The 57,671-nt window shown below is 41.5% G+C and carries 53 protein-coding genes, 1 tRNA gene and 1 pseudogene (2 of these 55 only partly in view); 13 read left to right on the plus strand and 42 right to left on the minus strand.

The genetic code is table 11. The features are described 5' to 3' along the window. The 8 genes from KGMB01110_RS03325 to KGMB01110_RS03360 form a co-directional block, all read right to left on the minus strand. Positions 1-1,374: the 5' portion of an ABC transporter ATP-binding protein gene (locus tag KGMB01110_RS03325; RefSeq protein WP_119297563.1), read on the minus strand. The gene continues 798 nt to the left of window position 1, outside the view; only the first 1,374 of its 2,172 coding nucleotides appear in the window; it begins with the start codon at positions 1,372-1,374; its stop codon lies beyond the left edge, outside the window. A 27-nt stretch (positions 1,375-1,401) separates the two neighbouring features. Continuing rightward, the gene (locus KGMB01110_RS03330; RefSeq protein ID WP_243112659.1) at positions 1,402-1,878 is read right to left on the minus strand and encodes a MarR family winged helix-turn-helix transcriptional regulator; all 477 of its coding nucleotides are present in this window, start codon (positions 1,876-1,878) and stop codon (positions 1,402-1,404) included. Positions 1,879-2,183: 305 nt separating this feature from the next. Next, the gene (locus KGMB01110_RS03335) at positions 2,184-2,975 is read right to left on the minus strand and encodes a shikimate kinase (protein WP_117604091.1); all 792 of its coding nucleotides are present in this window, start codon (positions 2,973-2,975) and stop codon (positions 2,184-2,186) included. 99 nt (positions 2,976-3,074) lie between these two features. Next, positions 3,075-3,677, minus strand: coding sequence for a bifunctional phosphoserine phosphatase/homoserine phosphotransferase ThrH (gene thrH / locus KGMB01110_RS03340; protein WP_117889115.1), 603 nt, complete (start codon positions 3,675-3,677; stop codon positions 3,075-3,077). 286 nt (positions 3,678-3,963) lie between these two features. Then, positions 3,964-4,557 (minus strand): metallophosphoesterase family protein, encoded by a 594-nt coding sequence (locus KGMB01110_RS03345; RefSeq protein ID WP_117604089.1) that lies wholly within the window; start codon positions 4,555-4,557, stop codon positions 3,964-3,966. Between the two features lie 8 nt (positions 4,558-4,565). Beyond that, a complete protein-coding gene (locus KGMB01110_RS03350; RefSeq protein WP_119297564.1) occupies positions 4,566-6,485 on the minus strand; it encodes a BMP family ABC transporter substrate-binding protein in 1,920 nt (639 codons plus the stop codon). Positions 6,486-6,493: 8 nt separating this feature from the next. Next, positions 6,494-8,746, minus strand: coding sequence for a glycogen/starch/alpha-glucan phosphorylase (locus KGMB01110_RS03355; protein WP_119297565.1), 2,253 nt, complete (start codon positions 8,744-8,746; stop codon positions 6,494-6,496). A gap of 96 nt (positions 8,747-8,842) precedes the next feature. Beyond that, positions 8,843-10,021, minus strand: a complete 1,179-nt coding sequence (locus KGMB01110_RS03360) for an ABC transporter ATP-binding protein (RefSeq protein WP_117604086.1) — start codon at positions 10,019-10,021, stop codon at positions 8,843-8,845. 455 nt (positions 10,022-10,476) lie between these two features. On the opposite strand from KGMB01110_RS03360, the gene KGMB01110_RS03370 reads away from it, so the two are divergent. From KGMB01110_RS03370 to malQ, 5 genes are all read left to right on the plus strand, one after another. Further along, positions 10,477-11,805 (plus strand): ABC transporter substrate-binding protein, encoded by a 1,329-nt coding sequence (locus tag KGMB01110_RS03370; protein ID WP_117604084.1) that lies wholly within the window; start codon positions 10,477-10,479, stop codon positions 11,803-11,805. A gap of 71 nt (positions 11,806-11,876) precedes the next feature. After that, positions 11,877-12,719 (plus strand): carbohydrate ABC transporter permease, encoded by an 843-nt coding sequence (locus KGMB01110_RS03375; protein ID WP_117604083.1) that lies wholly within the window; start codon positions 11,877-11,879, stop codon positions 12,717-12,719. Then, positions 12,719-13,552, plus strand: coding sequence for a carbohydrate ABC transporter permease (locus tag KGMB01110_RS03380; protein WP_117604082.1), 834 nt, complete (start codon positions 12,719-12,721; stop codon positions 13,550-13,552). Before KGMB01110_RS03375 ends, KGMB01110_RS03380 begins: the two co-directional genes overlap by 1 nt. A 50-nt stretch (positions 13,553-13,602) precedes the next feature. Then, positions 13,603-14,616 carry a LacI family DNA-binding transcriptional regulator gene (locus KGMB01110_RS03385; protein WP_117604081.1) on the plus strand — a complete coding sequence of 338 codons (1,014 nt, stop codon included), beginning with the start codon at positions 13,603-13,605 and terminating at the stop codon, positions 14,614-14,616. Between the two features lie 11 nt (positions 14,617-14,627). Further along, complete coding sequence (gene malQ, locus KGMB01110_RS03390) at positions 14,628-16,118, plus strand: 4-alpha-glucanotransferase (protein WP_198411021.1); 1,491 nt, start codon at positions 14,628-14,630, stop codon at positions 16,116-16,118. A gap of 146 nt (positions 16,119-16,264) precedes the next feature. Here the strand turns inward: malQ and KGMB01110_RS03395 are convergent. From KGMB01110_RS03395 to KGMB01110_RS03405, 3 genes are all read right to left on the minus strand, one after another. Further along, positions 16,265-16,335: transfer RNA gene (locus tag KGMB01110_RS03395), tRNA-Trp, on the minus strand. 134 nt (positions 16,336-16,469) lie between these two features. Next, positions 16,470-16,760 carry a hypothetical protein gene (locus tag KGMB01110_RS03400; RefSeq protein WP_117889111.1) on the minus strand — a complete coding sequence of 97 codons (291 nt, stop codon included), beginning with the start codon at positions 16,758-16,760 and terminating at the stop codon, positions 16,470-16,472. Positions 16,761-16,903: 143 nt separating this feature from the next. Next, a complete protein-coding gene (locus tag KGMB01110_RS03405) occupies positions 16,904-17,812 on the minus strand; it encodes a LysR family transcriptional regulator (protein WP_119297567.1) in 909 nt (302 codons plus the stop codon). A gap of 245 nt (positions 17,813-18,057) precedes the next feature. On the opposite strand from KGMB01110_RS03405, the gene KGMB01110_RS03410 reads away from it, so the two are divergent. The 3 genes from KGMB01110_RS03410 to KGMB01110_RS03420 are packed head-to-tail and all read left to right on the plus strand — an operon-like array spanning position 18,058 to position 21,525. Beyond that, positions 18,058-19,377, plus strand: a complete 1,320-nt coding sequence (locus KGMB01110_RS03410; protein WP_119297568.1) for an adenylosuccinate synthase — start codon at positions 18,058-18,060, stop codon at positions 19,375-19,377. Continuing rightward, positions 19,368-20,165 (plus strand): DUF4866 domain-containing protein, encoded by a 798-nt coding sequence (locus KGMB01110_RS03415; protein WP_119297569.1) that lies wholly within the window; start codon positions 19,368-19,370, stop codon positions 20,163-20,165. Before KGMB01110_RS03410 ends, KGMB01110_RS03415 begins: the two co-directional genes overlap by 10 nt. A 19-nt stretch (positions 20,166-20,184) precedes the next feature. Beyond that, positions 20,185-21,525 carry a threonine/serine exporter family protein gene (locus KGMB01110_RS03420; RefSeq protein ID WP_117889107.1) on the plus strand — a complete coding sequence of 447 codons (1,341 nt, stop codon included), beginning with the start codon at positions 20,185-20,187 and terminating at the stop codon, positions 21,523-21,525. 126 nt (positions 21,526-21,651) lie between these two features. Here the strand turns inward: KGMB01110_RS03420 and KGMB01110_RS03425 are convergent. The 3 genes and pseudogenes from KGMB01110_RS03425 to nagB form a co-directional block, all read right to left on the minus strand. Continuing rightward, positions 21,652-21,960, minus strand: a pseudogene (locus KGMB01110_RS03425) (macro domain-containing protein); the annotation flags it as partial. Next, positions 21,918-22,058, minus strand: coding sequence for a hypothetical protein (locus KGMB01110_RS14880; RefSeq protein ID WP_156085432.1), 141 nt, complete (start codon positions 22,056-22,058; stop codon positions 21,918-21,920). The gene KGMB01110_RS14880 and the pseudogene KGMB01110_RS03425, both read right to left, overlap by 43 nt. Before the next feature lie 160 nt (positions 22,059-22,218). Next, positions 22,219-22,941 carry a glucosamine-6-phosphate deaminase gene (nagB, locus tag KGMB01110_RS03430; protein WP_117889104.1) on the minus strand — a complete coding sequence of 241 codons (723 nt, stop codon included), beginning with the start codon at positions 22,939-22,941 and terminating at the stop codon, positions 22,219-22,221. 143 nt (positions 22,942-23,084) lie between these two features. On the opposite strand from nagB, the gene KGMB01110_RS03435 reads away from it, so the two are divergent. Beyond that, positions 23,085-23,960, plus strand: a complete 876-nt coding sequence (locus KGMB01110_RS03435) for a helix-turn-helix domain-containing protein (RefSeq protein WP_119297571.1) — start codon at positions 23,085-23,087, stop codon at positions 23,958-23,960. A gap of 79 nt (positions 23,961-24,039) precedes the next feature. On the opposite strand, the gene deoC is transcribed toward KGMB01110_RS03435, so the two are convergent. The 8 genes from deoC to KGMB01110_RS03475 form a co-directional block, all read right to left on the minus strand. After that, positions 24,040-24,750 carry a deoxyribose-phosphate aldolase gene (gene deoC, locus KGMB01110_RS03440; protein ID WP_117889102.1) on the minus strand — a complete coding sequence of 237 codons (711 nt, stop codon included), beginning with the start codon at positions 24,748-24,750 and terminating at the stop codon, positions 24,040-24,042. Between the two features lie 130 nt (positions 24,751-24,880). Further along, positions 24,881-26,032, minus strand: a complete 1,152-nt coding sequence (locus KGMB01110_RS03445) for a Gfo/Idh/MocA family protein (RefSeq protein WP_117889101.1) — start codon at positions 26,030-26,032, stop codon at positions 24,881-24,883. Between the two features lie 12 nt (positions 26,033-26,044). Then, on the minus strand, positions 26,045-27,169 hold the full coding sequence (locus tag KGMB01110_RS03450) for a PfkB family carbohydrate kinase (RefSeq protein WP_117889100.1): 1,125 nt from the start codon (positions 27,167-27,169) through the stop codon (positions 26,045-26,047). A gap of 11 nt (positions 27,170-27,180) precedes the next feature. Further along, positions 27,181-28,092: a sugar phosphate isomerase/epimerase family protein gene (locus KGMB01110_RS03455; protein ID WP_117889099.1), complete on the minus strand. Its 912-nt coding sequence runs from the start codon at positions 28,090-28,092 to the stop codon at positions 27,181-27,183. A 30-nt stretch (positions 28,093-28,122) separates the two neighbouring features. Further along, positions 28,123-29,070, minus strand: coding sequence for an ABC transporter permease (locus KGMB01110_RS03460; RefSeq protein ID WP_119297572.1), 948 nt, complete (start codon positions 29,068-29,070; stop codon positions 28,123-28,125). A gap of 1 nt (position 29,071) precedes the next feature. Further along, a complete protein-coding gene (locus KGMB01110_RS03465; RefSeq protein ID WP_117889097.1) occupies positions 29,072-30,082 on the minus strand; it encodes an ABC transporter permease in 1,011 nt (336 codons plus the stop codon). Continuing rightward, positions 30,082-31,602 carry a sugar ABC transporter ATP-binding protein gene (locus KGMB01110_RS03470; protein WP_119297573.1) on the minus strand — a complete coding sequence of 507 codons (1,521 nt, stop codon included), beginning with the start codon at positions 31,600-31,602 and terminating at the stop codon, positions 30,082-30,084. Before KGMB01110_RS03470 ends, KGMB01110_RS03465 begins: the two co-directional genes overlap by 1 nt. A gap of 72 nt (positions 31,603-31,674) precedes the next feature. Then, the gene (locus KGMB01110_RS03475) at positions 31,675-32,802 is read right to left on the minus strand and encodes a substrate-binding domain-containing protein (RefSeq protein WP_117889095.1); all 1,128 of its coding nucleotides are present in this window, start codon (positions 32,800-32,802) and stop codon (positions 31,675-31,677) included. Positions 32,803-33,018: 216 nt separating this feature from the next. Here KGMB01110_RS03475 and KGMB01110_RS03480 point away from each other — a divergent pair, with 216 nt between their 5' ends. Next, on the plus strand, positions 33,019-33,816 hold the full coding sequence (locus KGMB01110_RS03480; protein ID WP_119297574.1) for a GntR family transcriptional regulator: 798 nt from the start codon (positions 33,019-33,021) through the stop codon (positions 33,814-33,816). A 45-nt stretch (positions 33,817-33,861) separates the two neighbouring features. Here KGMB01110_RS03480 and KGMB01110_RS03485 read toward each other — a convergent pair whose 3' ends face one another. The 20 genes from KGMB01110_RS03485 to KGMB01110_RS03580 all read right to left on the minus strand — a co-directional run bounded on the left by KGMB01110_RS03485 (position 33,862) and on the right by KGMB01110_RS03580 (position 55,117). Beyond that, positions 33,862-34,764, minus strand: coding sequence for a sugar phosphate isomerase/epimerase family protein (locus KGMB01110_RS03485; RefSeq protein ID WP_117889093.1), 903 nt, complete (start codon positions 34,762-34,764; stop codon positions 33,862-33,864). A gap of 18 nt (positions 34,765-34,782) precedes the next feature. After that, positions 34,783-35,874, minus strand: a complete 1,092-nt coding sequence (locus KGMB01110_RS03490; RefSeq protein ID WP_117889092.1) for a Gfo/Idh/MocA family protein — start codon at positions 35,872-35,874, stop codon at positions 34,783-34,785. Positions 35,875-35,925: 51 nt separating this feature from the next. Continuing rightward, complete coding sequence (locus tag KGMB01110_RS03495; protein WP_117889091.1) at positions 35,926-36,672, minus strand: N-acetylmannosamine-6-phosphate 2-epimerase; 747 nt, start codon at positions 36,670-36,672, stop codon at positions 35,926-35,928. Positions 36,673-36,723: 51 nt separating this feature from the next. Continuing rightward, the gene (locus KGMB01110_RS03500) at positions 36,724-37,689 is read right to left on the minus strand and encodes a Gfo/Idh/MocA family protein (RefSeq protein WP_119297575.1); all 966 of its coding nucleotides are present in this window, start codon (positions 37,687-37,689) and stop codon (positions 36,724-36,726) included. Positions 37,690-37,699: 10 nt separating this feature from the next. Then, positions 37,700-38,593, minus strand: coding sequence for a mannose-6-phosphate isomerase, class I (manA, locus tag KGMB01110_RS03505; protein WP_117889089.1), 894 nt, complete (start codon positions 38,591-38,593; stop codon positions 37,700-37,702). A 3-nt stretch (positions 38,594-38,596) separates the two neighbouring features. Continuing rightward, positions 38,597-39,505, minus strand: a complete 909-nt coding sequence (locus KGMB01110_RS03510; protein WP_170141685.1) for a glycyl-radical enzyme activating protein — start codon at positions 39,503-39,505, stop codon at positions 38,597-38,599. Between the two features lie 2 nt (positions 39,506-39,507). Then, the gene (locus tag KGMB01110_RS03515; RefSeq protein ID WP_119297576.1) at positions 39,508-41,814 is read right to left on the minus strand and encodes a pyruvate formate lyase family protein; all 2,307 of its coding nucleotides are present in this window, start codon (positions 41,812-41,814) and stop codon (positions 39,508-39,510) included. Further along, positions 41,814-42,797, minus strand: a complete 984-nt coding sequence (locus KGMB01110_RS03520; protein WP_119297577.1) for an ROK family protein — start codon at positions 42,795-42,797, stop codon at positions 41,814-41,816. The genes KGMB01110_RS03515 and KGMB01110_RS03520 overlap by 1 nt, the downstream gene beginning before the upstream one ends. 382 nt (positions 42,798-43,179) lie before the next feature. Continuing rightward, positions 43,180-43,581 (minus strand): DUF1284 domain-containing protein, encoded by a 402-nt coding sequence (locus KGMB01110_RS03525; RefSeq protein WP_119297578.1) that lies wholly within the window; start codon positions 43,579-43,581, stop codon positions 43,180-43,182. Between the two features lie 87 nt (positions 43,582-43,668). Beyond that, positions 43,669-44,853, minus strand: a complete 1,185-nt coding sequence (locus KGMB01110_RS03530; RefSeq protein ID WP_119297579.1) for an iron-containing alcohol dehydrogenase — start codon at positions 44,851-44,853, stop codon at positions 43,669-43,671. A 315-nt stretch (positions 44,854-45,168) separates the two neighbouring features. After that, positions 45,169-45,717: a biotin transporter BioY gene (locus KGMB01110_RS03535; RefSeq protein ID WP_119297580.1), complete on the minus strand. Its 549-nt coding sequence runs from the start codon at positions 45,715-45,717 to the stop codon at positions 45,169-45,171. Between the two features lie 155 nt (positions 45,718-45,872). Continuing rightward, positions 45,873-47,072, minus strand: coding sequence for a pyruvate kinase (locus tag KGMB01110_RS03540; RefSeq protein WP_119297581.1), 1,200 nt, complete (start codon positions 47,070-47,072; stop codon positions 45,873-45,875). A 43-nt stretch (positions 47,073-47,115) separates the two neighbouring features. Next, complete coding sequence (locus KGMB01110_RS03545) at positions 47,116-47,772, minus strand: hypothetical protein (RefSeq protein WP_119297582.1); 657 nt, start codon at positions 47,770-47,772, stop codon at positions 47,116-47,118. A gap of 156 nt (positions 47,773-47,928) precedes the next feature. Further along, a complete protein-coding gene (locus KGMB01110_RS03550) occupies positions 47,929-48,375 on the minus strand; it encodes an RrF2 family transcriptional regulator (protein WP_117604064.1) in 447 nt (148 codons plus the stop codon). 24 nt (positions 48,376-48,399) lie between these two features. Beyond that, entirely contained in the window at positions 48,400-49,710 is a 1,311-nt protein-coding gene (locus KGMB01110_RS03555; RefSeq protein WP_119297583.1) for an O-acetylhomoserine aminocarboxypropyltransferase/cysteine synthase family protein, read from the minus strand. 157 nt (positions 49,711-49,867) lie between these two features. Further along, complete coding sequence (gene cysK / locus KGMB01110_RS03560; protein WP_117604062.1) at positions 49,868-50,800, minus strand: cysteine synthase A; 933 nt, start codon at positions 50,798-50,800, stop codon at positions 49,868-49,870. Positions 50,801-50,996: 196 nt separating this feature from the next. Continuing rightward, a complete protein-coding gene (locus KGMB01110_RS03565; RefSeq protein WP_117604061.1) occupies positions 50,997-51,437 on the minus strand; it encodes an RrF2 family transcriptional regulator in 441 nt (146 codons plus the stop codon). 221 nt (positions 51,438-51,658) lie between these two features. Further along, positions 51,659-52,804 carry a lactaldehyde reductase gene (fucO, locus tag KGMB01110_RS03570; protein WP_117604060.1) on the minus strand — a complete coding sequence of 382 codons (1,146 nt, stop codon included), beginning with the start codon at positions 52,802-52,804 and terminating at the stop codon, positions 51,659-51,661. Positions 52,805-52,973: 169 nt separating this feature from the next. Next, positions 52,974-53,561 carry a TetR/AcrR family transcriptional regulator C-terminal domain-containing protein gene (locus tag KGMB01110_RS03575; protein WP_117604127.1) on the minus strand — a complete coding sequence of 196 codons (588 nt, stop codon included), beginning with the start codon at positions 53,559-53,561 and terminating at the stop codon, positions 52,974-52,976. A 161-nt stretch (positions 53,562-53,722) separates the two neighbouring features. Next, on the minus strand, positions 53,723-55,117 hold the full coding sequence (locus KGMB01110_RS03580) for an MFS transporter (RefSeq protein ID WP_158555726.1): 1,395 nt from the start codon (positions 55,115-55,117) through the stop codon (positions 53,723-53,725). Positions 55,118-55,382: 265 nt separating this feature from the next. On the opposite strand from KGMB01110_RS03580, the gene KGMB01110_RS03585 reads away from it, so the two are divergent. From KGMB01110_RS03585 to KGMB01110_RS03595, 3 genes are all read left to right on the plus strand, one after another. After that, positions 55,383-56,312: a LysR family transcriptional regulator gene (locus KGMB01110_RS03585; protein ID WP_117889080.1), complete on the plus strand. Its 930-nt coding sequence runs from the start codon at positions 55,383-55,385 to the stop codon at positions 56,310-56,312. A gap of 137 nt (positions 56,313-56,449) precedes the next feature. Then, positions 56,450-57,334, plus strand: coding sequence for a transketolase (locus KGMB01110_RS03590; protein WP_117604057.1), 885 nt, complete (start codon positions 56,450-56,452; stop codon positions 57,332-57,334). Positions 57,335-57,336: 2 nt separating this feature from the next. Then, positions 57,337-57,671 carry the 5' portion of a transketolase family protein gene (locus tag KGMB01110_RS03595; RefSeq protein WP_117604056.1) on the plus strand. 628 nt of this gene lie beyond the right edge of the window, so only the first 335 of its 963 coding nucleotides appear in the window; it begins with the start codon at positions 57,337-57,339; its stop codon lies off the right edge, out of view.

Genomic DNA, 57,671 nt, shown 5'->3' on the forward strand with positions numbered 1-57,671 from the left:
ATGGATCATCGTCTCACTGGTCAGAATTTCATCCACACGTTCTGCAGACACAGCTGCTCTTGGCAACATGATTGAGATCATACAGATCATTAAAAATCCCATGATAATCTGCATCGTATACTGGATAAATGCCATCATGTCGCCTACCTGCATCTGTCCGTCGCTGATTCCGTGAGAACCAGTCCAGACAATCAGGACAGAAACTCCATTCATAATTAACATCATCACCGGCATCATAAAGGTCATCGCACGGTTTACAAACAGATTGGTCTTTGTCAGATTTCGATTGGCCTGATCAAACCGTTCTTCCTCATGCTTCTCCGTATCAAATGCACGAATTACCGACAGACCGGTCAAAATCTCCCGAGTTACCAGATTCAATTTATCAACCAATGTCTGCATACTCTTGAATTTCGGCATCGCCACTGTAAAGAGTACCAGAACCACCAGTCCGATCAAAATCACGGCCAATGCAATGATCCAGGACATAGAAACATTGGTCTGAAATACTTTATACACACCGCCAATTGCCAGGATCGGTGCATAGAGCACAATTCGAAGCAACATGACCATCAGCATCTGGATCTGCTGAATATCATTGGTACTTCTGGTAATCAGAGACGCTGTAGAGAAATGATCAAACTCATTGTTGGAAAATCCAACCACTTTTCGGAACACTCTGCTTCTCAGATCCCGTCCAGCGCTGGCTCCGACTCTGGAAGCCAAAAGTCCAACCAGTATACTGATACCCATGCCACAAAATGCAAGAGCCAGCATCTTAGCACCCGTAGTAAACAGATACTGAAGCTGGATATGAGCCATGTTCATTCCCAGATCCTGATAAGCCCCTTTTACATAGCTAATCGCCGCCTGATCCAAAATCGTATCCGGAAGATCTCCAAACTTTTCTTCCATTTGTCCCATAGTTTGTTGCAGAATCTGTGGATTATGCTGTGCTGCCTCCATCATCTGCTGCACCTGCTCTGACATGGCAGAATCGGATTCCATTGCAGTACACGCCATCATCGGCATACTTAAGAGGTCTTTCAGATTGTTATATTTCTCATCATTCTTCTGAAGAGACTCCTTCAGAACATAAGCCTCTTTGTCATAAGTCGTCTCATCCTCTTCATAGGCATCCAGAACTTCCTGTTTTGAATCATCGTCCAGGAACATCAGCAGCTGCCCCATCTTTTCTTTTGAAATTGCTTTTGGAACACTCTCTTCGATTCCACCCTGCTGGATTCCCACATTGACAATGTCAGAGGTATATCCCGGAAGGGACAGATCGCAGTAAGCCTGCCCACAAAGCAGTAGCAAGATGAGAAGTACTGCCTTCCAGTACATTCCCATATACTTAAATAATCGTTTCATGCTGTCTTTCCTTTCTTTATGCTGTCTTTATTTCTCTCTGGATTCGAAAGTTTCCTTTCTGTCGTTATCCTTGTTTTTCTCTACATTCCGAAGCATTCGAAGCAAGATTTTTCGAAGTTCTTCCTTCTCCTCTTTCGAAATTCCTTCAAACAATTCTGCCTCCATCTGACGAAATGTCTGCTTGACCTGAGAAAGATATTTCTGACTTTTCTCCGTCAGATGTAGTCTCAACATCCGCTGATCTTTCTCATCCGGTTTCCGTAAAATATATCCTTTCTGCTCCATCTTTTGAATCGCATTTGTCACAGACGGTGGTGTCTGACGCAGTACACGCGCCAGTTCCTTCTGAGACATGGAGCCGTCCCGATCCAATATAAATAAGATTCCGGCCTGATGTGGTTTCAAATCCATATTCTGTAACCAACGTTTGCTCATCATCATCTCAGATCTCACAAGATATGACATCAACGCAAATGCAGACATCTTTTCCATATTATAATCCATGATTTCATTCCTTTCTTCACAAAATAATTTCTCATTCAGCTATTATTTAGTTAAATAACTAACTAATATTCTAGGTATGTTACGCTGAAAAGTCAACTCTTTTTTACAACTTCACATTTTTTACACAATCACAGGAAATGGTTTCAGGTGCCTTCTCCCGAATGATATGCGGTCATCAAAATCTTACACAAGCTTAGATTTTGGCGCATCGCTAAACCCAAAAAAAGAATCTGTCTCACATTGACAGATTCCCTCACTTCTTTCATTTCTGCTTTTCCAAATCATGATAGAAAAGATTTCCTGCTTTACACAGTCTTTTCATCCATCTCGCTTAACTTCTGGATGATTTCCTCACAGATCGTATTGATGTCCTTCTTGTCAGTATGGACTACGATGTCTGCTGCGGCTTCATATTTCTCTCTTCTGGATTCCATCAAGTTATCGATGAATTCCACGTTTTTATTTCCATTGAGAAGCGGACGGTCTTCACTATCCTTTACACGCTCCAAAATGGTCTCCGGATGAGCGGTCAGAAGAACAACTCTTCCGTTTTTCTTCATTTCCTTTACATTTTCAGCCCGAAGTGCAGCACCACCACCGCAGGAAACAATGGTATTCTTGCGTTCCTGCATTTCAATCAGGAGCTTTGTCTCCAGATTTCGGAAATACTCTTCTCCATAAGTATCAAAAATATCCGGGATACTCATTTCTTCCCTTGCCACGATCTCCTGATCCATTTCTACCACATCCATTGCAAACATGGCACTCAAATATTCGGATACCGTAGATTTTCCGGCTCCCATAAACCCGATCAGAACAATATTGTAAGAAAACAGCTTTCTGGACTGGATTCGTTTACTGTTCAGCAGGATGCTCTTATACACATCATAAATCTCATCTTTATATGTATTGTGTCCCAACTTGTCTTCAAAGCGACGTTTCTGCTTCTCTTCCTGCTTCGGCTGAAGGATCGGCATCCCATATTCTTCTTTATATGCCATGATTTTCTCAACGATCGCATAACGTTCTGCCAGTGCATCCATCAACTTTTCATCGCACATTGCCAGTTGTTCTCTGTACAATTCTAAATCATTCATCTATCTTCTTCTCTCTTTCGGTACTACTTTGGATCTCCCTGGATCCTACTTTTTCTCCCCAATTATACAGGGGAGTCTTCCATAAGTAAAGCCTATGTATTAATCCAGGACCGCTTTGATCGCATTCAACAGTTCATCGTAAGTCTCATAAGCCGGAAGTTCCGGATATTCCGCTTTGATTGCATCTGTACTTCTGAACAGGAAACCAGCCTTGCTTGCCTTAATCATCCCCAGATCATTGTGGCTGTCACCGCTTGCAATGGTCTCATAACCGATGGACTGCAGTGCCTTAACCGTTGTATATTTTGATTTTTCGCAACGCATCTTGAAGTCCAGAATCTCTCCGTCCTCTGCTACTACCAGAGAGTTACAGAAAATCGTCGGATATCCCAGTTTCTTCATCAGAGGTCCTGCGAACTGTGAAAATGTATCACTTAAGATGATGACCTGAGTCAGTTCCCGCAACTGGTCTAAGAATTCCTTTGCTCCCGGGAACGGATCGATCTTTGAAATTGTCTCCTGAATTTCTTTCAGTCCCAGACCGTGTTCTTTCAGGATTTCGATTCGATATTTCATCAGTTTATCATAATCCGGCTCATCTCTTGTCGTGCGCTTCAGCTCCGGAATCCCCGTCTCCTCTGCAAATGCGATCCAAATCTCCGGTACCAGTACCCCTTCCATATCCAAACATACAATTTCCATAACTTTTCTCCTTTTTCTGAACCTGTTTTCTTCCTTTTAAAGATTAAATTATACCTTCTTGCTGCGAAATGTGATTTTCTGCAGATCTGCACTCCGTTTCAATCGATGCATATTCTCTGTCTTTCAGACAATGTGCACTCTGTCGGAGGCCAAAGCCATATCATAGGAGTAAGTGAATCCCCACTGACATAAAAACTTTCTTTATTATACCCGAAAATATCTCTTCGCGCTACTGCATTTCCACTTTCTAAGAAATTTCCAAGTGTAGCAGTATATAAGGCTTCATCTATCCCTCATATTCAAAAATATAAGACTGATAGCCGTTAATAATAATTGTATCCTTATATTTAGCAACTCTTGAATTTCTTCCGTAATTTAAATGTACATGTCCATGAAGATGGTATTTTGGTGAATATTTTTCCAAAAGCTCCTTAAACACTTCAAATCCCTGATGTGCCGTTGTTTCTTCATCATTAATTCCTCTGGTCGGTGCATGGGTCAGCAAAATATCAAATCCTTTTTTTTGTTTCATTTTCAACCACATTTTCTGCACTCGGTGTTTCATTTCTTTTTGGGTATATTGATGGGCTCCGCCGCTGTACCAGCAAGATCCTCCAAGTCCCAGAATCCGTATCCCTTTGTATTCATAAATTTGATTTTCAATACAAATACAGCCTTCCGGTTTCTTTCTTTCATATATCCCATCATGATTCCCATGGATATATAATAACGGACAATGAGCCATCGTCACTAAAAAGGTAAGATACTCTGGTTTCAAATCTCCACAAGACAGGATCAGTTCAATATCTCTTAATTTATCCGGCGTGTAATAATCCCAGAGGCTTCTGGATTCTTCATCTGCTATTACAAGTATTTTCATATGCTTTTCTATAACCCCTGTAATTTCAGAAGTTCTCTCGCTCCTTCCTCTAATTCTGACTGTTCCGGGATACGCCCTATCACATTCTCATAGAGCCAGTCCATCGTAACTAACTCCTCTACCTCCAATGTTTCTCCGTCAATTCCATGGATTTTTCCATTCTGATCACGCATTTTCCCTTCAAACGGATGAAAGCTCCCTTCTGCAATAAACTGGGCGAAACTTTCTGCCATACGTTTTACTCCGCCCGGAACCCTTTCTGAACAGATTAGTTCTACAACTCCTGCGGATAATCCCCACCAGTAGTTTAATGTTTTCTTGTCACCGTATGCCATTGGTTTCCAGGAGCCATCCAGAATATACTGCATGATCCGTTCATAAAATTTCCCCCAGTTTATAATGCTGGTCGCAATCCTTGTGATTTCTCCATTTTCCTGAAAATATAATCCGTATGGACTTTCTGTTCCTTTTTTACTGATCATTTCTTTTGCTGAAATAATCCTCAATTTTTTCTTCTCTTCTTCAGATTTGGAATTTTTCACCCCTGTCCAGATTAATTTTACCCGCGCTCCCGGCTGCATCATCTGAACACCAATCGAAAATGCATTGATATTTGCAATTGTTCCATACATTGGATAATCTTCTTCATATCCGATCACACCCTCTCTGTCTGCCGCTGCTCCCGCTATAAGGCCCAGCAGAAATTTCATTTCATAATTTCTTGTCAGATACGTTCTTACGGATTTATACGGAAAATTCAGAGAGCAATTAAAAATGTAAATCTCCGGATGTTTTAAAGCTGTCTGCACAGATGCCTGCATCAACGTTGCGGTCGTAGTAAAAATCACTGCATTTCCATCTTCGATAGCTGTCTCAAGAACTTCACTTCTTGGTGTCTGGGGTTGGATATTTTCATATACACTGGTAATTACCCTTCCGGAAAACGAATCCTCCAACTGTTGTCTTCCAAGCTCATGTGCATAATTCCATTCACTGGAATTGGTACTCCCTTCATAAATAAAGGCAACTTTAATCATTCTCTTCGGTGATGCCAGAAGTCTGGTCAAAATCGGAGTTTTTTCTGTCTCCGGCTCCATCACACGCTCCACCTCTGCTTCCAGGGCTTCCGGTTCTATCTCTTCGCGGATTATTTCCAGTTTCTCACAGATTTCCACAGAAGTTTTTTCTTTCAATTCCTCATATGGAAAAATTTCAAGGCAACGCAAAAAAGCAGTCCCTATATGTTCCGGTATAAAATCTCCGGTCATAGATTCATACATGATTCCGAAATGGTAGAAAACGCTTGATAGTCTCCGAATTTCTTCTTCATTCCATTTACTGTTCCAGTCTTTTCCTATTGCCTGCAACAGACTCTCATAATTTCCCGGCTCTGGGAATATAATCATATTCAGACCGGTTCTTTTATAAAATTCCACAAATTCATAATATACTACATTTTCTTTTTTACTGTCATGCACCGGAAGTATTCTTGTAACATTTGCAAGTATTGTCGGCATTTTTAAATATTTCATAATACTGACTCTTTTATTTCCTTCCTGCACGTAAAATCTGTTTCTGTATTCATATACAGTCACCGGGTCTCTCAATCCTTCTTCCATCTGAGATTGAAAAAGGGACAACCACTTTGTCGCAAATTCCGATGTTTCATCTAAAAGAGGAAGGAAATCCGGACTAAATGCAATGCTTCTTCCCGTTTCTTTGGTTCCGATCACCAATGATAATGGAATCTCCATCATTCCCAGATACTGATTTCCGGCAGTCTCCTGTTTCTCCAAAATGGTATCCAGTACTTTCAGGTATGGTGATTCTCCCTTGGTACTCGCCCGTCTGGACTGACGCTGTGCAAGCTTTCTTGCTTTTTTATAATCATCCAATGACATTTCCTCAACCCCTTTCTGATCTTCCATATCCTTTTCTACTGTAACTTCCAGATGTCTTTATTATACTGTGCAATTGTCCGGTCAGAAGAAAAGAATCCTGCTTTGCTGATATTAATCAGAGTTTTCTTCGCCCAGTTCATACGGTCTTTATAGTCTTCATATGCTTTCTCCCGTGTTTTCTTATAAGATTCGAAATCAGGGAATGTCATAAACCAGTCCTTATTCAATAATTCCTGATACAGACGCAGAAGATTTTCTTTATTTCCGACTTTCATCACCGTTTCACTGACTATAAAATCTACAGCTCTTTTTATTGCCGGATTTTTTTCATAATAAGAGCGCGAAGAGTAATCCCCTTTTGCATAGCGTTCGATCACAACATCGGAAGATTCACCAAATGTATAAATATTATCCGATCCTACCAGTTCTTCAATCTCGAGATTTGCTCCATCCATCGTTCCAAGCGTCAACGCCCCATTCAACATAAACTTCATATTTCCGGTACCGGACGCCTCTTTGGATGCAAGAGAAATCTGTTCAGAAATGTCACATGCCGGAATTAACTTTTCAGCAAGTGTTACATTATAATTCTCTACCATTACAACATGAAGATATGGATTTACTTGCGGATCGTTGTTTACAATCTCCTGCACACATAATATTAAATGTATAATATCCTTTGCAATTATGTAAGCCGGTGCTGCCTTCGCACCAAAAAATACTGTGATCGGAGTCTCTGGTATCTTACCTTCTTTTATCTCAAGATATTTATTTATCACAAATAAAATATTCATCTGCTGACGTTTGTATTCATGTAGTCTCTTAATCTGAATATCAAAAATAGAATCCGGATGGATCTCCTGTCCCTGCGTTTTCCTTATATACTCAACCAGTGCAGATTTATTCTCCTGCTTTACTTCCAGAAGTTGTTTCAGAACTTCTTCGTTTTCTATATACTGTCCTAATTTTTGCAACTCTTCTGCATCCTTTTTCCAGCCCTCCCCGATCAATTTCGTGATGAGTGCTGCCAGTTTCGGATTACAGGATATCAGCCAGCGTCTGAACGTAATTCCATTTGTCTTATTGTTAAATTTCTCCGGATAAAGTTTATAAAAATTATGCAATTCTGTATTTTTCAGTATTTCTGTATGGAGGTATGCCACTCCATTGACACTGAAACCATAATGGATATCCATGTGTGCCATATGTACCAATCCATCTTTGATGATATATGTACTTTCATCACTGACTTTCAGACGAATTCGATTATCCAGTTCTCTAATGATCGGCATCAATTGAGGAACAACTTTTTCAAGATAGTTTATCGGCCATTTTTCCAAAGCTTCTGACAGGATTGTATGATTCGTATATGCACAGACTTTTGATACAATGTCAATCGCTTCTTCCATCAGAATTCCACGTTCCTGAAGAAGTCTGATCAACTCCGGAATCACCATTGATGGATGCGTATCATTAATCTGGACAACTGCATAATCTGCCAGGTCATGGAGATTACTTCCCCTCTCAACGCTCTCATCTAACAATAGTCTTGCTGCATTGCTTACCATAAAATATTGCTGATAAACTCTGAGCAGTCTTCCTTTTTCATCAGAATCATCGGGATATAAAAACAGTGTCAGATTCTTTCGGATGTCTTCTTTATCAAAATCTATCGTCTCGCCCACAATGCCATCATCCACTGTCTCAATATCAAACAAATGCAGCTTTGTCGTACGGTTCTCATATCCCAAAACATCTATATCATATAGTCTTGACTGTACGCGGAAACCTCCAAAGTCAATCGGATAAGTTACATCTGTTTTGATCAGCCAGCTATCTTCTGTCATCCACGGATTTGGTGTCTCTTTCTGTAGATTGTTTTCAAACAGCTGTTTAAACAGACCATAATGATAATTTAAGCCCACACCATCTCCATGAAGCCCCAGAGTAGCAATGGAATCCAGAAAACATGCAGCCAGACGTCCCAGACCTCCATTTCCCAGAGATGGTTCCGGCTCTATCTCTTCCAAAACCTCTAAAGATTTACCTTCTTTTTCCAGAAGTTGTTTTACTTCCTCATAGATCCCGAGGTTGATCAGGTTATTAGACAACAATTTGCCGATCAGAAATTCTGCTGAAATATAATAAAGCTTTTTCTTTCCTTTTTCCGTTACTTTTTTTTTACCCTGATCTTTTATCAACTGAAGCAATGCCACATATAATTCTTCATTACTACTGTCTGCGATTGGATTTTGAAGTTTCTTTTCTAATTCTATTTTCAGGTTCATCAACTTTCACCCTTTCCATTTTATATAGCATGCTATTTTAATTTTTATGTGTTTTCAAAAAAAGAGGCGGGTATTCCCGCCCCTTACTCATTCATCTTATACTTCCAGATTAAATCCATTCTGATCAAATACATGTACTTCACTTCCGCGGAATGTAAAAGATACTTCTTTTCCGATTGAAAGATCTGAAAGATTTTTTCCATTCAGATCCATTGTCTGCACGATGATAATCGTATCCTTTCCTGCTGCTGTAGCATGCAGATGAATTGCACTTCCCATCATCTCAGATACTTCGATCATGCCTGTAACTGACTGTGATCCAGGCTTCGCCAAAGAAATATGCTCCGGGCGTATGCCAAGCGTGACCTTCTGGGACTTTACACCTTTTGCTGCCAGATTCTTCTCCTTTTCTTCCGACAATTCTACTTTAATCCCCTCAACTTCCACCTGATATTTTCCCGCATTCTCGATCAATTCTGCATCGAAGAAATTCATCTGTGGCATACCGATAAATCCTGCCACAAACAGATTCACCGGATGATCAAATACTTCCTGCGGAGTTCCGATCTGCTGCACAACTCCGTCTTTCATGATCACAATACGATCTCCCAGCGTCATGGCTTCTGTCTGATCATGCGTCACATACATGAAAGTAGTATTAATTCCCTGACGCAATTTGATGAGCTCTGCACGCATCTGATTCCGTAGTTTTGCATCCAGATTGGATAACGGTTCATCCATCAAAAGTACTTTTGGTTCTCGCACGATTGCACGTCCAATTGCAACTCGCTGACGCTGCCCTCCTGATAAAGCTTTGGGTTTACGGTCCAGATACTGTGTGATTCCAAGTATTTCTGCTGCCTGATCTACTTTCCTGTTAATTTCATCCTTTGGCATCTTCCTAAGCTTTAATGGGAATTCCAGATTCTCACGGACAGTCATATGTGGATACAGAGCATAACTCTGAAATACCATTGCGATATCTCTGTCCTTAGGTTCCACATCATTCATTTTCTTGCCATCAATAAAGAGCTCACCGTCTGTGATTTCTTCCAGTCCTGCTACCATACGCAGAGTTGTTGACTTTCCACATCCGGAAGGACCAACAAGTACAATAAACTCTTTATCCTTGATATCCAGATTGAAGTCCTGGACAGCTACAACCCCTTCCTCGGTCACTAAAAGATTACTCTTCTTCTCGGATGAACCCTTTTTTCTCTTTTTCTCTGTGTTCGGGTAAACTTTTTTAATGTGCTTTAAACTTACCTCTGCCATAAATTAAGACTTTAATGACACTGCCTCCGCAACGTATCATCTCGTAACCGGCGATTTCTTCCGCGTCACATTACGACAGGTCTCCACACTGTCGCACCGCAAGCCTGACGGATTTCCTCCTTTTCTTTCCCTGAAAATGCAACAATGAGTGGAGTGTTGCATCCGGGCGGATTTAAATATTTATTTTTTTCGAAGTATAAACCAGAACTTTTATTTTCGCAATTCATTTTTAAAAATTCGACTATTCTTGTCTGTTTTGCACAATTTTGAAGCATCATTTTAAGTATTTTCCAACAAATTTATCATTTTCTACTGTTTTTCATTGTTTTTTCTTATCTATAGTGCTATGATGAAGCCAACAAATGGAAACGTTTTCGGAAACAGTTCCGAAAGTTGGGCTTTTCAAAAAACTCCCATTTCAATCAACCATATTATATTCAAGGAGGATTCATTTTATGAAAAAGAAAAGATTGATGGCAGCTGGACTGGCAGTTCTGATGACCGCATCCATGATAACCGGTTGCGGCAGTTCTGACAGCAAGAAAGAAGCAAAAAGTGATGCAAAAGGATCTGTTTACTATCTGAATTTCAAGCCGGAAGCAGATGCACAGTGGCAGGAACTTGCTGAAGAGTACACAAAGGAGACTGGAGTAACGGTAGAAGTTGTTACTGCTGCTTCCAACCAGTATGAAACTACACTAAAGAGTGAGATGGGTAAATCAAAAGCCCCTACATTATTCCAGGTAAATGGACCTGTTGGTCTGTCCTCATGGAAAGATTACTGCTATGATCTCTCTGGTTCAGATGTTTATAAAGAACTTACTTCTGATGATTTTGCATTAAAGGAGGGAGATGCAGTATATGGTATCGGATACGCCGTTGAATCTTACGGTATCATCTATAACAAAGAATTACTGAAAAAAGCAGGATATTCACAGGATGATATCAAAGGATTTGATGACCTTAAAAAAGTTGCAGAAGATATCACAAACAGAAAAGATGAGTTAGGATTCTCAGCATTTACATCTGCCGGAATGGATGGTTCTTCTGACTGGAGATTTAAAACACATCTTGCTAACCTTCCTATCTACTATGAATACAAAGCAGACGGAATTGACAATACAGATGCGATTAAAGGTACTTACCTCGATAACTACCGTAACATCTGGAATCTGTACATCAATAATGCCACATGCAGTCCAAAACAGTTAAGTACCAAGACAGCCGATGATGCAATTTCTGAATTCGTAACAGAGCAGGCAGTCTTCTACCAGAATGGTACATGGGCATATTCTGATATCGCTGATATCGGAGATGATAATCTCGGAATGCTTCCTATTTATATTGGTGTAGAAGGTGAAGAAGACCAGGGACTTTGTACCGGTACTGAGAACTACTGGTGTGTAAACAAGAAAGCTTCTGAAGATGATATTCAGGCTACTCTCGATTTCATGAACTGGTGTGTAACTTCTGAAACAGGTACAAAAGCAATGTGCGGTACAGCAGACGCTATGCCTTCCGGTGCAGATGGTATGGGATTTGTAATTCCATTCAATGGAAATCTTGAATCATCTAATCCACTTGTAAACATTGCAAATGATTATGTAAGCGAAGGAAAAACTCCTGTTTCTTGGAACTTCTCTACGATGCCTTCTGAGCAGTGGAAGAATGACCTTGGTTCTGCACTTACAACTTACGCATCCGATCAGACAGACAGTAACTGGGATCTTGTTAAATCTGCATTCGTAGATGGATGGGCAAAAGAAGCCGCAGCAAGCAAATAATTATTCACAAAGCAACTTACCATTGCAGGGGGAGCATACTGCTCCCCTGTTTTCATTCAAAGAGGGATATTATGGAAAAATCAATCAAACGTTATTGGCCAATTTTTCTGGTTCCTACTATGGCAGCTTTCATGATTGGATTTATCGTTCCTTTCCTGGAAGGCATTTATCTTTCCTTCTGTGATTTCACAACTATCAAAGATGCCTCTTTTGTAGGACTTGAAAACTATGTAAAAGCTTTCTCTGATAATACATTTACACATGCATTTTCTTTTACAACTGCTTTTGCAATTGTCACTTTAATACTGATCAATGTGCTTGCATTTGCTGTTGCACTTGCACTCACACAGAAGATCAGGGGAACAAATATTTTCCGTACCGTATTTTTTATGCCTAACCTGATCGGTGGTATCGTTCTTGGTTATGTATGGCAGTTAATCTTCGATGGTATTCTTGGCAAGTTTGATCTGGCATTAAAATTGAATGCAAAATTTGGTTTCTGGGGTCTGGTGATCCTGATCTGCTGGCAGCAAATTGGTTACATGATGATCGTCTATATCGCAGGTCTTCAGGCAATCCCAGGGTCATTGAATGAAGCAGCAATGATTGATGGTGCGAATGCAAGACAACGTCTGTTTAAAATCACCATCCCAATGATGATGCCTTCCATCACTATCTGTACATTCTTAACAATCACAAATTCTTTCAAACTGTTTGACCAGAACCTTTCACTGACTTCCGGTGAACCAATGCATCAGACAGAAATGATGGCATTAAACATTTATGATACATTTTACGGCCGTGTAGGATTTGAAGGAGTTGGTCAGGCAAAAGCAGTGATCTTCTTTGTGATCGTAGTAGCAATTGGTCTGATTCAGCTTCGCGCAACCAGAGATAAGGAGGTTCAGCAATAATGAAAAATAAAACAAGCGGTATTTTTGCCACTCTCTTTTTCACCATAATCTCTATTCTTTTCGTGGCACCGATTTTTATCGTTTTGATGAATTCTTTTAAGAAAAAAGCTTTTATCAGTCTTTCACCATTTTCACTGCCTGATGAGAAGAGTTATACAGGTTTTGAAAACTACATCACAAGTATTACAAAATATGAATTTATAAAAGCAGTTGGCTGGACATTATTTATCACAGTTATTTCTGTAGTTGTAATTCTGGTATGTTGCTCTATGTGTGCCTGGTACATTACCAGAGTAAAGAACAAACTGACAAAACTAATCTATCTTTTATGTGTATTTTCTATGGTTATACCATTCCAGATGGTTATGTTTACCCTATCCGGAACAGCAGATTCTCTTCATCTGAATACTCCTTGGGGAATCGTAATCGTTTATCTCGGTTTCGGTGCCGGACTGGCGGTCTTTATGTTTTGCGGTTTTGTGAAATCAATTCCAATTGAAATTGAAGAGGCAGCTATGATTGATGGGTGTAATCCAATCAAAACATTTTTTTCAGTGGTACTTCCTATTATGAAACCGACTTATATCTCTGTTGGTATTCTGGAAGCTATGTGGATCTGGAATGACTTCCTTCTTCCTTATCTTGTCCTGGATATTAAAAAATATAAAACGATTTCTATCGTTGTACAATATATGAAAGGAAGTTATGGACGTGTAGATATGGGAGCCATTATGGCATGCCTGATCATGGCAATCATCCCTGTCATTGTATTCTACTTAAGTTGTCAAAAATATATCATAAAAGGAGTTGCCGCAGGTGCTGTAAAGGGTTAAAATATGTCATAATCTATTTTTAACTATTATTAGAAGAAAGGATTTTTCTTATGACGATCAAAGACATCGCACAGTTATCCGGATATGGCATTAGTACTGTATCACGGGTTATAAATAATCATCCGGATGTCAGCGACAAGGCACGACGGCGGATTATGGAGGTTATTGAGGAGACGAATTTCCAGCCCAATTCCAACGCAAAACACTTGAAGATGAGAGCCAGTTCTTCTATCGCCATTATTGTTAAAGGAAATCAAAATATTCTGTTTAACGGAATCCTTGAGCAGATCCAACAGCTTCTTTTGAAGAACAACGAAGAGACTCGCGTCAGCTACCTAGATGAAGATGCAAATGAAATTAATTATGCCATGAGTCTTTGTCGTGAAAAAAATCCCAAAGGGATCTTTTTTCTCGGCGGGGATCTGGAATATTTTGAAAGAGATTTCAAACACATACATGTACCTTGCGTTCTGCTTACTAACAGCGGAAAGGATCTGAAGTTTCCTAATCTTTCCTCCTTGTCGACAGATGATGCGACAGCATCTGAAGCAGTGATTGACTATCTGGTAGACCAGGGACATACAAATATCGGAATCCTTGGGGGAAACCTTTCCGACACACAGATCAGCTACAAACGTCTGACTGGCTGTATTGCCGGATTTAAAAAGCATCATCTGGATTTTCAACAGGATTTACAATTTGAACCTTGTCGTTATTCTATTGAAGAGGGTTACGAGGCTACTCTCCAACTATTAAAACGTAACCCATCATTGACTGCAATTTTTGCTTTTGGTGATATTATTGCATTTGGTGCAATGCGAGCTATTCGAGATCTTGGCAAAAGAATTCCGGAGGATATTTCTCTGGTGGGATATGATGGCATTGACTTCTCCCGTTTTTCTATCCCAAGACTTACAACGATCCGCCAGGATACCTCTCAGATGGCCAAACAAGGCGTTGATCTGATGTTACAGCGGATTCATTATCCCTATAAAGCAGTTCATAAGATTATCCCTTATGAATTGGTTAAATCAGAAAGTGTCAAAAAAATTAATGAGAACTGAAAGGAGGGTTCATGGTGAGAGCTGCAGGTATTTTAATGCCCATTACTTCTCTTCCTTCCCCTTATGGAATAGGAACCTTAGGTCAGGCCGCACGTGATTTCATCCGGTTTCTCGAGAAATCCGGACAAACATACTGGCAGATTCTTCCTATTTGTCCAACCGGATACGGAGATTCTCCCTATCAGTCATCTTCTACCTTTGCAGGAAATCCTTATATGATTGATCTTGACGATCTTGTTTCAGAAGGATTACTGCTTAGCAGTGACTATGAAGATCTCTTCTGGGGAGACGAACCTACAAAAATAAACTATAAACTACTATATGAACAGCGTTTTGCTGTTCTAAAAAAATCTGTCGGAAACGTTTCCGCAAACATGGCTGACAGTCTGGCTACATTTATGCAGACAGAATCTTACTGGTTAGATGATTATGCCTTGTACATGGCTGTTAAGAATCATTTTGGCGGAACTGCATGGTCCCAATGGCCGGAACCGGTAAGACTTCGTAACTCTGATACATTGGAGAAGTTAAAAACAACTCTTGCGGAAGATATTTTATTCTGGAAAACCATCCAGTTCCTTTTCTTCCATCAATGGAAAAAACTAAAAGAATATGCCGGACAACATCACATTCAGATCATTGGGGATCTCCCTATCTATGTTTCTGATGACAGCGCAGATGTATGGGCTCATCCTGAACAATTTTATCTGGATGAACATTTACGCCCGAAAGAGATTTCCGGCTGTCCTCCGGATGGATTTTCTGAAAATGGACAACTCTGGGGAAATCCATTATTTAATTGGGATTTCATGAAAGAAAATGATTATTCCTGGTGGATCATGCGAATTGCTCATCAGATGAAAACCTATGATGTATTGAGAATTGATCATTTTCGCGGATTTGATTCCTATTTTGCAATTCCGTCCGGAGATAAAAATGCCAAAAACGGTGTCTGGCGAAAGGGGCCAGGAATTGACTTCTTTCAGACAGTAAAAGAAAAACTCGGTGATCTTCCAATCATTGCTGAAGATCTCGGATTTTTAACGGATTCTGTCCACCAACTACTGCATGATACCGGATTTCCCGGAATGAAAGTATTGGAATTTGCCTTTGATACCCGTGACACCGGTTATGGCTATCTGCCTCATTGTTACACCAGAAACTGTATCGTATATACTGGCACCCATGACAACGAAACCATCAATGGCTGGTTTGAAACAGCTCCTAAAGAGGATACCATCAATGCAATCCGTTACCTTCGCTTGACCAAAGAGGAAGGATATCATTGGGGCATGATGCGTAGTGCATGGGCAAGTGTTTCTGATACTGCAATCATGCAGATGCAAGATCTTCTTGGTCTTGGCCATGAAGCCCGGCTCAATACCCCCTCTACACTGGGAAATAACTGGACCTGGCGATGCAGACCTGAGGATATCTCAGATGAACTCGCTGAGCGATTATACGAAGAAATGAGAATATATGAGAGACTTCCTCAAATATAGTATAAAAATGGACACTCTGCCATCCATATAAAATCCGTATCCTAGCACCAAGACAATTCGTTAGTAGGTAATTACTCTCAAAAATCAAGAATATAAAAAAGCCTCACAAAGTCCGTATTTATGGACTTTGTGAGACCTTCAGCCAACAGGGGATGAGAGAATCGAACTCCCACCAAAGGTTTTGGAGACCCCTATCATACCATTTGACCAATCCCCTATATAAGGCACTAGATAGTTATACCATAATACTTCAAATTTGTCAACAATTCTGATAGATTTTCTCTCCTTTTTCAAAAGTTTTGAAAGAGCTAGCTATATCATCTCGTTTTTAAAAACATTTTCCAATTATCCTTATCCCTGTAGTCCATCAGACTGTCGGATCATATCCTCTACCACAATATCATAAATCTCTCCGATGGAATTACAGTATTCCAGAATTTTCCACGGTTCGTTGGTATGGAAATGTATTTTTACCAGGTCTTCGTCTCCTGCTGCAATCAGGCTATTGCCCTCAAAATGTTCTGAGATGTATTCAGCGATTTCATCCTCATCCAGATCCTCGTCTCTTCTGTCAATTAATAACTGTGTGTCGTAGCGATATGCGAACTGATCGTCTTCTGCATCAATAGAATGAACTGCCATTGCTTTTCCTCCGTTTCTTTCCTTTCTCTGGTTTATGCTATTCTTATTGTACCACGTTTTTCCAGAGAACGTCCAAAAACTTATAATACTCTACGAATGGATGTGCCTTCGCCTTGATCTTTCCTACCAGATAAGTAATAGGTTTATTCTGTATCCATTGCCATTTTTTCTTCCTGTAACAGCTTTTTTAATTTTTGAGCCGCTGCACTCATCGGACGCTTTGCATCATAAATCATACACACATGTCGACTGGGAATTCCTTCTTTCAAATCCATCTGAATGATTTCATGTTTTTTAAGTGCTTCCTCTGCCATTTCTTCTGGCAAAAAAGCCAGTCCTAACTCATTTTTAACTAATGGCAGAACCTGATCGGTTGTTGCTGCTTCCGTATCCGGCACCAGTTCTGCTCCATGTTCCAGAAATAATTTCTCATAAAAATGATAAGTTGTCGTCTCTCTGCCCAAGCTGATCAACGGATAATCTTTCAGGTCTTTCAGAGACAACTCCTGACTGGCCAGAGCAGTAAATGTTTTTCCACCCACCAGGATTTCCTGAAAACTGCGCAACCTGATTTCTTTTAACGGAACTTCTACTTTTACAGGCGTTGTTACGACTGCAAAATCAATTTCGCCGCTTCGCACGGAACGAATCGCCTCAGGTGTAGAATCATTACAAAGTTTCAGTCTCACCCCAGGATACTCCAAATGAAATTTATGCAGCCTGTCCAGTAAATAAATATTTAAGGCTGTTTCACTGGCTCCGATCGACACACTTCCATGCTCCAGTCCCACACTTTCCGATAACTCTTCTTCGGCCGTCTGAAGCTGCTGCACTGCCACAGATACCCTGGTATATAACCGCTCTCCTTCCGGTGTCAGATGCACCCCTCGATTCGTCCTTACAAACAGCGTGCAATTCAATTCATGCTCCAAACAATTCATAGCACGTGTCACATTAGGCTGACTGTTACACAGTGCCCGCGCTGCTTTTGTAAAATTATGATATTTAGCTACATAATAGAAAATCTTATAATATTCAAAATTTACATTCATGTTCTCCACTCTCCTGTTCCGATATTTTCCGGTATCCTTGCTATCCTTGCCCGGCTGCAGGATAGAATCGTGCAACTTATGCCGTTTTATTTCTCACAATCTGTAATATCGGACGTTGCTTCTTATCCGACATATCAAATAATAATTTCTACTATATCAATAATAGTTTTTACTTATTTCTATTTTCAAATTATAATCATCTCAGAACTAAAAAACAACATCTTATTTTCAGGGAGGTTTTTCATATGTTAACTGCTGTTACCGGAATTAACTGGGGCGATGAAGGAAAAGGACGAGTCATTGATCTTCTCGCCGAACATGCCGATATTGTCGTACGTTATCAGGGTGGAAATAATGCCGGCCACACTGTCGTCACAGATCAGGGGAAATTCGTATTAAATCTGCTGCCTTCTGGCATTTTGCATCCAGACGTTGTCTGCGTTCTCGGTGACGGCATGGTCGTCGATCTGGAACATCTGGAACGGGAAATTGCCCAAATTGAATCCAACGGAATCTCGATCTCACCGGAGCATTTGAAGCTCTCCTCCCGCGCCACAATCTCAATGCCCTGGCATCGTGTTCAGGACGAATTGGAAGAGGATCGACTTGCCAAATCCGGTTCTGCTTTCGGATCCACCAGACGTGGAATTGCCTATGCTTACAGTGACAAATACCGAAAAAAAACTTTACGGCTCGGAGACCTTCTGCATTTAGAGGAACCAGGTATGCAGAATCGTCTGAAAATGATGCTGGAATCCAAAAATATGGAATTGGCCGGATGTTACCACCAGGAACCTATGTCCTACTCTGCTTTGCTCACCTGGTGCAAGAAGGAAGCGCAACACTTTGCGCCTTATATCTGTGATACCGGCAGTTATCTGGAACAAGCTCTGCAACATGGAAAAAAAGTGCTATTAGAAGCACAGCTGGGAGCCATGCGTGATATTGATTACGGAATTTTCCCTTACACGTCTAGTTCTTCCACTATCTCAGCCTATGGACCAATCGGAGCCGGTATTCCAGGTGCTCATTTAGATCATGTGGTTGGCGTTCTCAAAGCTTACTCCACCTGCGTTGGTGCCGGTCCGTTTGTGGCAGAACACGCCCTGAGCGAAACCTGGATGGAATCCCTGCGAAAAGCCGGTGGCGAATATGGCGCTGCCACTGGTCGTCCTCGTCGTGTCGGTCCGTTTGATGCGGTTGCCAGTCGTTATGGTCTGAAATGTCAGAATGCTGATCAGATTGCTTTGACCAAATTAGATGTTCTCAGTCAGTTTGATGAAATTCCGATCATTGTCGGTTATAAAAAAGACGGACAATTCGTAGACCATTTTAATCCCATGGACAATCTGGAGCTCTGCGAACCGGTTCTGAAATATATCCCGGGATGGAAGGAAGATATTTCTTCCTGCACCAGTTGGGAGCAGCTCCCTGAAAATGCCCGTTCTTACATTCTGCAGATTGAAGAATTACTGAATCATGAAATCTCATTTATTTCTGTCGGTGCAAAACGAGAACAATATTTACTGACACATGGTGCAAAGGAGATGTTTTTATGTCATTAGTTTTACCTCGAGAAGAAGAAGTTGAAAATATGTTTTCCCGGATTCTTTCCTCTGATGTCTACTGCAAAAGACTTCTGGATACCTTTTACGATCATATGTGTGACGACAATCGTTCTGTCGATTCCGATCCCACACATTTTGCGGAAGTTCTATTAAATGCTTATAAAAACGGAGATGTCAGCGCTTTACTGCTCGAACTGTGCCACCGCAGTATGTTTGATCTGCTCAAGGAAGCTTATCTGATTCCAAAACGTTTTCATGGAAAATGCGGGGAAAATCCAGTGCTTCTGACGGATGCTGACGGAAATCTTCTTGAAGAGAAAAAAGGACTGGTTTCCAGACATGAATACAAAAAGTTTCATGAAGTATATGAGGCGCATCATGCCGCCCCCCGGTCAAAATTATATCTGGCTGATGGCTATGATCTGGTTCGGTACTACACCCAGGATATGGAACTTAACGAGAAAGCCGAAAACAGAGAGCGGGGAATTCTGATTTTATATGCACTTCCTGATACGAAAAAGTTGGGACTGACCGAGGCACAGGCTTATGATGTAATCTGGTCCACCTTCCATGAGATTCAGGAAGAAGCCTATTCTGCCGTTGTATATTACGGACAGGAGACCGGCACCAAATCCGGAAAATCTTTTGACGAACTCGGCGTGCTTCTTCCGATTCGCCAATTCGAATCAAAAATGCTCCAACACTTCGGAGTCATCGACGGCTTGGTCCTTGCCTGCCGTGAAAAAATGATAAAGACTGCCGGCATCGACAGTCTGGATCTATAAGTAAAACGAGGAATGTAACATGAATACTGTAACAAATCAATCGATCATCAAAAAAAATCACATGGATATCCTGTGGCACGAATATGCTGATCAGACAGACAATACCCCCATTACCAAGGCTAGTCTGTCTGCAAAAGCTTCCGTCGTCGGAAGAGTCGGTGTCCTGATGCTTTCCTGCGGAACCGGAGCCTGGAGAGTCCGTAGTTCTATGAACGAGCTCTCAGAATTAATGCATATCACCTGCACCGTTGATATCGGTCTGATGTCCATTCATTATACCTGTTTTGACGGAGAAAGCAGTTTCAGTCAGTCTCTTTGCCTGACTAACACCGGTGTCAATACCTCCCAGCTGAATCGCCTGGAAAAATTTGTCTCCAACTTTTCCCAGAAAGAGCTCTCTCAAAGCTGTGAAAAAATCCACTCCGCTTTAGATGAGATCGAAGAGATCCATGCGCTGTACTCCCCTACCACTTTGGGAGTAGCCGCGGCATTAGCCTGCGGTGCTTTTACTTTCCTTCTAGGCGGCGGAATCGTAGAAATGCTCTGCGCTTTTGTCGGAGCCGGCATCGGAAATTTCATTCGTTGCAAACTGTCCAAGCATCACCTTACATTATTTTTATGTATTATTTCATCCGTATCTGCTGCCTGTCTGACCTATACTGTCCTCCTGAAAGTATTGGAGATTATTTTTGCCGTCAGACTTCAACATGAAGCCGGTTATATCTGCTCCATGCTGTTTATTATCCCAGGATTTCCATTTATCACAAGTGGAATCGACTTGGCAAAACTGGATATGCGTTCTGGAACCGAACGACTGATGTATTCCCTAATCATCATCACAGTCGCTACCATGACAGCCTGGATTCTTGCCATGCTGCTCGGCTTAAAACCACTTCCGTTCCTTCCAATGGATCTTGCATTATGGCAGTGGATTCTGTTTCGTCTCCTTGCCAGTTTTTGTGGAGTCTTCGGATTCTCTATCATGTTTAACAGTCCCAGGCGTCTTGCAACTGCTGCCGGTTTGATCGGTGCACTCTCCAATACCTTGCGTTTGGAGTTAATTGATCTTGTCAATATGCCACCAGCCGCGGCTGCATTTATCGGAGCATTCCTGGCCGGACTCCTGGCTTCTACCCTGAAGGGTGTTGCCGGATACCCGAGAATCTCAATTACCGTACCTTCTATTGTCATTATGGTGCCCGGATTGTATCTATATAAAGGATTTTATAATCTTGGAATTATGAGCCTTTCCACCGCAGCTTCCTGGCTTGCCTCTGCATTGCTCATCATTCTTGCCCTGCCACTGGGACTGATTTTTGCACGAATCCTGACAGACCGAACTTTCCGCTACTGCACTTGATACACTTTATAACTGTGGGATCACACATGCCAGATCTCCTTCGATTCCGATTCCGCGTATATCGAGGTCTTCTGGTATCGCCACGTCATCTAGATTCAATCGAATCATTTGGATATTTTTATGTTCTCGCGCCAGCTTTTCAAACGGAAAACGAAAAACGCCCGTGGACAGACAGCAAAATGCAATCGACTTTACTCCATATGCTACAGCCAGTTCCAAACATTTTCTGTAACAACTTGCAAGCAATTCCTCATCCTGTCCAGTCACTTTCCATTCCACAATGGGGCCCACTGTATGAAGAATATAATCGGCTGGAAGATTATAGCCAGACGTAATTTTCGCCTGCCCGGTCGGTTCTTCATACCCCTGTTTTTCCATGATCTCATGCATTTTCAGACGAAGCTGGATCCCAGCATAAGTATGGATAAGTTTCTCTGTCCCTGTGCATCTACTGGGATTTCCACTCTCTGCATCCGCTTTTGCTCTCCCAATAAATACTCTATCAGATAACGTCGTTTTTCTCCCTGATTCACCTGTATCGCCCTCTTTCCATTCTTTTCTTTATCGCTTACGACTCATCCAACTATAATCGTCCTGATATTTTTCATTCTTTCTTAAAATGTATACGGCGGATTTCCCTGTAAAAATTCTACCACACGTTTCATAGTTTGTACCTCCTGTTTTTAATTTATTTTATATGTACTGTTTTCCGATATTCTTGATCACGGTTACATTGCTGTGTAATTGAAGGATTGATGCTGGAACTTGTGGCGTGATTGGTCCGTTCAATGCTCTTTCCAGAATTTGCTCCTTTTCTTTTCCATTCACAATTAGCAAAATTCTCTTCGCCTGCATAATATTTTTAATTCCCATAGTATACGCCTGTTTTGGGACCTTCTCTTTTGATTCAAAAAATCTCTGATTTGCCTCAATTGTGCTCATTGACAAATTCACACAATGGGTTTCTTTTTCAAAAGCACCACCCGGCTCATTGAAACCGATATGTCCGTTTCTTCCAAGTCCTAAAAGCTGCAAATCTATTTCCCCATGTTCATGAATGATCCGATTATACTCCTCACAGGCTTTTTTCGAATCTTGCTCCATACCATCTGGCAGAAAGGTTCTTAACCTGTCAATATTTACATGTGCAAACAATTGATGTTCCATATAATATCGATAACTTTGAGGATTATCAGCCCCGATTCCTTTATATTCATCCAAATTTATCGTTGTCACCTGTGAAAAATCGAGATCTCCCTTCTGATACCATTCAATTAACTGTTTATAAATCCCCAAGGGCGAGGAACCTGTCGCCAGGCCCAATACACAATCCGGCTTCATAATAATCTGCGCCGAAATAATATTTGCCGCTTTTCTGCTTAAATCCTGATAGTCTTTTGCCTTGTAAAAAATCATAATTCTTCTCTCCTTTCCTTTTCTTAATGAAAACTCAACTCTTATTTGCTCTGTTCTTCTTTAATACAATTGACGAATTACCTACTACGACGTACAATAAAAATAACTTCATTTAAATAAGCTTTTTCAGGAGGATACCTCATATGATCTGGAAAGAAACTGGTGTAAATAAAGGTTCCTATATGTGTTTTTTTAATCTGCCCTCTTCATTTAAAGCATTCTATTATTACATGGTTAGTTGTGGATATTTTCTGTGTAATGAATCTTATGAAGTACGGAATGATGGAAATCGTCCTCCGCTTTTCTTCTATATTATAACCGGAGAACTTAAGCTGGACTATCAGGACAAACATTACTGTGCCGGTTCCAATGACATTGTTTTATTAAACTGTTATCGCCCTCAAAGCTATTATTGTACTTCTGACTGTGAATTTTTATTTTTCCATTTTGATGGCAATACTGCTCCAGAACTAACAGATCATCTGATTGACACCAATGGCGGACCAATCTTTCATCTAAACAATGCTTCTACTGTCTATGAAAGGATCAACAAGCCTGTTATGAATTTATGTTATCAGGAACAAGTTTCTGATGCGGCCTTATCTTCCCTTGTCTATTCTACATTATGCCTGATTCAGGAAAACAGTTTGTTAAGCTCTGCTTTTCGTAGTTATTCTGATCCTGTAACAAAAGTTATCAACTATATCGATAAAAATATCAATCAACATTTTACTCTAAAAGAATTGTCCAACTATGTAAACTTAAGCCCTTATCATTTTTCACGGATATTCAAAAAGGAAACCGGATACTCCCCTTTAGAATATGTATCCGTTACAAAAATCAATTTTGCAAAACTGGCTCTCCGAACATCAGATATTGCTATTTCCGAATTAGCAATTTCTCTCGGCTATAGCTCCTCATCCAGTTTTATCAATGCTTTCAAAGCCCAACGCGGTGTCTCTCCAAACCGTTATCGCAATGAATATTACGCAAATGTATCTGCAAACCAAACTTATTAAAATAACAAAAGGGAGGCCAAAATCTTTTTCAGCCTCCCTTGTTTTTCTCTATCTCTTTTATAGATTCTTCAAGCAAATCCTACTTCAAATCCAACACAACCGGTACAGATCTGTATCCAATTCCCATTCTATCGATTCCCATATCAATCAATTTCAGGAAATGCTCTCTTGTACGAATACATCCGCTACCTTTGATCTTACAGGTATCACCGACTTCGTCCATAATCACCTGGATAATCTCCGGTGTTGCACCATGTGATTCATAACCTGTCAAGAATCCGGTACTGGTCTTTACAAAATCAACGCCTGCATCCATACAACATTTGCAACCAAGTTTTACCTGATCTATATTTAATGCATCTGTTTCCAAAATAACTTTTAATTCTCTTCCATATTTATGAGCGGCTGCTACACACGCTTTCAAATCTTCGACAATTTCTTCCACCTTACCGGAACGCAGTTTTCCATAGTTAATTACAATATCTACTTCCTTTACCGTATCATATTTTGCAACAGTTTCAATCTGCTGTACTCTAGATTCCGTCGAGCTGGTTCCAAATGGGAAATCTGTCACCGGACAAAGCATTGTCTCAGATCCTTTTACATATGGTTCACAAAGTTCCATATATCCTGGATTGATGCAGATTGTTGCACATCCCAGTTTTACGCCATCTTTTGTCAAATCTATAATCTCTTCCTCTGTAAACTCCGGTTTTAATACAGAATAATCGATATAAGATGCCAACTCTTTCACTGTCATGTCTGCTGCTTTCTTTTCTGGTTTCTTCATGATATTCTTCTCCTTTTTCTACTATTATATAAAGTCATAGTCTTTTACCTTTTCTCCCGGTTTGACTATGCTATTTTAAGAGACTGTGAATCGGATTTTTCCTGTCACAGTCTCTTTGTTCCCCAATTAGTTACTCTTCGACCACAACCCATTTTTCTTCTGCTGCCGATTTCACAATTGCTTTGCACAATGCCAGTTCTCTATATCCATCTTCAAATTTTGGATAATATACATCACTATCTTTTCCTGCCTCAATTGCCTCATAGATCTTACGGATCGTCTGTTTGGATGCGTCTGCAAATCCTTCTGTATGTCCACCCGGATAACTGTTATATTCTACAACATTCGGATACATTAAAGATGGATCTTTCATCATGATCTCATTGTTCCCATCTCTGTGACCAATCCAGATCTGATTCGGTTCCTCACTGTCAAATACTACGGAACACTTACTTCCGTAAATTTCAAAATACATCCTGTTTTTGCGTCCTGCTGCAACCTGATTGACTGTAAAAGAACCATGCGCTCCATTATCAAATTTAATCAACACTGTTGCATAATCTTCTGTGTCAATCGGAACTTCTTCATAATCACTTGGCTGAAGCACTTTTCCAGAATAAGTTTCAACCGGCTTCAATGGTTTCTTTCTGATCTTATAGAATGTTTCAAAATCAGCACATACTTTTTCTGTTTTTAAACCAGTAATACTTTCTACCGTATCGAACCAGTGTGTACCGATATCAGCAATCGCACGTGACTCTCCACTAAACTGTTTTTCCAGTCTCCAACTATAATCTGTATCTTTAAATAACCAATCCTGCTGATAAGAACCATTGACAGCGAAAATTGTTCCCAAATCACCTCTCGCAATCATTTCCCGGATCTGCTGTACCAGTGGATAGGTACGGCAATTCAAATGCATTGCACAGATCACATCATGTTCTTTTGCCAACTCTACCAATTCTTTTCCTTCTTCTACATTCATTGCAAGCGGCTTTTCACAAACCACATGTTTTCCTGCCAAAATTCCTTCTTTTGCGATCTGGTAGTGTAAATGATTCGGAGTACAGATATGAATTACTTCCACATCCGGATCTGCGATTAGTTCCTTATAATCTCCGTATGCACGTTCAATTCCCAAACTGTCCGCTTTGGCTCTTGCCAGTTCTTCATTGATCTCAGACAACGCGATCACTTCTGTATTCGGCTGTCTTCTGATCGCTTCTACATGGACCGGTCCGATAAATCCTGTTCCGATCACACCAACTTTAATTTTTTTCATATGCCTTCACTCCTATGCTTCCAATTTATTTTCGCTCCAGTTCTCTATAAACTGTTGCAATTCCTGATATGTAGCACTTCTTGCTTCTCTGACATAAAATCCAGAATTTGCTGTTCCCATCAAAAGAGATTCTTCCAGATCAAATCCCAACATCCTGCCCAGGATGAAGCCTGCATTAAAATTATCTCCCGCTCCGGTTGTCAGCTTCGGCTTCTCACAATATGGTCCCTGTACAGATGCTTTCTCTTTTCTTGAACAACCGCTTGCTTCTTTTACCGGGTGGATCACGATCTCTGATATCTGAATCTGCCCTTTCAGAAATTCTGCCACTTCCAGAACATTTTCAAAATCTTCTTTTGATTTTCCATACAACTCGGCAATCTCATAAGATTCCTTTTCATTCAATCCCAAAATTGTCTCAAAAGTATCATCAAACGTTTTCAGACATTCCAACGCTTCTAAAATATCTTCCTTCATTCGCTTTTCCGGATCTGCAAGATCAATAAATAACACTTTTCGTTCCTGCTTTTTCAGATTTGGAACAATCTCGCGAATAATATGTTTCCAAATTTCTGTCGTGTTCAGCAACATCGTCCAGTTCTCAAACCCGATCAGATCACTTTCTTCGATCAATTCTGCAAACTTCTTGATTCCAACCTTTTCTACAATCGTTTCCCAACTAACTTCTTTCAAAGTCTCCAGTTTTCCGCTGATAATCTTTCCATCCAGAAATTCAATAGCATCTGTAAATCCCGGATCAGAAATCGAGATTGCATGAACATTTTCTGTAAATTCATGAAATACCGGATGAACGTTTTCTTTCCCCAATGATCCGATATAATTCATCTTACATCCATGACGAGCCAGCGAATTTGCCATGATCGGACCATTTCCTCCAAGTTTTGTCTGCACCGGAACCATTTCCACATTCAGACTTAATCCAGCAGCTTTACAGATCTTTTTCCCGTAATCTTCCATATAATTCACACGTTCAAAATGTTCTGCATCATATCTCTTATCCACCACATGAAGCACCTGATCTACAAAACCATCAAACCCCATCAAAATTTTTATCTGTTTCGGATCTCTGTCCTTCATTTTTTTTGCAACTGTCTGTAATAACTTCTTGTTTTCCATAGGTGTTCCTCTTATCTGACAAACTGATTCATATATGCTTTTGATAAAAGAATGGAATCCAGTCTGTCTTGCAAAGTGTCTTCGTATGCCCTATCTTCTACTTCTATAACGACTGCGCCCTTATATCTGATATCATTTAACGCTGCAATCACTTCACTCCAGTTAATATCTCCCTGTCCTGGAAGCTTCGGTGCATGATAATCAAGCGGCGGTGCAAACATTCCAACCTCATCATATTTTTCCTGATAAAATTTTGCATCTTTAATATGGATATGGAACATCTTCTCTTTAAAATCAAGAATGGGTTTCACATAATTCATTCTCTGCCATACGAGATGAGACGGATCATAATTCAAACCGAAATTCTCGCTCTTAATTGCATCAAACATTTTTCTCCAAAATGCAGGACTGCATGCCAGGTTATCACCAGACGGCCACTCATCTCTGAAATACATCGGGCAGTTTTCAATACCAATTTTCACCTTGTGTTTCTCCGCAAATGCAATGATATCCGGCCAGACGCTCATAAACTCTTCCCAGTTCTTTTCCGGTGTTGCGGTTCTGTTCTTTCCAATAAAAGTATTTACAACCGGTACCCCCAGTTTCTCTGCCCCTTTGATACATTCTTTGATATGAGTGATGGATACTTCCCTCACCTCAGGATCAGAAGATAATGGATTCGGATAATATCCAATACCGCTGATTGTTACATTTCGATCTTCTGTATATTTTTTAATGTAAGCGACCTTTTCATCGTCCAGATTTGCTACATCGATATGAGTAACCCCTGCATATCTTCTAGCTGCTTTTCCATACGGCCAACAAGCAAGTTCCACACATGCAAACCCATTATCTGCTGCAAAATCAATCACTTCTTCAAAACTTAACTCCGGTACGATTGAACTTAAAAAACCTAATTTCATACTGACACCTCCATAGTCTTGTTTTTCTTTCTATCTGCTGACTTTCTCTCTCACGTACAAAATCAACATGAGTAACAAAATAATACCGATACCGGTCCATTTTCCTGCATCTCCCCAGCCATACGCAACAAACAGATTCGTCAAAGTCTGTAAAACCATAGCTCCTAACGCTACATTAATATAATTTGCTTCACCACCTTTTAATGAAACTCCTCCGACTACAACTGCTGCAATACTGGGCATTACATAACTGGATCCCATATCTTTAAACGCCTGTCCCAGATTTCCTAAAAGCAAAAGTCCTATTAGCCCGGCAATCACACCACTTGCAACAAAGGCACAGGTTCTTATCACTTTTACATTTAATCCACATCGAAATGCTGCAAGTTCATTACTTCCAATGCTTTTTAACTTCACACCAATCTTTGTCATCTGTAAAATAACCGTAGCAACCACGATCACTACCAATAACAACCAGATAATATTGGGTACAATTCCAACCTTACCGTTTGCAATTGTGGCAAGAATGGGGGCCGGAGCACCTGTCACTCCATACTTGGAGGAATATACATTTACAATTCCCTGCACCACGCTAGTCATTCCCATCGTTACTACCAAAGACGGTAACTTTGCATAACTGACCAGAAGTCCGTTAATCAACCCCACAACTCCACCGATTGCAATCGCAATCAGAACTGCTTTCCACAATTGTGCATTACTGCCTTTTAAAATCTGAGCGGATAACACCGCCACCAGGGTCGCTACATATCCAACCGAAAGATCGATATCCCCTCCAGTACATGTCACCAACAACTGGCATAACGCAAATAATGCGATATAAGTAGCGAACTTTAACATTTGCATCATTGCATGAGGTGAAGCAAAACCAGAAACTGATATTCCGCCGATAAAATAAAGTAGAACAATAAAGGCGAGAGCTGTCACAGTTTTTTTATTAAACTCAAATATTTTCGTCATATTATTCACTTCCTTTTACCACGAATTTTTCATTTGCCATAGAATAAATAACTGAAGTCGATATCGCAACAATAATGATCACTCCACTGACCAGGACCTGATACTCGCTTTGAATTCCCAACTGATAAATCAATTTATTTACGAGACTCATAATCAACGCGCCTACAATTGCCATATAAACTTTTCCGCTTCCTCCACTGAGTGCAATTCCGCCTACAACAACAGCTGCAATTGCCTGCAACGTAAGCGCATCTCCAATTCTAGCAGAACCAGACTGATTCTGTGCCGCATAAAACAATGCACATGCATAAATGAAAAGTGCATTTATAATATATGTACACATTTGAATTTTTGATGAATTAATACCGCTCTGATAAGCAATGTCTCTGTCTGAGCCAACTGCGTACATATATCTTCCAAACTTTGTCCGACTGATTACAATCCAAATAATCACTCCAAGAACAATCAAGAAAAAGCTGGTTGGCAAAATTTTTCCGACAGATTTTAGAAATTCAGGTGCATTTTCCACTGATCCAAAATTGTAGAAAACACGCATCCAATTTACACACTCTCCTCCTGGCGTAGGCATAATAAAGAGGGCCAATCCCAACCAGATATAAGAGGTTGCAAAAGTTGCGATCAGTGCAGGCACTCGCAAATAACCTACAACCACTCCATTCACTACCCCCACAATGAGTGCCGTTATCAATCCAAATAATAATGCTTTCCAACCAGATGCCGGATTATCCGCTTTCATAGTTGCCGTCAACACACATAACATCAATGACATTGCTGGCCCACAAGAAAGATCCAACCCTCCAGCGATAATCACAAAGGCTTGTCCCATTGCCAACAAAATTAATGGAGTCCAGGATACAATATTATTTTTAACTGTTGCTGAATAAAAGAAATTAGACTGTAGAGAGGCAACAAGTACGACCATAATCACCAAAAGAATGATGGTTGCTGTCTCTGGATTATGTAATACTTTTTTTACTTTTTTCCCAACCATTACGCTTCCATCTCCTTTCTTTCCCCTTCCGGAAGATTGAGCGATGCTTTTGTAATATTGGCATTCGTAATATCATCTCCACTCAGTTCTTTAATAATACTGCCTTCGTACATCACCATAACCCGATTACAGTAATCTACTAACTCTTCATTATCACTGGCATATAAGATCACGCTGATTCCTTTTTCTTTTGCCAACTTCAATACAAAATCATATAAGTCCTGCTTTGCCCCAATGTCTACACCTTTTGCCGGGTCAGAAAGAAGTAATACATTAATATCAAAAGGAATCCATTTTCCGACAACAACCTTCTGTTGATTTCCTCCAGATAAATTATTTACTTTCTGATCAATTGTATCTGTTTTGATCGACAGAATCTTTACTACTTCTTCCGCTTCTTTCTGATATTTTTTTACCGGTGTAAAAAGCGGTTGTTTTTTCATGGCCAGCTTTGGCATGATCATATTCTGATACACAGAATCCTGCATCATCAGCCCTTCGGTCTGACGGTCTCCTGGTACAAATACAATGCCTTCCCGAATGGTCGTCTTTGGAGATTTTAAGGAAATCTCTTTACCATCCAATATAGCCTGCCCCTTTATTTTTTTATAATTTCCAGCTAGTGCCAGCATCAGTTCAACCTGTCCTTGTCCCTGTAACCCTCCAACTCCAAGAACCTCTCCTTTTTTCACAGACAGATTGATATGTTTCAAAATCTCCTGATACTGCAAATCCTTCACTTCAAATTTTGTCTCTTCCGAAATGTCTTCATTTTTATGTTTCTCGGATGTACCCTCTATATCACCGGTAATCAATCCTATAATCTCATCCTGGTTTTTCCCGTCTTTTTCAAAATCAATGCTTCCGGTGTTTTTTCCATTATTAAATACCACAATGTCATCACAGATCTCCATGATCTCTCCCATTCGATGAGATGTGAAAATAATTGCTACACCTTCTGATGCAAGTTTTTTCATATACCAGAATAAAGCCTTTACCTGTGCCTGCTCCAATGCTGCTGTTGGCTCATCTAATATTAAGAGCCTTGGCTCTTCTGAAATTGCTTTTATAATTTCAACAATCTGTTTCTCACTGGAATTTAACTGAATCACTTTTCTTTCGATATCGAATCCAGGAACAAACTGGTCGATCAGTTCCCGTGTTTTTTCCCTTGCCGCCTGGTTGTCAAGGAAAACCCCTTTTCTCTGTTCAAAACTTAAAACTACATTCTGCCAGACTGTCAGATCCGGAATCAAACTTAGATTTTGAAATGCCATAACAATTCCGGCTCTTTTTGCTTCGATAGGATCCCGAAAAGCTACTTCTTTTCCCTGATATGTAATTGTCCCACCATCCGGAAGATATACACCTGTGATTATTTTTGAAATTGTACTCTTGCCAGAACCATTTGTCCCTAGCAATCCTGTAATTTTCCCCTCACGACATGTTATATTTCCATTGCTGAGGGCTGTAACTCCACCAAATCGTTTGACAATATTTTTCGCCTCTAGTATTGCCATTCGTTTTCCTCCTTAAAAAACTCTTCTCTCCTGTACCATTCAGACGTACAGAAGAGAAGAGTCTATCATTACTTATTTGAATAATGCCTGAACGCCGTCCTCATCAAACCATTCGTCTAAAAGATAATCATCTGATTTTCCATCAAGAAGTTTCATTGCATCATCAAAATTATCCTGTGTGTAGAATGACTGTACCTGATAATAATAAATATTGCCGTCTAATTTAGATTCATCTAATTCTTTACCTTCAGCCATATTTACAGCGATTCTCAGCGCGGATGCTGCGATTCCCGGAGGATTCGGCTGTGCACATGCCTGGAAATCTGCTCCCTCATCCATCAGTTTCTTCCATTCCTGGAAGAATGCCACACCAGGATCACCAATCATAGCTTTTGGAAGGATTCCTGCATCTTCACATGCAGATAAACATCCATAAGCCATACCATCCTGAGTGATAATACCATCAATATCTTTTGTTGTGCTTAAAATCTGTGCACATGCTGTTTTAGCCTGAGTCTGATCCCAACCGCCAGATGCTTTCTGTACAACTTCAAGATCCGGATTCTCTTCAAGCACTTCCTGCAATCCTTTATCTCTTGCGTTGTCTGCCGGGTTTCCATCAAGACCATTGATATTGATCAATTTACCTTTTCCATCCAATGCAGTTGCAATAAACTCTGCATTCTTCTTCATCCATGCAGTATGATCAAGCTGTACATTCAGAGCTCCCGGCGCATCACATCCGGTATCTGCAATCACTACCAATTTTCCTGCATCCTGAGCTTCTGCAATTGCTTCGTTCAATGCCGTACTGTCATTTGCATCAACGATGATGATATTGACATCCGGATCTGCTGTAAAGTCACGAATAATGTTTGCCTGTTCCGTTGCATCACCATTCGTTGTATTATTTACGATCTTATAATCTTTCAGCCGTCCATCTGCCTTGTACTCTTCTGCAACTTCCTTAAAGTCATCGATCATCTGATCTCTCCAGGAGGTTCCCGAAGAACCGGATGTAAAGCCGACTACCAGATCTCCTTCCGGAATAATCTTATACACATCGCCTTCCATCACGTTTTCTGATTTACTATCGGAAGATGCTTTGTCCGATTTATCCCCAGAACCACCGGAACAGCCAACCAACATAGTACTCAGAACTGCTACTGCACACAATACACTGACTAATCGCTTTTTCATTTCTTTTCCTCCTCTTTCTTGTTTTTTTGTATTGCATATGTGTTATTTGTAGTATACATTTCATACATTTATTTGTCAATCATTTTTCGAATATTTTTTAATTATAGTTGCATTTTCTATATTATGACGAATTTGTCAGATATTTTAGATTTTAGCTTGACAACTCCTTTTCTATAGGCTTATGCTATTTTTGAATATTGCTAAAGGAGAAAATCTATGGATATCGAAAAATTAAAGGAATCTTTTGAGTTTTCCCACACAAGTACAACTCCCTTATATATGCAGTTAGCATCGTTTTTTAAAATTTGTATCCAATCTGAAGTGTTAAAAATAGATGAGCAGCTTCCTACCGAGGAAAGCATCAGCAAAGCTTATGGCATCAGTCGCACTACCGTTCGTCAGACCATGGATCTACTGATCAAAGAAGGTTATCTGCTCCGTGTTCGAGGAAAAGGATCCTTTGTGATCCCCCGGAAACTAAACCGTTCCATCAATCGTTTGTATTCTTTTACATCCGACATTAAAGCTACCGGTGCGGTTCCTTCTTCTAAAGTATTGGAGGCTTGTATTGTAAAAGATCCACCGGAATATATTCTGGGAGAACTTCATCTTCCGGGCTCTCAGAAAACTTTATTCAAGCTTGTTCGCTTGCGATGCAGTGACTCTGTCCCGATCCTGATCGAAGAAACATATATTCCATATTATTTATGCAACGGCATCGAAACTTATTCATTTGAACGCAATTCTTTATATGATGTTCTTACTAAACAATACGGACTGAATCTTTACCATGCTACGGAATATATCGAAGCAGTTTCTCTGAAGGACAAAGAGAAAAAAATGCTTCAATGTTCCTGCTCCGCCGGATTTAAAATCCATCGAATCGCTTCTTTAGAGTCTGGATTCTCTTTTGAATATACGACTTCCATTACCCGTGGTGATCGAAGCCGCTTCCACCTGGATTTGTATAATACACCAAACAGCGAAAAAAATATCAAGCTGAATTTCTTTTAATCCCCAGAAGTGCCTTCTGGCACATTCTGGGACTCAATACAACTTTTATACCCCTTGCCGCTTTAATACACCGTCCACAAATTTCTTTGCGCGCGGAATATCCCCTTCATCCAGGTGTTCAATAATCAACGGGATATTCGGATGATATTTTGCCAGAAGTTTGAGATACAGATCATAGTTTAAGCAGCCAAGTCCCGGTGCCGGAAGTTCTACTGCCCCAGAACCGCGAAATACATGAGATTCATCCGCATCAATATCGGCCTGTTTGACCCCGAAATCTTCTGCAAATTTAATATCTTTTGCATGAGCGATTACCATTTTGTCCGACAATGCATGGAAAATCCTCTGCAGTTGTCCGTCAATATCATGCATCAGTTCTTCGGTAAAGTAATTGGTCGGATCACAGATTAGTTTCAGGTTCGGCATATTGATATCCGAAAACAGTCTCTGAAGCTGTTCGATGGAGCCAATCACATTATTCACATAATTCTCCACGATGTAGGTCGCACCGACTTCTTTTCCGAATTTTACAATCTCTGCAATCGCTTCCGCCGTTTCCTCATATGCCAGTTCCGTCTCATTGGCCTCATCCCATACCCAGTCACTTTCGAGGTTCTTGGTTCCTGTTTCACTGGCGACATAAGGGCATCCAAGATCCAGTGCTCGCTCCATAATCATTTTGATATAATTCAGATTTGCTTTCTTCTTTTTCGGATCATGATGAATCAGATTTGTATAAGCCGAAATTGCTACAATCGGCAGATTTGCATCCCGGAATTTATCCCGAATTAGATTTGCCTTTTCTTTGGTCAGATATTCTTTCGCTGCATCACAATCCTTAAATGACACATCCAACTGCACACAGGAAAATCCATCCTTTTTGATTCTGCGGATTGTTTCATCAATGTCAAACGGATAATATCCCGTAAAAATGCCTGTACTGATCATATATTTTCCCTCCTTTTCTTAAAACTCCGTATGTAATGGCAGAATTCTCTTCTCTTCAATCGCTTTCGGAATTGTACAGAGAATATCTATTACATGTCTCGCATGCTCCGGTGTCAGTCCTGTCTGTGTATCCTGTTCGATTGCTTCAATCAAATCTGCCAGACATTCACACTGTTCAAACTCTCTGTCCGGCTCTGTAACCGGTAACGGATCCATCCAACCGCGTACTTTAATTGCCGGGTCATCCACATACAGACGAACGCCTTCTCCTTGTCCGATGGTCAGTTCTCCCAGAATCGTAACGGTTCCATGAGTTCCATATACTTCCAGCATATTTACAGTCGATGCTTTCTGACAGAAACCGGTATCAATGATTCCGATACATCCATCTCCCCAATCCAGTGTGATCAGGTAATTATCCGGAAGCATATCTGATTTGATCTTCTTTCCGTCAAATGCTCCAGAACGTACTGTCCGTTCCGGTTCTGAAATGGCAGCCATACATCCGACTTCTTTCGCCGGCCCCATCACGGCAGTTGCCATGGTGATTCCATGAACCCCCATGTCGTATAATGCGCCGGCTCCCGGTTTGAAAAACCAGGACGGATCCGCATCACGGAACTGAAAATACTCCGGTCCTCCATGGGATGCGTGTACCCGAACCATCGTTACTTTTCCAATTGCACCGCTTTGAATGATCTCCCGTACTTTCTGGATATCCGGGCGGATCATATGGATCGGAGATGCAGAAAACTTCACATTTGCTGCTTTCGCCGCCTCAATCTGTTCTGTCACCTCTTCTACCGTCAACGCAATTGGCTTCTGGGAATACAAGTGTTTTCCTGCTCTCAGAGCTTTCATATTAATCTCATGATGTGCCTGGATAGATGCTGTATCCATCAAAATATCAAATTCACATTTTCCCAGCAGTTCATCAATCCCCCCATACCATTGCGGTACATGAAATTTTTCTGCCACCTCTTTTGCCCGGTCTGCATTGATATCACAGACCGCAACCAGTTCTGCTTTCTCAATGCGGCGCATCTGCGGAATGTAAATTTCCTGGGCAATCATCCCACATCCCATGATCGCAACTTTCCACTTTTTCATACGTTTCCTCCTTTTCCTGTTTTTATGATCCTGATCTAAAATTTCCCATATTTAATGTTTTTTCCGTTCTTCTTCTCTCCAATTGTTCTGATATCCACTGATCAGATCTACAAACCTTTTCGCCGTCAGGTGTGGCCGTGTAATTGCACTTCCCACAACAACCGCATGTGCTCCCAAATACAGGCATTTAATCGCATCTTCCGGAGTATAAATATGCCCTTCCATGATCAGATATGCCTGATCACCGAAGTCCCGACACATTCTTGCAAATTCTCTAAGATCTGGCTGTTCAATGTCTTTTGTTTGCCTAGTATAGCCATAGAGTGTCGGGCCAATCACATCTGCTCCCAGTTCCAATGCTCTTTTTGCTTCCTCATAAGTAGACACATCTGCAAAAATAATGGCTTCCGGTAATGCCTCTTTTACTTCTGGCAATAAATGATAAGCTTCTCTTCCATTTATCATCTGATCTGTACAGTCTAGTGCAATAATATCTGCTCCTGCTTCATAAACTTGTTTTGCTGCTTCCAATGTTGGTGTGATAAACACATCGGTTCCTTCCTGCCAGATTTTATACAAACCGATAATTGGCAAATCTACCACTTCTCGAATTGCGCGGATCTGTTCCGGTGAATTAGCACGGATTCCAACTGCTCCCGCCCATTGTGCAGCTTCTGCCATTTTCACCGGCATTTCTTCACTGTAAATTGGATCATCATGCTGCACCTGACATGATACGATCAGCCCACCTTTCAGTGACTCTAAAATTTCACGTTTTCGTGCATCTGTTGTCTTCATATCATTTCCTCCCTTTTATTTTTTGTCATATACGCTACGTTCTCTGCCTGTTCAAAAACACATCCCCGCGCTTTTCCTTGCCATTTCCAAAGTTTCCACCACTTGAAGGGTTGTTTCCAACCTTCTGTTGCAGTCCTCAAAATCCTGATTCTGAATCATTTTCATGATTTCCTGCACTTCGATACACCAATGTCCCATTGTGTGCAGATTATATGTCTTTCTGTCTGATTTCGTCACAACTGTCACTTCATCACATCGATTACTTTCTGCCGGAACTAAAATATATCCTTTCTCGCCCAATAACTGTACACTGTTCTCACACCACACATCTTTTGCTCCGGTACACTGGCAAAGGAATTCCGGATATTCCAAAATCAAAATTCCACTGGTATCAATCCCATTTTCCGCTTTTTGCGGGAAATAATGTACACGTTCCGGTTTCCCGTATAAGCCAACCACGAAATAGATATTGTACAAATTAATGTCCATTAGCGCTCCACCTGCAAATTCCGGATTAAAAATATTGGGGTTCTCTCCATCTCTGAACTGATCATATCTACTGGAATACTGGCAGAATGTACACAGGATTATTTTCACTTTTCCGATAGTCGGCAACTGCTCTTTTACTACTCTGTAATTTGGCATATACATTGTAGTAATTCCTTCTATAAGAAATAAATTTCTTTCTTTTGCCATTCTAATAAGTTCTTCTGATTCTTCTGAATATACAGTAAAAGGTTTCTCGCAGACTACATGTTTTCCATGTTCCAACGCTCTTTTTGCCTGCTGATAATGTAAACTGTTTGGAGATGCAATGTAAATCAGATCAATGGTTTTATCCGCATACAACTCTTCCAGCTCTGTATAAACTTTTCGGACTCCATACTTTTTTGCAAACAGTTCTCCTCGCTTTTTTTCTCTTGAGTGAACTGCTGCACATTCCACACCATCTGCCATCTGAATTCCTTTTAAAAATTCTCCAGTAATCATACTAGTTCCGATTGTTCCAATCTTCATCTTCACCACCTCATCGCATCTGACAGGATGCACCTATTAGTTCCATCCTTCCTTTTAGCCCTATTATGCCATACTCTTGCGGAACCAGAATATGATCTCCCTTTCCCACTTTCAGGTCTCCGATACTACCCTCTCCATTAATCACATTCAGGATCAGAAACGGCTCTTTTTGCTTTATATAACAGTTTTTTTCCAATTCCATTCTCCAAATGGTATAACAGGGATGTTGTATCAGAACATATTTACTATTCTTTTCTTGATTTATTTTATGTTTCACACATTGTTCTACAGGTTTTGCCGGAACCCTCACTACCTCCAATGCTTTCGCCGTCTGCAGTTCCCTTTTCTTTCCATTTTCAAGGCGATCATAGTCATACAAACGATAGGTAATGGTGGAATTTTGTTGAATTTCCAGTAATTTGATTCCGCCCTTGATAGCATGTAATGTTCCCGCATCAATCTGTATAAAATCTCCGGGATGGACCGGAACTTCTCTTAATAAAGTCTTCCACTGCCCGTTTTCTACCTCCTGCGTGAATTCCTGTTTTGATTTTGCATAATGCCCTAATATAACCGAAGCATTTTTCTCACAATCCAGAATATACCAACATTCATTTTTCCCCTTTTTCCCATGCTCATTTGCATACGCATATTGATCATTCGGATGTACCTGTATACTGAGATCCTTTTTGGTATCGATAACTTTGACCAATAACGGGAACTCTTTTTCCTTCATTCCTCCAAAGACTTCCCTCTGTGTGCTCCAGAGTTCCGACAAAGTCTTTGCATTCCATCCCTCTGTCTGAATCTCACAGTCCCCCTGTGGATTCCCACTGACAACCCATGTCTCCTTTCCCCAGATCAAATGTTTTTCAATTGGTTCTAAACAGATCAACTCTTTCATTTCCTATCCACCTATAGTAAGAGTCAGTCCCATATTTTTCCCCATTTCCAAAAACGGTTCTAACTCTTTCGAATCCAGCCCTTTTCGGCATTCGAATGGATATGTCCTCCCCAATTGTTGATATTTTGCAATTCCCAAAACATGATAGGGTAACAGATCTGCTTTATTCACCTGATGCTGTCTTGCAAATCTGAAAATCTCTTCTATTTCTTCTTTCGTGTCATTCAATCCCGGGATCACCGGAATCCGAACCACTGTTTTTTCTCCGGACGTTTTGGATAAATACGAAAAGTTTTCCAAAACAATTTCTAAATTTCCACCAGTAAATTTCTTGAATTTTTCAGGATTCAATGTCTTAATATCGAAGAGAAACAACTCTGTTTTCGGAACAATTTTTTTCAAACATTTCAAAGAAACATATCCACAAGTTTCTATTGCTACCGGTATTTTTTCTGTTTCACACAGTTCGAGCAACGGATATAGTGCCTCTGTCTGGAGCAGTGCTTCTCCACCAGATAACGTAATCCCACCCTTTGTTTTCTGATAATAGTCCTTATCTTTTTTTACGATTTGAAAAATTTCCGACGTCGTCATTTCCTGTCCACATCTGGACATTGCTCCTGTTATGCATGCATTTGCACAATCACCACATCCGATACATTTCGTCCGGTCAATCCGGGCTTTTTTATCTTTCAGGCTGATTGCATTTCTGTTACAATGCGGGATGCAGCTTCCGCACCCGACACATCGTTCTTCTCGAAAGAGAATCTGCGGTTTCATGGATTGCGATTCCGGATTTGCACACCACGGGCAATGCAACGGGCATCCTTTCAAAAATACAGTCGTTCGGATTCCCGGTCCGTCATGCAGCGCAAATCGTTCAATATTAAACACATGAAGCCGCTGTTCCAATCTTACATATCCTCCTCTCCATGCAGGGATCGACTCAGGAGCTCTTCCTGAACCGAACGATCCAGATCCACAAACACTGCGGAATATCCCGCAACACGTACGATCAGATCTCTGTGTGCCTCCGGATGGATCATGGCATCTTCCAGTTCCCCTTTATCTACAACCGTGACCATCAGATGACAGCCACCCTTTTCAAAATACGTCTGAAACATTGCACGGATCAGTTCTTTGTTTTTCTTAAAAAAGCTTCTGGAAAACTTGATGTTCTGTACCGAACCGGCATGATATTTCGGATTAAATTTTGCCAGCGAATTCAGCATCGCCGTCGGGCCATTTCGATCTGCTCCCCCTTGCGGATTATTTGCCGGATTCATATACATTCCTGCAGTTCTTCCATCCGGCGATGCTGCGGTTCTGATTCCCCATTCCGTATTCAGCGAATTATTGCTGATCACGATCAGGAAATACTGCATTCCCTTCTCAATTCCACGGTCACGAATGCCTTTTGCAACATATTCATAGACCTCATTTGCCATCGCATCCACATTATCCAGATCATTTCCGTATTTCTCGCAGTCCAGACAATCCTTTCTCAGCTTTTCACAGCCTTCAAAGTTCTTTAAGACTGCCTGTTCCATCTCTGTTAATGTATACTTCTTTTCTTCAAACACAAGCTTTTTGATTGCCCACAAAGAATCCGAAGTATTAATATTCCCATAGGTTTCACAGGTGCCACCCAGATATCGCACTCCTCCGTCCAAAAGAGCCTTGCCGCGCTCCAGACAGTCATCCATCAGAATACTGGTAAACAGGAAACTGACATGTTCATTCATGATCCTGTATGACTGAAACTGGGCTTCTGCTGCCAGATCCATATAATAGTCCAGTACTTCTTTATACCCTGCAAAAAAGTCCTCAAAACTTTTTATTCCTTCCAGTTTCTTTGGCTTCAATTCTCCCAGTTTAAATTGACCATCCATCGGATCAATTCCCTGATTCATGTAAATTGTCAGAATCTTCAGCAGGTTGATACAGATATTGGGGGTTCCGGTACTCTGTCCCCAAATCACAAATTCCGTACATCCAAACGGTACATATCTCTTCGCAGTCTCTTCATCGACACGCATTCCGTAAGATACCGCCGGAATATTCACTTCATCATTATATAAAGTCGGATAGGTCGCACCTTTTCCCAGTGCTTCCATCACGTCTTCCCACACATCTTCCGGAGTATCTTTTTCCAGACGAAGTGTAAATTGCGGTTCCACATATTTTACGTTTTTGCACACCTTCATGGCGATGCGCATAAACTGATCTGCTTCTTTCGGATAGCGTCTTCCTTTTCCGCCCACAATCACACGGCCGTTCACCGTCGTCCTGCGGTTTTCGATCATCGTCCAGAGAGATTTCAGGTACCGGTACGCTTCTTCTTCCGATAATCTGCCCGCCTCCAGGTCTGCTGCCAGATATGGTCCCAGAAAATCATCCAGTCTTCCGTAATTAATCACACCCGCCAGCAATGCATACAGCCATAAGAGCTGCAACGCCTGATGAAATGTAACCGGCTTATGGTCTTTCAGGTATTCCAGACCATCTGCAATCCGCTGCAATTCCTGTCTTCTTTTCTGATTTGTTTCCGGGAGCTGCTCCATTTGCTGTAATGCCCGGTTTTTCAATGCTTCTGCACTTTCTGTCACAATCTCCAGACACTCCAGACAAGTCTGATAGAATTCATTTTCCGGATCTGCATTGATCTTTTTTTGAATCCGCTCCTTTAATCCCGGAATTCCCAACTCCAGCAGTAAATGATAATCCAACATCATTCCGGAAAGTCTTGCCGTAGCAATCATCGGATATTCCACATCAATGAATCTTCCGATTGTCGTCTCCGTCAGGATCTCTTTACAATACAGAACTTTCAGATCCTGATTCTCCCAATATCGATAAAGTTCTTCCACCCGATCTGAATATTCTTTTCCTTCTTTTTCGATTTCCCGTTGAAATGCCCGAAGTTTGTTAAAAACACAATAATGTCCGACTCCGCCTATGGAAGTAACGGTACCAAAACCGATCGGCAGAAAGTCCAGGCGTCCCGCGATCAGATCCTGTTCCTCAATCGAACGGAACAATGCCGGGAAAATCACCTTCAGGCACTCTACTTCTCTCCGCTCTTTGGATCGGTTTAAATTCGCCTTGTGAGTATCCGTATATTGCTCCATTCGTTCCAATTGCCAGATCAAGCTCTTTTCACATTTTATCTTTTTACTGACTTCTACGTTCTGACTTCCTTCTATATCAAATCTGACCATTATGACACCCCATTCTTTTTTCGGTCCATTCCATATTTTTCCAACATCGCAGCCCCGATGATCCCTGCATCATTTCCACATTCTGCCAGACGAATTTCCGGGACTCCAATCACATCAGCCGCATAAGTATTCTCCATAACTTTCTTTTTTAATGGAAGGAGCAATGTGTCTCCCACATTAGAAACTCCTCCGCCCAATATAATAATCTCCGGACGAAAGATCACGATAAAACTGGACATCGCACAGGAAAGGTAATCCACATATTGTAAGAATACATTTTGTGCAACCTGATCTCCCATCTTATAAGCATCCACTACCATTTTTGCATTCAACTGCTCCGGATTCTTTCCGCACAACTCATACATGACCGAAGATTCATTTCCCTGAAGTGCTTCTTTTGCCTGCCGGATCAATGCTGTTGCCGAGCAGTACGCTTCCGCGCACCCCAACTGTCCACATGTACAGGAGGAGCCGTGATAACATAATTTGGTATGCCCCAACTCTGCTCCCATCATATCGGCACCTGCATAAATCTTTTTATTCAGGATAATTCCGCCGCCCAGTCCGGTTCCCAGAGTCAACATCAACACATCATGATACCCTTTCCCCGCACCTGCAAGCACTTCGCCAAGTGCTGCACAATTCGCATCATTTTCAATATAAATCGGCAGAGAACTATGCTTTTGCAAATAGGAATAGATATCAAGATTTTTCCAGCCAAAACAATTGGCATGAACCAGTAAACCCGTCTGTGGATTTACGTAACTTGGCATTCCAATTCCCCAGAAAGAAATCTTAGACATAGGAAGTCCCAGGTGCTTCACTACACTTTTCGACACCTTCGCCATATCCGATGTAATCTCTTCTACACTTCGTCCGGCTCCCGCCGGAATACTCTCTTTATGTAGTAAATTACAGTTCTCATCCACTATTCCTGCCGCAAGATTTGTGCCACCTACATCTAATCCCAGATAATATTTCATTCCCCACCCTCCTCATATTTTCTATCAAAATCATATCTCCTTTCTCTACTTTTTTCAATGCTACAGAATGCGGAAAAGTTTATTTAAATTGCTGTTTATATTCTGTGAAATCCTTTATTGCACAGGGTATATTTTCCTGTATAATCACCGAAAATGTTCCAAATTCTATGCAATCTCCGAGGGTTTTAATCAAACTTCAGGGGGCAGCGCATCTCCAGATTTAATAGAGGTACTAACTTTTTTACCATATGTCAGACAATTAAAAACAGCTCCACTGAGCCTTTTTTCGCTATTCCTGGCAACAAAAAAAAGAAGCCCTCCTCATAAAGGCTTCTCTTACTTTTTTCATAATAAATTTTGTTTGATATGGAAATTCTCTTTCTTACCCTTCAATTCCCACACATTCCCGAATAATGCAGCCATCGTTCTGATACCAACTACATTCTCCACAGATATCTTCCAGGATCTCTTCTTTCATTTCCTCCCGGATTTTTCCGATCAGGCTCTGATACTCATACTCCTTTTCTTCCAAATGAAAATACTGAAGCACCTTCTCATCGATTTTTTTCACATGGTCCTGCCCGCGACACTGATTTTCACCCAGCTTGTTCGGACATTTTTCACAAAGGCTGTCCGTATCTCTTTTCAGACAAATTCGGGTCGGGGTTGGCTTGCGAAGAATGTCTGTAATTTTATCCATATTCTCCACAAACTGAGGGCTATAACCCCGACCTTCGTAACTTTGCGTACATAACAAATGATGAGGGCGTAATATAAGATTCATTTCGAATCACCTTTCTGTGTTCTTCTGGAATAAAGTATACCTTACGCCCTCTCAATTGTCAACCTTTATATCTTTATGGTTTACATTTCATCTTGCCATCTTATAAATCTGAATCATATCATTCTTCTTCAAAGGAATCACACTTCCATTTGCACCACCTGTCGCACGTTCACAGCTTTCTGCCATCTGCTCGATCTGCGCGTCTGACGGGATTATGCCCAATTCTTCCATAGATGTCGGCATCTGAACCGAACGATAAAATGCTTCCATTGCCTGAATTCCTTTTTCAATTATTTCTTCTGTATTTCCTGTTTTTTCAATATTAAATACATTGCACGCAAACTTTTCAAATCTTTCCGAAGCTGCATGACTCACATATCGCGCCCAGCTTCCCCAAATTGCTGCCAATCCGGCTCCATGTGCCACATCAAACATTCCACCCATCTCATGTTCCATATTATGAGTAGCCCAGTCGCCTCCGTCCGTTCCACAACCTGTCAGGCCATTATGAGAAACACTTCCGGCCCACATGATCTCTGTTCTGGCTTCTAAATTCTGAGGATCTTCATGAAGGATCTTCGCATATTTCATAACCGTACACATCAACCCTTCTGCAATGGCATCTGTTAGTTCCATGGTATCTCCACCGGTAAAATAACGTTCCATCGTATGCATCAGGATATCTGCACATCCACTCTCTGTCTGATAATCCGAAAGAGATAATGTCAACTCTGGATTCATAATGGCAAATTTCGGTCTGGACAGATCATCATCATAAGCTCTCTTTTCTCCGGTCCGCTCATTGGTAATGACAGATCCCATACTGGTCTCACTTCCCGCCGCCGCAATCGTAAGTACGGAAGCTACAGGAAGGCATCTCTCTGCTTTTCTCACATGTTCGAACAAGGTCCATACATCTTTTTCCGGCTCAGCCAATCCGTAAGCAATTGCCTTTGCCGTATCAATAACCGAACCACCTCCTACTGCCAGTAAAAAATCTGCCTCTATCCGTTTTCCAACTTCAATTCCTTCATATACTTTCGACAGATGCGGATTTGGAACCACACCACCCAACAATTCGTACTCTACACCGGCATTTTTCAGGGACTCTGTCACTTCCTCTATCAAACCACTCTTGACCGCATGTCCACTACCATACACTACAAGTACTTTACTTCCCTGATATTTTCGGATATAATTTCCGGTTTCTTTATGGGTTCCTGTTCCAAATACAACCTCTGTCGGGGAATAATACGTAAAATTCTCTGCCATTGTTTTCTCTCCTTTTTCTACTTCTTACATTTTCTTTTTCTATTTTATTTTTCCTCTTTTTACAGCTCTGCTTTTAGATGTTTCTCAGAGGATTGTCTCTCGACTCACTTCTATCTTACCAGAAAAATGCCCTTGAAAATATCATTTTTATAAATATGGAGCTTACTTTTATTCAGGCCGAAAACACAATCGAGCTGATTGATGGAAAAAGAGCCGATCACGAACATTGCATTCATGAACAGCTCTTAAAGCAGTGCTTATTTTACCAAAACATTTCATAAATATGTAACTACAACGCCAGGGGGATTTCGCAATCTACGCCCACTGCATTGAGACTGCCAGACGATCCCGGATCTTCAACCCGAGAATTGCCGCAACCACGGCTTTAATAATTGCAGTCGGAATAAACGGAATCACACATGCTGCTACCGCTGTAGTAACGGATGCGTGCATGATCGCGCAGAACATTACCACACCGATCACGTAATTTGCAACGGTTCCAAGTATGAGAAACAAAATAAACATTCCAGTCTGTTTTCTCTTCTCCACACCAACTCCGATCAGCCATGCCATGATTGGGAATGAAATCAAAAACCCACCGGTTGGTCCTACCAGATTCTGGATTCCACCGCTAAAACCGGCAAATACCGGAAGACCAATAGCTCCAAGTAATATGTAAACCAAGATGGAAAGCCCACCTCTCTTTGATCCAAGAATCACTCCCGCTAATGTAACCGCAAATGTCTGCATTGTCATTGGTACTCCCATTGGCATAGGGATTGAAATCTGTGCCATTACAACAGTCACCGCTGCCATCAATGCAATACAACAGATATCCTGTACTGAAATTTTCGCTTGTTGCATCCTCAAAACTCCCTTCCTTTTCCTTCTGGTAAAAGTATATCGGATGCTTCTTCGATTGTCTACTTTATTATTTCGTCAGTTGACATTTCGTATAGTTCCATAACTTTTACCTATGATTCACTCTAGCTTTTCCCTCAGATTTATTTCCTTTTTTCTCACGGATTTCCATACAGGTACTTTCCCGCTGCTTCCGCTGTTTTTACCAGATAAGCCATAGCCTCTTCCGGATATTCTCCCACTGCGGTTTCTCCGGTCAGCATCAGCGACGCTGCACCATCTGCCACCGCATTATAAATATCCATCACCTCTGCCCGGGTCGGCACCGGATTTTTTATCATGGACTGCAGCATCTGTGTCACTACCATAAATGGTATCTGTTTTCTGCAACATGCAGCCGCAATCTTTTTCTGTACCACCGGAAGTTCCCACAGCGGATAGGCCTGTCCCAGATCTCCTCTGGCAATCACCACCGCATCCGTTTCTTCCAGAATTTCTTCCAGTTTTTCGACTCCTCTTTTATTCTCAATCTTAGCATGGATCTGAATGTTCTCTGCCCCGCACTCCTTCAATGCCTGTCGGAGATTTTGAATATCCTCTTTTCCACGCACAAATGGCAGCATCACATCTGTCACACAGAAACTTTCTGCTACTTTCAGATTTTCCAAATCTTCCGGAGTCAGCGTCGGAGAGGGTACTTCCACCTGTTCCAGAGCAATACTCTTCCGACTTCCTACCTCACCACCACGAAGAACCCTGCACATGATCCGGCTTCTGCTCTTTTTGCTCTTTTTGCTCTTTCTGTTCTTTCTATTCTTCTCATCTGTCTTTTCCGTTACCTTTTCAAACAGTGTCACTTCTATATCCATTTTATCTGTTAACGCTTTATCTGCCGGCTCGTCATACACTTTCTCCACGACTTCCAACCGTACCGTTCCGTCATTGAGCAAAAGGGCCTGTCCCTTTTGAAGGTATGCTTCAAGTATCTCCGGAACCGGAATCACGGGAAGCACACTTCCTAAAGCCTCTGCCTCTGAAATCATGACCTCAGAATTTTCTGATTCTGAACTTTTCGACTCATTTCCACATGGATCCAACAAAAGGGCCTGTCCCTTTTGAAGAAATAACGTTTCTTCCAGATTTCCCAGGCGAAGTTCCGGACCTTTCAGGTCAATTAACAATCTGGCAGCCATTCCAAGTTCTGCCTGCGCCTCCTGATACGCCAAAATCCATTCTCTGCACTCTTCCAGATTTTTATGGGACAGATTCAGACGGATCCCGGTCATCCCAGCTTCCAACAGTGCTTTCAATTGTTCTCCAGTATGACAGTTCGGTCCAAAGGTTCCAAAATATTCCATCTATATCACTTTCTTCCTTCCAGTTCTTTCTTTTTCAGGGGCTCTATTCCAATCCCAGTTCTTTCAGATTTACCAGCTTTTTGTCCAGTTTCTTTAATTCACTGCCGTCAATCGAATAAGACTGATGTTTTCCTTCTGTCACATGGATATTGATCGTCTCAGCCTCCCCATATGTAATGTGATTCATATGGTCATTCAAAATTTCCAGGAGCAATTCATATACCTTTTCTCTTAACTGATTTTCATCCGGAAACGGTGTCCCCTTCAATGCTTCTTCCGTCACTTCCGTCGAATACTTATCTACTTTCTGTTCCAGTTCCTGATCAACCCCCTGAAACATAGAGTAGGGCTCTACACTCACTTCCACGTTATAGCCACCCTTCTCTTTTTTCTTTCCATTTACAGTAAAACGTACGGTTTCCAGCTCCTTTTGAAAAAACTGCCGGTACTGTTCTTTCAGATCATCTGAAATCTGCAGATCTTCCAGTGCCTTCATACATTCGTCAATTCGTTCCGTGTGAAGATTCTGCGCTTCACTCTGGGAACATTTCGTCAGATGAATATATTTTGCATAATCTCCTTTGTATGTGGCATTCAGGACTCCTTCCACATATCCTTCCACATTATTTCTGCTGCATCCTGTCAGGAACAAAACCGCCATAGCCAATAACAGCACACCTTTTATGATCTTCTTTTTCATTCATTCTCCCCTTTTCCAGATCTTTCCTGTATCTCTGCTTTTTATTCTATCAAATTCGCTCCTATGGTGCAATCATTGTCCCCGCAGAACAGCAAAACCAGCCATCTTTCGATGACTGGCTTTGTTCGTTTCGCTATGATTAAATATAAGTTGTCATTAAATGTAATACATATTCTGACCATAATCCCGACGTTCCAGATAATCCTTCACCAGATCTTCCAAAGTCAGGTTCTGCAAAACCTGATCCAACTGAGCATTGACCCGATTGATCAACAGGTTCTGAATGGTATCCGTAATCTCAGGGCAACTACTCTTTTCCTGCATCTCCTGATCTTCCAGACGATAAGTTCCGTCCAGAGCTTCCAAAATCTCTGCCACTGCGATGTCTTTCGGATCCCGGTTCAGCAGATATCCGCCCTGTGGTCCTTTGATGCTTTTCACGATTCCGGCACGACGAAGGCTTGCAAAAACCTGTTCCAGATATTGCAGAGAGATTCCGTTTCTCTCTGCAACACTGTTCAATGCCACACGATTATCTTTGGAATTGACCGCCAGATCAATCAATGCGGAAATCCCATAACTGCTTTTTTTTGAAAATTTCATTGCATTCCCAACTTTCTTTCCAGATTATTCTACTGCTTTGAATGCCTCATCCAGGTCCTGAATGATATCATCGATATTCTCAGTTCCGATAGAAAGACGGATGGTATTTGGCTTGATTCCCTGATCCAACAGTTCTTCCTCTGTGCACTGGCTGTGTGTAGTAGTTGCCGGATGGATTACCAGAGACTTCACATCTGCCACGTTTGCAAGCAGTGAGAACAGTTCCAGATTATCAATGAAATCTTTGGCTTTCTGAGCATCTCCCTTGATTTCAAATGTAAAGATAGATCCTCCGCCATTCGGGAAATATTTTGCATACAGTTTCTGCTGTTCCGGGTCTGCGGATACAGACGGATGATGTACTTCTTCTACCTGCGGATGATTCTTCAGGTATTCCACAACCTTCAGTGCATTTTCTACATGACGTTCTACACGAAGAGACAGTGTCTCAAGTCCCTGAAGGAAGAAGAAGGAGTGGAACGGAGAAATGGTTGCTCCTGTATCTCTTAAGAGGATTGCACGAATCTTTGTTACAAATGCTGCCGGTCCGACTGCCTTTGTAAAGCTGATTCCATGATAACTCGGATTTGGTTCTGTCAGGGATGCGAATTTACCGGATCCTTCCCAGTCAAATTTTCCGCTGTCCACGATCACACCACCGATGGTTGTTCCGTGTCCACCGATGAATTTTGTTGCAGAATGTACCACGATATCTGCACCGTACTCGATCGGTCTTACCAGGTATGGAGTTGCAAATGTATTGTCCACTACCAGCGGGATCTTATGTGCATGAGCAATTTTTGCCAGACCTTCGATATCTACGACATCAGAGTTCGGATTTCCGAGAGTCTCGATGTAAACGGCTTTTGTATTTTCCTGAATGGCTGCTTCTACTACTGCCTCATCAAAAATGTCAACAAATGTTGTAGTAATTCCGTACTGTGGCAGAGTATGTGCCAGCAGGTTGTAGCTTCCACCGTAAATGTTCTTTGCAGATACAATGTGGTCACCGTTCTGAGCCAGGTTCTCAATCGTATATGTGATTGCTGCTGCTCCGGATGCTACTGCCAGTGCTGCAACACCACCTTCCAGTGCTGCCATTCTCTTTTCGAAAACGTCCTCGGTCGGGTTTGTCAGACGTCCGTAAATGTTACCGGCATCAGCCAGACCGAATCTTGCTGCTGCGTGATCACTGTTTCTGAACACATAAGAGGATGTCTGATAGATCGGCACTGCTCTTGCATCGGTAACCGGATCCGGCTGTTCCTGTCCTACATGAAGCTGTAATGTCTCAAATTTAAAATTTCTTTCTTCTCTTGTAATTTTCTTTCCCATGACGTAATCCCTTTCTCTCTTATCGCTTCTCCTGATTTTGCGAATTTATTCTTATTATTTCTTCATTTCCCAATCCATCTGCAAACATCTCTGAAATAATGTACTCTCTATCTCCATTCTTGCAGATCCGCAAGAAATGTTTTTACTTCTTTTGTAATTATTCTGCGAATAATGGTGTAGAATAATATCTATCTCCATTATCCGGAAGCAATGCTACGATTGTCTTTCCTTCATATTCCGGACGCTGTGCCAGTTTTACAGCTGCCTGTAAAGCTGCTCCTGAAGAGATACCTACCAGGATTCCTTCCTGTTTTGCGATCAGCTTTCCGCCTTCAAACGCTTCCTCGTTTTCAATAGTAATGATCTCATCATATACCTTTGTATTCAAAACTTCCGGTACGAATCCGGCTCCGATTCCCTGAATCTTATGCGGACCACCTTTTCCTTCGGAAAGAACCGGAGAACTTGCTGGCTCTACAGCTACGATCTTCACATCTGGATTCTGTTCTTTCAGGTACTCTCCAACTCCTGTTAAAGTTCCACCGGTTCCTACACCTGCGACAAATGCATCAACTTTTCCTTCTGTATCTGCCCAGATCTCAGGACCTGTGGTTCTTTTATGCATTGCCGGGTTTGCCGGATTCACAAACTGTCCCGGGATAAAGCTGTTCGGGATCTCTTTGGAAAGTTCTTCTGCCTTTGCGATTGCTCCGGACATTCCCTTTGCTCCTTCTGTCAGTACCAGTTCTGCTCCGTACGCTTTCAGGATGTTTCTTCTTTCTACGCTCATCGTCTCCGGCATGGTAAGGATGATGCGATATCCTTTCACTGCTGCGATAGACGCAAGTCCGATTCCTGTATTTCCTGAGGTTGGTTCGATGATCACAGATCCTTCTTTCAGGATTCCTTTTTCTTCTGCATCTTCGATCATCGCTTTTGCAACACGATCTTTTACGCTTCCAGCCGGATTGAAGTATTCAAGCTTTACCAGAACTTTTGCTTTCAGTCCAAGTTCTTTCTCGATATTTACCACTTCTACCAACGGAGTGTTTCCAATCAATCCAAGTGTTCCCTGATATACCTTAGCCATCTTTTATTCCTCCTTATTCCTACCGAATAGATATGTTTTCTATGAATTGATTGTATTATATTCCTATAAAACATATTTGTCAACTATATTTTATAGGTTTTTTCATTTTTTCTTTTTTACTTTTTTTCCTGCTCGGCTGTTCCTGAACCTTTTGCCGCTTTTCAGATTATGCCGGCTTTCCGGCAGAACCATTGATTCACTTATCCTTTTCCCAACGATTTTGAGACTGTGACTGCTCCAGAAGATCTGCCACCGTTACTCCATCCACATATTCCCGGATTACATTCCAAAGCCCTTCCCAGAACGGAAGCGTCGTACACTGAGACGCTCTCTCGCACTGATTTGGCTCATCATCCAGACAGGCGATAGGAGCGATACTCCCTTCCGTTGTCCGAAGCACATCCCCCACGGTGTACTCTTTCGGATCCTTTGCCAGTCTGTATCCACCGTTGTTTCCCCGATAACTGCGGACATATCCTGCTCTTGTCAGAAGCGGCATGATCTGTTCCAGATATTTCAGCGTAATCCCCTGTCTCTGCGAAATATCTTTCAGTCTGATATACTCACTTTCATCGGCATGTGCTGCCAGATCTACCATGACACGCAATGCGTATCTTCCTTTTGTTGATATCTTCATATTCTTTCACCTCTTAACGAACTATACTTAATTTATCATATTTCAGAAGCAGAAACAATAAGAAAACCTACCTGAAAGGTATGTTTTTAGGAGAACTTCCTTTTTCATACCTTCCCGGCAGGTTTTCTGCATTTCGATATTCCTGTTCACTGTCCGCAACGTCAGAAGTCATCTTGCATCAAATGCATGTTTTTCTTCCTTACACAGACATTGGAAACCAATTACATAATTTTCCGGAACAGAGCTTTCAGATCTTCTACACTGGCATCTTTCGGATTTCCAGGTGCGCAGGCATCTGCATATGCAGACTCAGCAAGGAACTGAAGATCTTCTTCTTTGATTGCTTCCAGTTTTGTCGGAATTCCAACATCTACAGACAGTTTACGTACTGCATCGACTGCTGCTTTTCTGTATTCCTCTACCGACATCTGGTCTACTCCTTCTACTCCCATTGCTCTTGCAATCTCTTTGTACTTTTCTCCGGTGCATTCAGCATTATACTCCATTACGATCGGAAGCATCATTGCGCAGGCAACACCATGTGGGGTATCATAAACTGCTCCAAGTGTATGTGCCATAGAATGTGCGATTCCAAGTCCTACATTTGAAAATCCCATTCCGGCGATATACTGGCCAAGTGCCATACCTTCCCGTCCTTCTTTTTCGTTGGCAACTGCACTTCTCAAAGACTTGGAAATCAGCTCGATTGCCTTAATATGGAACATATCGGTCATTTCCCATGCTGCTTTTGTGGTATATCCTTCGATTGCATGTGTCAGAGCGTCCATTCCGGTAGAAGCAGTCAGTCCCTTTGGCATGGATGACATCATCTCCGGATCCACTACTGCGATCACCGGCATATCATGCGGGTCTACGCATACGAATTTTCTCTTCTTTTCTACATCTGTAACAACGTAGTTAATGGTAACTTCTGCTGCCGTTCCTGCTGTAGTCGGTACTGCAATGATCGGAACAGACGGATTCTTGGTTGCTGCAGTTCCTTCCAGGCTTCTTACATCTGCAAATTCCGGATTTGCAATGATGATACCGATTGCCTTGGAAGTATCCATGGAAGATCCTCCACCGATTGCTACGATATAATCTGCACCTGCTGCCTTGAATGCCTCGACTCCATGCTGTACATTTTCGATGGTCGGATTTGGCTTGATATCAGAATACAGCTCATATTCCAGTCCTGCATCTTCCAATACCTTTGTCACTTTGCTGGTCACATTGAACTTGATCAGGTCCGGATCGGAACAAACCAATGCTTTCTTCAGTCCTCTTACCTTTACTTCTGCCGCAATCTCCTGAATTGCTCCTGCTCCGTGAAATGATGTCTGATTCAGATTAATTCTGTTTGCCATAACTTTCAACTCTCCTTTTTTATGTACGTCCTTTTGTTTGACTATATTATAACAATCTCTTTCTATAAAAAGAAAGTGACAAAGCAGGTCTTTTGTAACATTTGCATGTTACACTTTTCCTGTTTTGTCACTTTACATTCATTTTCAACAAAGCTTCTTGTCTTTCTTTTCACAAAAGTTCCAATTTTCGGAACAACTCTTCTAATTTTGCCGGCATTGCTGTCACCAGATTTTGTGCCATCTCCTCCGGTGTCTCCTTCATCGGGCCAAGCACCCACTGTGTCGTCATATAAACAGATCCCTGACAATACATTTCCAATAGAAAACGTATCTCCTTTGACAAAGGCTTTTGGGTTTTTTGGCAGATCTGGTTTTCATAGAATCCCAAAATCAACTGAAAATCATGATCTTTCAGGCAATTCTGGGTATCATTCCGGAACGCAGCCTTAAAAAAGAGTTTTTCTTCTTCTATATAATGGAACTTGTTCACCAGACCTTCATAGGCCGTCTTTCCCTCTCCCATATGCTGAAAAGATTCCAGCAAAATCCGGTCAAAATACCAGTTAATCAGGTCGTATTTATCCTGAAAATGGCGATAGAAGGTCTGTCTGGTGGTCTGACACTCTGCCACGATTTCCTTGACCGTGATCTTTTCTACAGGCATCTTCCTCATACAAACCTTCATCGCATCTGCAAGACGGTACTTCATTGCGTCTTGTTTCTTTTCCTGTTTTGTCTCTTCTTTCCACGCTTCCATTTCCATAGAATTCGCCCTCTTTGCATGATTTTGTGCTTCTGCATCTATTTTATCAATTTGTGCCGGGAATCTCAATTCTATTGCGTGGAATTTCTGTTTCTTTTTATTTCTGTTCTGCTTTTTTTGCGGATTTTTCTCCAGCCTATTTCTGCATTTTCTGCTTATGCATTTTCCTGATTCTGTGCTGCCAGCTCTTCCAGAATGATTCCATGCTGTTTCCGATTCAGTTTATAGCACAGAAGAAGAACAATTGCAACGGCTGCCAGGATAACAGGCATCAGGTTCATACAGATGTTGATCATGCGAAGAGAACTTTCACTCTGCTCTACATTCGGAACATATCCGGCTGCATTTACCAGAATTCCAAGAAGGAACGGTCCGACTGCACCACCTAATTTGTTCATGAAACTGGTGCTTGCATAGACAAATCCATCGGTACGGATTCCACTCTTCCACTGTCCATATTCTACGGTATCCGGGACCATTCCATAGATCAGTCCTGTAACCAGTCCGTTTGCTGCATTGCTGACACAGAGCAGAACCATCATCACGGTAGAACTCATTGTCTTCGGGCTTGCAAAGAACACGATCAGGTTTGAAACAACCATCACTGCATATCCAAAGATACAGGTATAGTTCTTCTCTTTAAAGATCTTTAACAGGTAGAATCCGAAGAATGCTGCCAGTCCGGACAGGATTCCTGCCAGTCCGAAGTATATACTTGCCAGTCCCGGATTGTTCCAGGTATAAGTAAAGTAATATGTTGCAACCGTGCTTCGACCATAGTTCAGGAATCCATAGGCAAAGAAGCTTACCAGGATGATCAGAAGCGGCGGGTTCTTTGCGATTACACGGATCAGTTTGCTGAATTTGATCTTCTGGCTTGCCGGCGGATATACTACTTCTTTGGTTCCCTTACAGCAGATGATTGCAAATGGAATTGCAAAGATACAGATTGCGAACACTGCCTTCACATAACCTCCGGCCATATCTCCGCTTGCTCCACCGAATTTTGCTACCAGCGGAAGAACCAGACTGCTTGCCAGTGCGGATGCAAAGGAAGAAACCAGAATACGGTTACTTGCAAATTTGGATCTTTCATTTGCATATGGGGTTACACAGGAGTTCAGTGCTCCGTACGGGATATCCCACATGGTTGCAAATACAACTGCCAGTACATAAAGAACACAGGCATAGGTCGTTCTCGCCGGTGTGCTCCAGGTCGGATGCGCCCAGAAAAGTAAGGTTACGGTCGGAACCAGTAAAATTGCTCCCGTCATCATCCATGGCCGATAACGTCCCCAACGGGATTTGGTATTATCCGCCAGAAGTCCGATCAGCGGATCGTTGATTGCGTCAAACGCACGAACTGCCAGGAACAGAGTTGATACGGCAACCATCGGCACCATTGCCACGTCTGTCAGGAAGTACATCAGATAAGAACTGACGATGACCCAGCACAGGTTCATCGGAGCTCCTCCTAATGCGAAAGCTACCTGCCGTTTAATCGACTCAGAGCCATGGTAATAGGTTTGTTCCTTTTGATTATTTTCCATAAAATAGATTCTCCTTCCACATTTTGCGGATGACAGCATTTGCGGATAATCCCGTCATCTCATTCCCTCCCGATCCACCGACCGGCAACCACATTTTCATCTTTTGTGAAATATTTACACAATACTCTTGCTTTTATCTTGTAATTTAGACTATCATAACAATGAGGAATAAGCTAATAGCTCTTTTTTATGCATTTTACATTCTTTTTGGTTATGGCATCGTAAAAAAATGTGAAAAAAGCACAAAGAAGAAGACCGGAGGTGTATGATGCGTTTAGTACAATTAGAGTATTTTATTAAAATAGCAGAATGTGGTTCTATTACAAAAGCCGCTCAGGAACTTTATGTCAGTCAGCCAAGTCTGACGAAAGCAATCGCCAGTCTGGAGGCTGAATATGATATCAAACTTCTGGAACGGACATCCAAGGGTGTGCGGATGACTGCGCGCGGCAGCGAATTCCTGGAATATGCAAAAGATGTTATCAGTTCCAGTCAGAAACTGGAGGATGTATTTGGCAAAAAAGATTCCGTTCCGATCCAGAGGCTTTGTATTGCCAGCCAACAGTTTGACTTTCTCTACGACCTTCTGAAATCCGTCTGCCGGGAACATCAGATGATGGTCAACGTGATGATGGCAGAAGTAGACAGAGGAACGGTGCTGAAGCGGGTGAAGGGAAGAACTGCGGATATCGGCATTCTGATTCTGACCGACTCTGATAAGAAGGAATTTGAACAGGAGATTAAAAAGAATGCTCTGGAAGTCCATGAAATGGCAGATTCCGGCGTCTATGTCTGTATGGCATCCCGCTCTCCTTTCTATCACAGGACCGAAGTAAAATCTTCTGAAATTTCCGACTATCTTCATGTAGCTCTCGATATGGATGACCAGTTAATCCGGAAAATGTATCTGGGGGATCTGCAAAACAGTGTGGACAATGAACAATTGATCTGCTGCAATACCATCAGTGCATGTCTCTATTTCATGCGGGAGGCAGGAGCTCTTCTTTATATTCCAAAATGGGTAAAAGGGCTTCTGGAAAAAGAACCGGATATCCATGTCATCCCCTTAGTAAAAGATGACGGAAGTGCCTATCCACTGGTCAACCATCTCGCCTGGGTCAAGCGGGAAAATGAAGAACTGACGATCCCAGAGCAACGTTTTGTGCATCTTTTAGCAGAAAAAGTTTCAGAATGACTCTGGTATGCATTTCAGTTATACACTGTGTATAATTTTTATGAATTTGAATTACATTTTCTGTGCAGTTATAATAAGACTTGCGGAACAACAAATCGTAACCTCTTGCTTTTACAAGAAAGAAAGGATGGAATGTTATGGCGAAAGTACATTTAGAAAGTGTTCCGGATCTAATGAAAAAGGCCGGAGAAATTCGTAAGGATATTGCACGGAGCGCGCGTTATGCAGGAAATGTTCATATCGGTGGACCAATGTCCGCTGCCGATATCGTAACTGCTTTGTACTACAAGTATTTAGGTTTCGATCCGGAAAATGTGGAAGATCCGGAAAGAAATATGTTTGTTTTGAGTAAAGGACACAATGGAATCCTGCTCTATTGCATTTTCTGTGATATGGGTATGTATCCATGGGAAGAATTATTTGATTATTATAACAAGATCGGTCATACTTTCGGTGCTCACCCGAACCGCAAGCATGTTCGCGGAATCGAAGTCTCTACCGGATCTTTGGGACATGGTCTGAACTGGAGCGTAGGTTTTGCTCATGCAAACCGAAATGAAGGCATTGATTCCAGAATCTACTGCCTGTTGGGAGACGGCGAAATGGAAGAAGGATCCAACTGGGAAGCAATCATGTATGCAGGTTCCCACAATCTGGACAACATTGTTGCAATCGTAGACAACAATCACTGTTCTGCTTCTTTCCTTGCCGGAGAGAACATGAAATGGCAGTGGAACTCTATGGGTGACTGCTTCCGAAGCTTTGGATGGGAAGTCTATGAAATCGATGGAACCGATATGTATGCCATCGACGAAACACTCGGCAATCTTCCGCCTGTTGATCTTAAGAACCCCGGAAAACCAATCTGCATCATTTCCAACACCACCAAAGGACAGGGCGTATCCTATATGATGGAACGCAGCTACGCTTGGCATATCGGTGGACTGGACGATGACAAACTGGCTGAAACAGAAGCTCTCATTGACGTATATACTGAAGAGCAGTTGAAAAGGAGGGGATAGAAATGGCAGGTTTTACATTTAATATTACCGATATGGCTGCTATGATGAACGCCAAAGATATCGTGACAAAGAAAATTATTGAGATGGTAAAGACAAATCCGAAGGTTTGCTACATCAACTCTGACGGAACCGGACATGCCGGACCGCTCCGTGACTTATATGAGGAATTCCCGGACAGGGTTCTGGACGTCGGAATCGCAGAAATGAACCTGGTAACCGTAGCTGCCGGACTGGCAAGAAAAGGCTACATCCCATTCGGACAGGCATTCGGACCGTTCCTCTGCGTCCGTGCTCTTGACCAGATCCACAACGATCTGGCATACAACGACCTTCCGGT

The organism is Mediterraneibacter butyricigenes (genome assembly GCF_003574295.1).
GTDB classification, from domain to species: Bacteria; Bacillota; Clostridia; order Lachnospirales; family Lachnospiraceae; genus Mediterraneibacter_A; species Mediterraneibacter_A butyricigenes.

Excerpts from the sequence above, each read along its gene's own strand:
- KGMB01110_RS03330 (WP_243112659.1), bottom strand. The coding sequence starts at position 1,878 with ATGGATTATAATATGGAAAAGATGTCTGCATTTGCGTTGATGTCATAT.
- KGMB01110_RS03335 (WP_117604091.1), bottom strand. The coding sequence starts at position 2,975 with ATGAATGATTTAGAATTGTACAGAGAACAACTGGCAATGTGCGATGAA.
- thrH (WP_117889115.1), bottom strand. The coding sequence starts at position 3,677 with ATGGAAATTGTATGTTTGGATATGGAAGGGGTACTGGTACCGGAGATT.
- KGMB01110_RS03345 (WP_117604089.1), bottom strand. The coding sequence starts at position 4,557 with ATGAAAATACTTGTAATAGCAGATGAAGAATCCAGAAGCCTCTGGGAT.
- KGMB01110_RS03350 (WP_119297564.1), bottom strand. The coding sequence starts at position 6,485 with ATGGAAGATCAGAAAGGGGTTGAGGAAATGTCATTGGATGATTATAAA.
- KGMB01110_RS03355 (WP_119297565.1), bottom strand. The coding sequence starts at position 8,746 with ATGAACCTGAAAATAGAATTAGAAAAGAAACTTCAAAATCCAATCGCA.
- KGMB01110_RS03360 (WP_117604086.1), bottom strand. The coding sequence starts at position 10,021 with ATGGCAGAGGTAAGTTTAAAGCACATTAAAAAAGTTTACCCGAACACA.
- KGMB01110_RS03370 (WP_117604084.1), top strand. The coding sequence starts at position 10,477 with ATGAAAAAGAAAAGATTGATGGCAGCTGGACTGGCAGTTCTGATGACC.
- KGMB01110_RS03375 (WP_117604083.1), top strand. The coding sequence starts at position 11,877 with ATGGAAAAATCAATCAAACGTTATTGGCCAATTTTTCTGGTTCCTACT.
- KGMB01110_RS03380 (WP_117604082.1), top strand. The coding sequence starts at position 12,719 with ATGAAAAATAAAACAAGCGGTATTTTTGCCACTCTCTTTTTCACCATA.
- KGMB01110_RS03385 (WP_117604081.1), top strand. The coding sequence starts at position 13,603 with ATGACGATCAAAGACATCGCACAGTTATCCGGATATGGCATTAGTACT.
- malQ (WP_198411021.1), top strand. The coding sequence starts at position 14,628 with ATGGTGAGAGCTGCAGGTATTTTAATGCCCATTACTTCTCTTCCTTCC.
- KGMB01110_RS03400 (WP_117889111.1), bottom strand. The coding sequence starts at position 16,760 with ATGGCAGTTCATTCTATTGATGCAGAAGACGATCAGTTCGCATATCGC.
- KGMB01110_RS03405 (WP_119297567.1), bottom strand. The coding sequence starts at position 17,812 with ATGAATGTAAATTTTGAATATTATAAGATTTTCTATTATGTAGCTAAA.
- KGMB01110_RS03410 (WP_119297568.1), top strand. The coding sequence starts at position 18,058 with ATGTTAACTGCTGTTACCGGAATTAACTGGGGCGATGAAGGAAAAGGA.
- KGMB01110_RS03415 (WP_119297569.1), top strand. The coding sequence starts at position 19,368 with ATGTCATTAGTTTTACCTCGAGAAGAAGAAGTTGAAAATATGTTTTCC.
- KGMB01110_RS03420 (WP_117889107.1), top strand. The coding sequence starts at position 20,185 with ATGAATACTGTAACAAATCAATCGATCATCAAAAAAAATCACATGGAT.
- nagB (WP_117889104.1), bottom strand. The coding sequence starts at position 22,941 with ATGATTTTTTACAAGGCAAAAGACTATCAGGATTTAAGCAGAAAAGCG.
- KGMB01110_RS03435 (WP_119297571.1), top strand. The coding sequence starts at position 23,085 with ATGATCTGGAAAGAAACTGGTGTAAATAAAGGTTCCTATATGTGTTTT.
- deoC (WP_117889102.1), bottom strand. The coding sequence starts at position 24,750 with ATGAAGAAACCAGAAAAGAAAGCAGCAGACATGACAGTGAAAGAGTTG.
- KGMB01110_RS03445 (WP_117889101.1), bottom strand. The coding sequence starts at position 26,032 with ATGAAAAAAATTAAAGTTGGTGTGATCGGAACAGGATTTATCGGACCG.
- KGMB01110_RS03450 (WP_117889100.1), bottom strand. The coding sequence starts at position 27,169 with ATGGAAAACAAGAAGTTATTACAGACAGTTGCAAAAAAAATGAAGGAC.
- KGMB01110_RS03455 (WP_117889099.1), bottom strand. The coding sequence starts at position 28,092 with ATGAAATTAGGTTTTTTAAGTTCAATCGTACCGGAGTTAAGTTTTGAA.
- KGMB01110_RS03460 (WP_119297572.1), bottom strand. The coding sequence starts at position 29,070 with ATGACGAAAATATTTGAGTTTAATAAAAAAACTGTGACAGCTCTCGCC.
- KGMB01110_RS03465 (WP_117889097.1), bottom strand. The coding sequence starts at position 30,082 with ATGGTTGGGAAAAAAGTAAAAAAAGTATTACATAATCCAGAGACAGCA.
- KGMB01110_RS03470 (WP_119297573.1), bottom strand. The coding sequence starts at position 31,602 with ATGGCAATACTAGAGGCGAAAAATATTGTCAAACGATTTGGTGGAGTT.
- KGMB01110_RS03475 (WP_117889095.1), bottom strand. The coding sequence starts at position 32,802 with ATGAAAAAGCGATTAGTCAGTGTATTGTGTGCAGTAGCAGTTCTGAGT.
- KGMB01110_RS03480 (WP_119297574.1), top strand. The coding sequence starts at position 33,019 with ATGGATATCGAAAAATTAAAGGAATCTTTTGAGTTTTCCCACACAAGT.
- KGMB01110_RS03485 (WP_117889093.1), bottom strand. The coding sequence starts at position 34,764 with ATGATCAGTACAGGCATTTTTACGGGATATTATCCGTTTGACATTGAT.
- KGMB01110_RS03490 (WP_117889092.1), bottom strand. The coding sequence starts at position 35,874 with ATGAAAAAGTGGAAAGTTGCGATCATGGGATGTGGGATGATTGCCCAG.
- KGMB01110_RS03495 (WP_117889091.1), bottom strand. The coding sequence starts at position 36,672 with ATGAAGACAACAGATGCACGAAAACGTGAAATTTTAGAGTCACTGAAA.
- KGMB01110_RS03500 (WP_119297575.1), bottom strand. The coding sequence starts at position 37,689 with ATGAAGATTGGAACAATCGGAACTAGTATGATTACTGGAGAATTTTTA.
- manA (WP_117889089.1), bottom strand. The coding sequence starts at position 38,593 with ATGAAAGAGTTGATCTGTTTAGAACCAATTGAAAAACATTTGATCTGG.
- KGMB01110_RS03515 (WP_119297576.1), bottom strand. The coding sequence starts at position 41,814 with ATGGTCAGATTTGATATAGAAGGAAGTCAGAACGTAGAAGTCAGTAAA.
- KGMB01110_RS03520 (WP_119297577.1), bottom strand. The coding sequence starts at position 42,797 with ATGAAATATTATCTGGGATTAGATGTAGGTGGCACAAATCTTGCGGCA.
- KGMB01110_RS03525 (WP_119297578.1), bottom strand. The coding sequence starts at position 43,581 with ATGAATCTTATATTACGCCCTCATCATTTGTTATGTACGCAAAGTTAC.
- KGMB01110_RS03530 (WP_119297579.1), bottom strand. The coding sequence starts at position 44,853 with ATGGCAGAGAATTTTACGTATTATTCCCCGACAGAGGTTGTATTTGGA.
- KGMB01110_RS03535 (WP_119297580.1), bottom strand. The coding sequence starts at position 45,717 with ATGCAACAAGCGAAAATTTCAGTACAGGATATCTGTTGTATTGCATTG.
- KGMB01110_RS03540 (WP_119297581.1), bottom strand. The coding sequence starts at position 47,072 with ATGGAATATTTTGGAACCTTTGGACCGAACTGTCATACTGGAGAACAA.
- KGMB01110_RS03545 (WP_119297582.1), bottom strand. The coding sequence starts at position 47,772 with ATGAAAAAGAAGATCATAAAAGGTGTGCTGTTATTGGCTATGGCGGTT.
- KGMB01110_RS03550 (WP_117604064.1), bottom strand. The coding sequence starts at position 48,375 with ATGAAATTTTCAAAAAAAAGCAGTTATGGGATTTCCGCATTGATTGAT.
- KGMB01110_RS03555 (WP_119297583.1), bottom strand. The coding sequence starts at position 49,710 with ATGGGAAAGAAAATTACAAGAGAAGAAAGAAATTTTAAATTTGAGACA.
- cysK (WP_117604062.1), bottom strand. The coding sequence starts at position 50,800 with ATGGCTAAGGTATATCAGGGAACACTTGGATTGATTGGAAACACTCCG.
- KGMB01110_RS03565 (WP_117604061.1), bottom strand. The coding sequence starts at position 51,437 with ATGAAGATATCAACAAAAGGAAGATACGCATTGCGTGTCATGGTAGAT.
- fucO (WP_117604060.1), bottom strand. The coding sequence starts at position 52,804 with ATGGCAAACAGAATTAATCTGAATCAGACATCATTTCACGGAGCAGGA.
- KGMB01110_RS03575 (WP_117604127.1), bottom strand. The coding sequence starts at position 53,561 with ATGGAAGCGTGGAAAGAAGAGACAAAACAGGAAAAGAAACAAGACGCA.
- KGMB01110_RS03580 (WP_158555726.1), bottom strand. The coding sequence starts at position 55,117 with ATGGAAAATAATCAAAAGGAACAAACCTATTACCATGGCTCTGAGTCG.
- KGMB01110_RS03585 (WP_117889080.1), top strand. The coding sequence starts at position 55,383 with ATGATGCGTTTAGTACAATTAGAGTATTTTATTAAAATAGCAGAATGT.
- KGMB01110_RS03590 (WP_117604057.1), top strand. The coding sequence starts at position 56,450 with ATGGCGAAAGTACATTTAGAAAGTGTTCCGGATCTAATGAAAAAGGCC.